The 54,605-nt window shown below is 65.1% G+C and carries 38 protein-coding genes and 1 riboswitch; of the genes, 24 read left to right on the top strand and 14 right to left on the bottom strand.

Going from position 1 to position 54,605, the window contains the following annotated elements:
* The first annotated feature begins 665 nt into the window (after positions 1–665).
* A riboswitch (SAM riboswitch) is annotated at positions 666–783 on the top strand.
* From HMPREF3167_RS04615 to HMPREF3167_RS04605, 3 genes are all read left to right on the top strand, one after another.
* Positions 784–1,215: a hypothetical protein gene (locus HMPREF3167_RS04615; protein ID WP_070445752.1), complete on the top strand. Its 432-nt coding sequence runs from the start codon at positions 784–786 to the stop codon at positions 1,213–1,215.
* A 176-nt stretch (positions 1,216–1,391) separates the two neighbouring features.
* Positions 1,392–3,080 carry an alpha/beta fold hydrolase gene (locus tag HMPREF3167_RS04610; protein ID WP_070445750.1) on the top strand — a complete coding sequence of 563 codons (1,689 nt, stop codon included), beginning with the start codon at positions 1,392–1,394 and terminating at the stop codon, positions 3,078–3,080.
* Between the two features lie 162 nt (positions 3,081–3,242).
* Positions 3,243–4,541 carry a hypothetical protein gene (locus HMPREF3167_RS04605; RefSeq protein ID WP_148132385.1) on the top strand — a complete coding sequence of 433 codons (1,299 nt, stop codon included), beginning with the start codon at positions 3,243–3,245 and terminating at the stop codon, positions 4,539–4,541.
* On the opposite strand, the gene HMPREF3167_RS04600 is transcribed toward HMPREF3167_RS04605, so the two are convergent.
* Positions 4,490–5,212, bottom strand: a complete 723-nt coding sequence (locus tag HMPREF3167_RS04600) for a hypothetical protein (protein ID WP_070445746.1) — start codon at positions 5,210–5,212, stop codon at positions 4,490–4,492. The two genes, HMPREF3167_RS04605 and HMPREF3167_RS04600, sit on opposite strands and share 52 nt — an antisense overlap.
* A gap of 130 nt (positions 5,213–5,342) precedes the next feature.
* On the opposite strand from HMPREF3167_RS04600, the gene HMPREF3167_RS04595 reads away from it, so the two are divergent.
* The 8 genes from HMPREF3167_RS04595 to HMPREF3167_RS04560 all read left to right on the top strand — a co-directional run bounded on the left by HMPREF3167_RS04595 (position 5,343) and on the right by HMPREF3167_RS04560 (position 13,978).
* Complete coding sequence (locus tag HMPREF3167_RS04595; protein WP_083281077.1) at positions 5,343–7,016, top strand: MFS transporter; 1,674 nt, start codon at positions 5,343–5,345, stop codon at positions 7,014–7,016.
* A gap of 69 nt (positions 7,017–7,085) precedes the next feature.
* The gene (locus tag HMPREF3167_RS04590) at positions 7,086–7,346 is read left to right on the top strand and encodes an ACT domain-containing protein (RefSeq protein WP_062613964.1); all 261 of its coding nucleotides are present in this window, start codon (positions 7,086–7,088) and stop codon (positions 7,344–7,346) included.
* A gap of 7 nt (positions 7,347–7,353) precedes the next feature.
* On the top strand, positions 7,354–8,718 hold the full coding sequence (locus HMPREF3167_RS04585; protein WP_083281076.1) for a PFL family protein: 1,365 nt from the start codon (positions 7,354–7,356) through the stop codon (positions 8,716–8,718).
* An 81-nt stretch (positions 8,719–8,799) separates the two neighbouring features.
* Entirely contained in the window at positions 8,800–9,687 is an 888-nt protein-coding gene (locus tag HMPREF3167_RS04580; RefSeq protein WP_062613966.1) for an ATP-binding cassette domain-containing protein, read from the top strand.
* Positions 9,687–11,858 carry a YhgE/Pip family protein gene (locus HMPREF3167_RS04575; protein ID WP_070445745.1) on the top strand — a complete coding sequence of 724 codons (2,172 nt, stop codon included), beginning with the start codon at positions 9,687–9,689 and terminating at the stop codon, positions 11,856–11,858. The genes HMPREF3167_RS04580 and HMPREF3167_RS04575 overlap by 1 nt, the downstream gene beginning before the upstream one ends.
* Positions 11,859–11,898: 40 nt before the next feature.
* Positions 11,899–12,798 carry a DUF4862 family protein gene (locus HMPREF3167_RS04570; RefSeq protein WP_070445742.1) on the top strand — a complete coding sequence of 300 codons (900 nt, stop codon included), beginning with the start codon at positions 11,899–11,901 and terminating at the stop codon, positions 12,796–12,798.
* Positions 12,795–13,412: an NUDIX hydrolase N-terminal domain-containing protein gene (locus HMPREF3167_RS04565; protein WP_062613969.1), complete on the top strand. Its 618-nt coding sequence runs from the start codon at positions 12,795–12,797 to the stop codon at positions 13,410–13,412. Before HMPREF3167_RS04570 ends, HMPREF3167_RS04565 begins: the two co-directional genes overlap by 4 nt.
* Positions 13,413–13,528: 116 nt before the next feature.
* Positions 13,529–13,978: a carboxymuconolactone decarboxylase family protein gene (locus HMPREF3167_RS04560; RefSeq protein ID WP_070445739.1), complete on the top strand. Its 450-nt coding sequence runs from the start codon at positions 13,529–13,531 to the stop codon at positions 13,976–13,978.
* A gap of 130 nt (positions 13,979–14,108) precedes the next feature.
* Here HMPREF3167_RS04560 and HMPREF3167_RS04555 read toward each other — a convergent pair whose 3' ends face one another.
* Both HMPREF3167_RS04555 and HMPREF3167_RS04550 read right to left on the bottom strand, forming a co-directional pair.
* Positions 14,109–15,128, bottom strand: a complete 1,020-nt coding sequence (locus tag HMPREF3167_RS04555; RefSeq protein ID WP_068539300.1) for a DUF5692 family protein — start codon at positions 15,126–15,128, stop codon at positions 14,109–14,111.
* 2 nt (positions 15,129–15,130) lie between these two features.
* Entirely contained in the window at positions 15,131–16,171 is a 1,041-nt protein-coding gene (locus HMPREF3167_RS04550; protein WP_062613972.1) for a hypothetical protein, read from the bottom strand.
* 253 nt (positions 16,172–16,424) lie between these two features.
* On the opposite strand from HMPREF3167_RS04550, the gene HMPREF3167_RS04545 reads away from it, so the two are divergent.
* Complete coding sequence (locus tag HMPREF3167_RS04545) at positions 16,425–17,783, top strand: DUF5692 family protein (RefSeq protein WP_068539298.1); 1,359 nt, start codon at positions 16,425–16,427, stop codon at positions 17,781–17,783.
* A 68-nt stretch (positions 17,784–17,851) separates the two neighbouring features.
* Here the strand turns inward: HMPREF3167_RS04545 and HMPREF3167_RS04540 are convergent, their stop codons facing one another.
* Genes HMPREF3167_RS04540 through HMPREF3167_RS04525 form a run of 4 tightly spaced genes read right to left on the bottom strand, consistent with a single transcriptional unit; the run spans position 17,852 to position 22,516 of the window.
* Positions 17,852–18,475: a LutC/YkgG family protein gene (locus HMPREF3167_RS04540; RefSeq protein WP_070445737.1), complete on the bottom strand. Its 624-nt coding sequence runs from the start codon at positions 18,473–18,475 to the stop codon at positions 17,852–17,854.
* Positions 18,472–20,067 (bottom strand): LutB/LldF family L-lactate oxidation iron-sulfur protein, encoded by a 1,596-nt coding sequence (locus HMPREF3167_RS04535; RefSeq protein WP_070445735.1) that lies wholly within the window; start codon positions 20,065–20,067, stop codon positions 18,472–18,474. The genes HMPREF3167_RS04540 and HMPREF3167_RS04535 overlap by 4 nt, the downstream gene beginning before the upstream one ends.
* On the bottom strand, positions 20,067–20,855 hold the full coding sequence (locus HMPREF3167_RS04530; protein WP_062613976.1) for a (Fe-S)-binding protein: 789 nt from the start codon (positions 20,853–20,855) through the stop codon (positions 20,067–20,069). Before HMPREF3167_RS04530 ends, HMPREF3167_RS04535 begins: the two co-directional genes overlap by 1 nt.
* 11 nt (positions 20,856–20,866) lie before the next feature.
* Positions 20,867–22,516 carry an L-lactate permease gene (locus HMPREF3167_RS04525; RefSeq protein WP_371440122.1) on the bottom strand — a complete coding sequence of 550 codons (1,650 nt, stop codon included), beginning with the start codon at positions 22,514–22,516 and terminating at the stop codon, positions 20,867–20,869.
* Between the two features lie 191 nt (positions 22,517–22,707).
* Here HMPREF3167_RS04525 and lysX point away from each other — a divergent pair, with 191 nt between their 5' ends.
* Positions 22,708–26,052: a bifunctional lysylphosphatidylglycerol synthetase/lysine--tRNA ligase LysX gene (gene lysX / locus HMPREF3167_RS04520; protein ID WP_083281075.1), complete on the top strand. Its 3,345-nt coding sequence runs from the start codon at positions 22,708–22,710 to the stop codon at positions 26,050–26,052.
* Positions 26,053–26,076: 24 nt separating this feature from the next.
* On the opposite strand, the gene HMPREF3167_RS04515 is transcribed toward lysX, so the two are convergent.
* Genes HMPREF3167_RS04515 through HMPREF3167_RS04505 form a run of 3 tightly spaced genes read right to left on the bottom strand, consistent with a single transcriptional unit; the run spans position 26,077 to position 28,556 of the window.
* Entirely contained in the window at positions 26,077–26,757 is a 681-nt protein-coding gene (locus HMPREF3167_RS04515; protein WP_083281074.1) for an alpha/beta fold hydrolase, read from the bottom strand.
* Complete coding sequence (locus HMPREF3167_RS04510; RefSeq protein ID WP_148132384.1) at positions 26,717–27,490, bottom strand: DUF998 domain-containing protein; 774 nt, start codon at positions 27,488–27,490, stop codon at positions 26,717–26,719. The genes HMPREF3167_RS04515 and HMPREF3167_RS04510 overlap by 41 nt, the downstream gene beginning before the upstream one ends.
* 34 nt (positions 27,491–27,524) lie before the next feature.
* Entirely contained in the window at positions 27,525–28,556 is a 1,032-nt protein-coding gene (locus HMPREF3167_RS04505; protein WP_070445725.1) for an ornithine cyclodeaminase, read from the bottom strand.
* A 307-nt stretch (positions 28,557–28,863) separates the two neighbouring features.
* On the opposite strand from HMPREF3167_RS04505, the gene HMPREF3167_RS04500 reads away from it, so the two are divergent.
* The 3 genes from HMPREF3167_RS04500 (at position 28,864) to HMPREF3167_RS04490 (ending at position 31,729) form a co-directional block, all read left to right on the top strand.
* On the top strand, positions 28,864–29,862 hold the full coding sequence (locus HMPREF3167_RS04500; RefSeq protein ID WP_062613981.1) for a FecCD family ABC transporter permease: 999 nt from the start codon (positions 28,864–28,866) through the stop codon (positions 29,860–29,862).
* Positions 29,859–30,686, top strand: coding sequence for an ABC transporter ATP-binding protein (locus tag HMPREF3167_RS04495; RefSeq protein WP_068539287.1), 828 nt, complete (start codon positions 29,859–29,861; stop codon positions 30,684–30,686). The genes HMPREF3167_RS04500 and HMPREF3167_RS04495 overlap by 4 nt, the downstream gene beginning before the upstream one ends.
* A gap of 77 nt (positions 30,687–30,763) precedes the next feature.
* On the top strand, positions 30,764–31,729 hold the full coding sequence (locus tag HMPREF3167_RS04490) for an ABC transporter substrate-binding protein (RefSeq protein ID WP_070445724.1): 966 nt from the start codon (positions 30,764–30,766) through the stop codon (positions 31,727–31,729).
* A 10-nt stretch (positions 31,730–31,739) separates the two neighbouring features.
* Here the strand turns inward: HMPREF3167_RS04490 and HMPREF3167_RS04485 are convergent, their stop codons facing one another.
* The gene (locus HMPREF3167_RS04485; protein WP_070445723.1) at positions 31,740–32,996 is read right to left on the bottom strand and encodes an AI-2E family transporter; all 1,257 of its coding nucleotides are present in this window, start codon (positions 32,994–32,996) and stop codon (positions 31,740–31,742) included.
* A gap of 127 nt (positions 32,997–33,123) precedes the next feature.
* Here HMPREF3167_RS04485 and HMPREF3167_RS04480 point away from each other — a divergent pair, with 127 nt between their 5' ends.
* Entirely contained in the window at positions 33,124–34,914 is a 1,791-nt protein-coding gene (locus tag HMPREF3167_RS04480) for a BCCT family transporter (RefSeq protein ID WP_070445721.1), read from the top strand.
* Between the two features lie 177 nt (positions 34,915–35,091).
* Positions 35,092–36,210, top strand: coding sequence for a class I SAM-dependent methyltransferase (locus HMPREF3167_RS04475; RefSeq protein WP_070445718.1), 1,119 nt, complete (start codon positions 35,092–35,094; stop codon positions 36,208–36,210).
* On the opposite strand, the gene HMPREF3167_RS04470 is transcribed toward HMPREF3167_RS04475, so the two are convergent.
* Complete coding sequence (locus HMPREF3167_RS04470) at positions 36,207–36,551, bottom strand: DsrE family protein (protein ID WP_070445715.1); 345 nt, start codon at positions 36,549–36,551, stop codon at positions 36,207–36,209. The genes HMPREF3167_RS04475 and HMPREF3167_RS04470 overlap by 4 nt on opposite strands.
* 854 nt (positions 36,552–37,405) lie before the next feature.
* On the opposite strand from HMPREF3167_RS04470, the gene HMPREF3167_RS04460 reads away from it, so the two are divergent.
* The 6 genes from HMPREF3167_RS04460 (at position 37,406) to HMPREF3167_RS04435 (ending at position 51,481) form a co-directional block, all read left to right on the top strand.
* A complete protein-coding gene (locus tag HMPREF3167_RS04460; protein WP_070445712.1) occupies positions 37,406–41,860 on the top strand; it encodes a G5 domain-containing protein in 4,455 nt (1,484 codons plus the stop codon).
* Between the two features lie 639 nt (positions 41,861–42,499).
* Positions 42,500–45,076 carry a type I restriction-modification system subunit M gene (locus tag HMPREF3167_RS04455; RefSeq protein WP_070445709.1) on the top strand — a complete coding sequence of 859 codons (2,577 nt, stop codon included), beginning with the start codon at positions 42,500–42,502 and terminating at the stop codon, positions 45,074–45,076.
* Positions 45,077–46,324 carry a restriction endonuclease subunit S gene (locus HMPREF3167_RS04450; protein ID WP_070445708.1) on the top strand — a complete coding sequence of 416 codons (1,248 nt, stop codon included), beginning with the start codon at positions 45,077–45,079 and terminating at the stop codon, positions 46,322–46,324.
* Positions 46,325–46,730: 406 nt separating this feature from the next.
* Positions 46,731–47,309 carry a restriction endonuclease subunit S domain-containing protein gene (locus HMPREF3167_RS09400; protein ID WP_210382963.1) on the top strand — a complete coding sequence of 193 codons (579 nt, stop codon included), beginning with the start codon at positions 46,731–46,733 and terminating at the stop codon, positions 47,307–47,309.
* Positions 47,306–50,494 (top strand): type I restriction endonuclease subunit R, EcoR124 family, encoded by a 3,189-nt coding sequence (locus HMPREF3167_RS04440; protein ID WP_070445706.1) that lies wholly within the window; start codon positions 47,306–47,308, stop codon positions 50,492–50,494. The genes HMPREF3167_RS09400 and HMPREF3167_RS04440 overlap by 4 nt, the downstream gene beginning before the upstream one ends.
* A 60-nt stretch (positions 50,495–50,554) precedes the next feature.
* Positions 50,555–51,481: a site-specific integrase gene (locus HMPREF3167_RS04435; protein ID WP_070445705.1), complete on the top strand. Its 927-nt coding sequence runs from the start codon at positions 50,555–50,557 to the stop codon at positions 51,479–51,481.
* 50 nt (positions 51,482–51,531) lie between these two features.
* Here the strand turns inward: HMPREF3167_RS04435 and HMPREF3167_RS04430 are convergent, their stop codons facing one another.
* Positions 51,532–52,794: an O-acetylhomoserine aminocarboxypropyltransferase/cysteine synthase family protein gene (locus HMPREF3167_RS04430; protein ID WP_070445702.1), complete on the bottom strand. Its 1,263-nt coding sequence runs from the start codon at positions 52,792–52,794 to the stop codon at positions 51,532–51,534.
* A gap of 237 nt (positions 52,795–53,031) precedes the next feature.
* On the bottom strand, positions 53,032–54,605 hold a 1,574-nt coding region (locus tag HMPREF3167_RS04425), incomplete at its 5' end, for a dolichyl-phosphate-mannose--protein mannosyltransferase (RefSeq protein ID WP_083281073.1).

The raw sequence follows: 54,605 nt of genomic DNA, 5'->3' as shown, positions 1-54,605 counted from the left end.
GCGTTACACCACACTAAGGGACGCAACCCACTCCAATGCCGGCTCATATTTGTGAATGGCATAGTGAGTGAACGTATCTCGATCGACAAGTCGGAGCCTCACTACCTCATTCGCCCTGGCGGATTCTAAACACACCTTGACCAATTTTACCGTCCGTAGCTCACGTGAGGGCGAAAGACGGCACCCCACCAGCTGCAATGAACCAACTCTCACACGGCAGGAACCAGTAGCGTATTACGGCGGGTCAGTTTGGCCGCGGAGCCAGCAACGATCTGAGACTCGCAAGCTGGACAAGCAGCCCGAATGCCAGGGGCTGAGAAACCCACAGGCGCAGTTTGGCTTGTTGTCAAGCGAAAAGCCCTCCGTCGGCTCTGGCTCTGCGATCAGCATTTTGTATCGTCTTCGGCAGTTACATAACAGGTGGCCCGGAAACCGCGAGAAATTGAGGTTTCCGGGCTTTTTCGTGCCCGGGAATGACTAACCGGATGACCGATGCGGGGCCGGCGGTGGATGCCGGCGGCTGGCCGGTGGGGGCCGGCCTGTGGACCGGCAGGTGGTGGGTTGCCGCTGGATGGCTGCCCGCTGGGTGGCTGGTCCTCGGGGTTGGGGGCGGCACCCAACTCGGCTTTCCCCTTGCTCGATTTGGTGTGATACAGTCCTGCGTGGATCAAGAAGATCAGTCGCAAGCCCTTCGGCAGACTGACTGGCAACCGCGCGTCGCGCACGGTGCCCCCGAAGGAAGATCTGTCCCGGGTGGAATTCGCCTCCGGGAAAGAGCGATCAATGAAGGAGTTCCCCATGCGGAACATCGAAGAAGAAGCAAACCTGCCCACCCCGAAGAAGTGTGGGCGTTTCCTGACGGCTCACGACATCCATTACATCCGGGCGAGGCACAGCTGGACCGCCACGTGGCGGGACGTGGAGAAGGTCGAGATGGATGGAGACTTTATCGTCTTCGTCGTCGACGGGGATACCGTCCGTGGCTGGAACCATGAACCGTCCTATGTGCAGGCGCTGATTGACTCTGGTCGGCGGGTGAAGTGGTGTGAGAGGTACGGGATTCTGAGCTTTGAAGCGCCGGGCGGGGGTAGTTCTCGCTATGTCGGAGTCGACTCCGTTGCGAGCCCGGAGGAATGCACCGGCACTCGCACAGATGGGTTCGTGATCGAGGGAAGGAAGCTCCTCGGAGGCGACGGCCAGGATAGTCGCGCATAGCGCGGCGCCGCCCCGCCCCGGCGATTTGAATTCACTGGACGATTCTGGGGCGATCTTCGTATGTAGAAAGATCGCCCCAGAACCGTCCACCTTGTCTCAACCCGGTTGCCCCCACGTCGCCGCGCCCCGCTTTCGGTCTAGACTTGTAGCGCCCGCCCACGAGCTAAGGAACCCCCATGATCAGCAACGCAGCGTCGTATTCGGTATCCGGCCGCGAGGAAAGGGGCGTGATCGTCGCGCTGCATGGTGTCACCGACAACGCCGCCGCACTGTCCGGCATCTCGCGCCGATGGGGGACCGAGTGGCGCGTCTACCTGGTCGACGCCCTCGGTCACGGCTTGTCGCGCCGGTTTCACGACGACGACCTCGCCGACCCCTTCACCGCTCTCGTCGCGGCGGCCCGGGCGGTCGTCATCGACGCGGCCCGCCACGCGGTGAGCCGGAAGGTGGTGCTGATGGGGCACTCGATGGGTGGGGCGATCGCGGCGGCGATCGCGCGGGAGGTGCCGGACCTGGTACAGGCGCTCGTGCTTGAGGACCCCGCGCTCCTCACCGACACCCAGCGGCAGGCCTACGCTGACACGGCTCGCGAGCGCGTCGTCCACCAAGATGCCGTCACCGCGGATCCGAGCCACGCGATCGCCGAGCTGAAGGCGTCATACCCAGCCTGGCCCGCCGCCGAGTATGGAGCGTGGGCGCAGGGGAAGGCGCAGGTGGACCGGCGCTTTTTGGCCACGGGCGTGGTGAGTGGGCGCGGGCGGGAGCTCCTGGCCGAGCTCGCGGTGCCCACGCTTCTCCTTACGGGCGACGGCGGCGATGTCCTGTTCGGTGCGGCCGGCCTTGCCCAGGCCGAGGCCCTCGCCAATCCGCACCTCAGCACGGCGCTCATCCCCGACGCCACCCACACGGTCCGCCGCGACCGGCCCAAGGAGTTCTACCAGGTCGTGAACGAGTTCCTCGGCCGCCACGGGCAGGACCCGCAGCCGGCCCCTTACATCGCCGACGAGCTGGCCTCCGTCCTCGACACGACGCCGTCACAAGACATGGCCCGCTACCACGTGGTTCGCCGGCAGGGAGAGGACGCCTTCGGCGGCGCGAGTCCGGGTGCGGGCGTGACGGTGGAGACCGTCGTCGTTGGCGAGGTGCCCCTGCGGTGCCTGCGGGGCGACGGGGAGCCGACCGCGGCGGTGCTGTCCATCCACGGCGGCGGATACGTGGCGGGTGAGGCGCGGTTCGACGACGCCCGCAACGCCGATCTGGTCGAACTGTTCGGGGGAGCGGTGGTGGCGAGCCCGGACTACCGGCTTGCCCCGGAGTACCCGTGGCCGGCGGGCGCCACCGACTGCGCCGACGCGCTGCGCTACCTCGCCCAGACTTACCCGGGCTTGCCGCTGTACGTGTTGGGCGACTCCGCCGGCGCCGGCCTGGCACAACAGGCAATCGCCCTGCTGGCAGAAAGCGGCGAGCCGGTGCGGATCGAACGCGCGTTCGTGCTCGAACCGTGCCTGGAGCCGGGGATGGATACGGGGTCGTTCGCCACCTACCGCGACGGGCCGATTTGGACGCGGGAGGCGTCGGCGGCGTCGTGGCGCCACTACCTCGGCGACCCGCGCGTCACCCCGCCCTACGTGCCCTCACGGCGGGCCGCGGCGCTCATGCCGCCCACGTTTATCGTGGTCAACCCGGCCGATCCGCTTCGCGACGAGGGCCTTCGTCTCGCCCAGGACCTCGCCGACGCCGGCGTCCCTGTCGAACTCCACATGTTCCCGGGCACCTTCCACGGGGCGCTGTCGGTGCCGTCCTCGCGCACGTGGCATCGCGTGAAGGAGGCGATGCGGGCCTTCCTCGCGACGCCGATGGGCTAGCGCCCGGTGGCTGGTCGCACGGCTACCGAAAACCCGTAACCTCGCGTTCACATTGGCGCCTTAGCGTGCAATAGCATGGGACGACTGCTCTTTGCGCTGGTTCTGGGTGGCCTGGCCTCATCGCTCGCCTTCGCTACGACCGGCTCGGAAAAATTCTGAACCGTGACTCGCGTGCTGCTCTTCGTGGCAGCGGCGAAGGACATCGTGTCCCTCCTTGACCTGCACGAGGTGGAGACCGGGGCCCTCGTGGCGGTCGCGCACCCGTACGAGGAATACAGCAACATCCACGTCCTCCTTGGCGATGAGGTTCCGCCCGCGTCGCAGGCGTTAAACGCCGACGCCGTGGCCTACGCCGAACCGCTCGAAGAGTGGCGTGCACCGACCAAGTTCCACCGGAGGTGGTGGGTGCTGGTGTTGGCGTTCGTGGTCGGCGCTGTTGGCGCGCCGTTCCTGTCGACGTCGGACCCGGTGCCGTGCCTGAAGTACATGGTCGGCAAGTACGACGGGCGTGTGCAGCAAATCGACGACGGCTACCTCTTCGAAGAAGTGCCCTTGCTTGAGGCGCTCGACGTGCTGGAGGGCGAGCTCGGACACGACCAGGTGATCGAGGTTGCGTTCGCGGACATCAAGCTCGACGCTGACGCGTCCACCGCGCTTGGTGGGGCGCAGATCGAAGATGTGGTGGTGCGAGGCGGCAAAGTCATCTCGCGAACAGTCAAAATACGTGAGCCCGGGCTTGATTTCAACGAGGCGGCCTTCAGCTTGGGGACGAACTGGTCGCAGATCATCCGAGCCATCCCCGAGGCGAAAAACGTGGCGCGCGAGCTGGGGCTTGCCGACCCGAAGATCGAGAGGGTCTCGGTGGCCCGGCTCCTTCCCATTTCGGTTGCGCTTGAGGTGCGCATGGTGTTCCGAGACGAGACCGGGTCCGAGACGGTGTTCCTCACGCCCAAGGGCGAGGTCACGACGTCGACCGAGTTCGTCCAGCTTGACGACGCCGCCCGCGAAACCTACTACTTCGCCCTCGATCGCTTCGCGCCCGCCGTCCAAGAGGCCCTTGAGGGGGTGGGTCTGACCGAGATGGTCAGCATCACGGTGTTCCGCGGGCGGCTTAACGTGGAGTCGTTCCGCGAGGAGGGTGGACGCAGCGAGACTGTTGAGGTGACGCACTCTGACGGGCGCGTGGCGCGCATCGCGCCCGCCGATCCCACGAAGGTGGACTCCGGGCGGCGCTTCACGATCAACGACGTCGACTGGGAGGCCACCTTCGCCATGATCGCCGAGGGGCAACCCATCATGGCCGAGGCTGGCGCTGAGGGCACCGAGCCCACCCACATCATCATTGAGCGCGACGACACGGACGTCCCGTATTTCCGGGTGTACTTAAAAAACGAGTACGACGAGGGTGGTTACCTCGAAGTGGAGGCGAACGGGTCGATCGTGCGGACCATGCTCCCGTAGGCGCGAGCCAGTATCGCCCGCGTCGCCTGCGTGGCCTCCTCGATGACGTCCTCGCTGCCGCCCGCGTCGATGAGCGTGAAGCCCGTGGAGATGAGCCCGCGGATGAGGGCGGCCACGATCGCCCGCCGTTCGGCTTTAACCTGCGGCAGCGCCTCGGCCACGAGCTCGGCGAGCATGTCGTCCAGCACGGCGTGCCCGCCGCTCTCGCCCTCCAGCTGCGAGCGCCGGATCCCCGCGCCTAGCTGCATGAGCCAGCCGTGCCCGCTGCGGGTGGCCTGGCGCAGGTTCGCCTCCACAAAAGCAACCGTAGCCCGCGCCCCGCGCTCGGCGGTGCCGGCAGCCGCAGTGCCAGTCATCCCCGCGCCCGTGCGCTCAGCCACAGAGCTAGCCTCGGCTGGCTCGGTATCCGACGCCCCGGCCCGCGCCTCGTCCACCGCCTCCCGGACGGCCGTGATCCACGCGGGGAAGTGCCGTCCGACCACGCGGGCCCGCAGGTCGTCGATCGAATCGATGTAGCGGTAGAGCGAGTTGCGCTTGATCCCCACGGCGTCGGCCACGGCGCCCGCGGTCAGCTCCGCGCCCGAACTCATGATCGCCTCGGCGACGTCGTAGATCTGCGCGAGGGTTTGCGCGCGGCGGCTCGCGAGCTGTTCGTGGTAGGGGCTATTCACGCCTGCCATTGTGCCACGATCGGCTACCCGGCCGGTACTTGCGACACTCTGTCGCAGGGTGTTTAATGGAGGGTGCGACACCGTGTCGCACTCTCGACGGCCGCGCCGCCGATCATCGAAAGGTTCACCCATGACCACTACGCGCAGCGCCGCCCTCGACGCTCCCGACGCGGAAACTCCCGCCGCGTCCGCCACGCCCGCCACCTCCGGCGCACCAAGCCGCGCCGCCCCAACCCCGCCCAACCGCTGGCTCATCCTCGGCGTGGTCATGTTCGGTGTCTCCCTCATCGTGCTGGACTCCACGGTGGTGGCCGTGTCGATCCCGGCGATCATCGCCGACCTCGGCCTCACCCTCACCCAAGCCCAGTGGGTCACCTCCCTGTACTCGGTGATCTTCGCCTCCTTGCTCCTAACCTCGGGCACGCTCGGCGACAGGATCGGCACCAAGCGGGTCTTCCTCGCGGGCCTCGCGGTGTTCGCCGCGGCTTCCCTCCTGGCCGCGCTCGCGACGTCGGCCGCCACCCTCCTCCTCGCTCGCGGCCTGCAAGGCCTGGGTGGCGCGCTCGTGCTACCCTCCACCCTGTCCACGATCAACGCCACCTTCCGCGGCAGCTCCCGCGCGGCCGCCTTCGGCATGTGGGGCGCAGTCATGGCGGCAATGGCCGCGATCGGCCCGCTGCTGGGCGGTTGGATCACCCAGACTTTCTCCTGGGAGTGGATCTTCCTCATCAACCCGCCGATCGCCGCGGTCATCTTCGCCCTCGCCCTGCGTGTGCTGCCCGCCGGGGAGCGCGCCCGCGTCGGGATCGACTGGCGCGGCTCGGCGCTGTCCGCCGCCGCGATGGCCACCCTCGTCTTCGGCCTCATCGAGGCCACCACCTTCGGCTGGGTCCGCATGAAGAACGACGCCGCCCTCGGCCCTCTCACCTGGCGCGCCGGCTGGGTCTCACCCACGCTCGTCGCGATCGCACTCGGGCTGGCCCTGCTCGCCCTCTTCGTCTGGGACCAGGCTCGCCGTGGCCGCGCCGGCCAGGCCGTCCTCCTCGACGTCAGCCTCTTTACCCTCTCCTCCTTCACCAACGGCAACGTCACCGCGATGATGGTGGCGATGGGCGAGTTCGGCGCCCTGTTCGTCCTTCCCCTCTTCCTTATTAACGTGCAGGGCTTCGGCGCGATCGAAGCGGGCTGGGTGCTGGCCTCGCTCGCTATCGGCGCGTTTTTCTCCGGGGCAGCCGCGCGGCACGTGGCCGGGCAGATCGGCGCGGCCTGGACGGTCGTCGTCGGGCTGGTACTGGAAGTCGCCGGCATTGCGGTACTCGCCGCGATCTTGCACGCGGACCTGTCGGCGATCACGATGTCGGCGGTGCTGGTCGGCTACGGGCTGGGCATGGGTCTGGCCTCGGCGCAGGTGGCCTCCGTGGTCCTGGCCGACGTGCCGATCGAGCGCTCCGGCATGGGATCCGCCACGCAGACGACGTTCCGCCAGCTCGGCTCCTCGCTCGGCTCGGCGGTGGCGGGCTCCGCGCTCGCGGCCGGCCTCACCGCCCTCCTCCCCGCCAAGCTCGCCGACCTCGGTATCCCCGCCGCCGGCGCCAGCGCCATCACCGACGCCACCGTCACCTCCGCCGGCTCCGCCATGTCTCAGCTCGCCGCCCAGGCCCCCGACCCCGCGGCCCTCCACGCCGCCCTTACCGAATCCTTCGCGACGGCGACCAGCATCTCCCTCGCCGGCTCTGCCGTGGCGCTCGGCGTCGGCCTCGTCTCCGCGCTCATCCTCGCCAGCCGCGCGTCATCCCGCGCCTAAACCCGGGCGCCGAACCATCCCGCCCATGCGCCCATATGACCTCCCAGGCCAGCGCGATAGAATGGAAAAATGTACGCAATCATCACCGTTACCGGCTCGGACCACCCGGGCATCGTCGCAGGAGTGACCACCGCGCTCGCGGAACACAAGGCCAATATCCTCGACATCTCCCAGACTCTCATGGGCGGATTCTTCACCATGATCCTCCGCGTGGAGGTCTCCAACTCGATCGACGAGCTCCAGGCCGCCCTGACCGCCGTCGAACGCGAGCAGTCTACCGTGATCCGGGTCCAGTCCGAGGCCCTGTTCACAGCAATGAACGAACTGTAGGTGCGCCGTGACTTTCCATTCGAGTCCGCAGTCCATCCTGTCCACGGTGGAGATGATTGAAAAGTACCGCCTGGACATCCGCACGGTCACGATGGGGATCTCGCTCCTGTCCTGCCGCCGGTCCACTATGGCCGCCACGTGCGAAGCGATCTACGAGCGCATCACCACCCAGGCCGCGCGCCTCGTGGAGGTCGCCGAGGGCATCGAGCGCGAGCTTGGCATCCCGATCGTCAACAAGCGCATCTCGGTCACCCCGATCGCGTTGGTGGCGGCGGGGTTGGAGGGCGACGTCGTCGACATCGCTCACGCCCTCGACCGGGCCGGCAAGGCCGTGGGCGTCAACTTCATCGGCGGCTACTCGGCGCTGGTGGACAAGGGGATGAGCGACGTCGATCGCGCCCTCATCGCCTCCCTCCCGCGGGCCCTGACCGACACGGATGTGGTGTGCGGGTCGGTCAACGTGGCCTCCTCGCGCGCCGGCATCAACATGGAGGCCGTGGCCCTGCTGGGCGAGGTCATCAAGGAGGCCGCCGCCCTCACGGCCGACCGCAGCGCGATCGCCTGCGCCAAGCTCGTGGTCTTCGCCAACGCGGTGGGGGACAACCCGTTCATGGCCGGCGCCTTCCACGGCGTGGAGGAGCCGGACGCCGTGATCAACGTGGGCGTATCCGGCCCCGGCGTCGTCGCCAACGCGATCGAACCCATGCGCGGCGCGCCGCTCAACGAGATCGCGGAGGAGATCAAGAAGGCCGCCTTCAAGATCACGCGCGCCGGCCAGCTCGTGGGTGAATTCGCGGCGGAACGGCTGGGCGTGCCCTTCGGCATCGTCGACCTCTCGCTCGCCCCCACCGCCGAAGTCGGCGACTCCGTGGCCGCGATCCTCGAGGCCATGGGCCTGGAGCGCGTGGGCGCTCACGGCACCACCGCCGCGCTCGCCCTGCTCAACGACGCGGTGAAGAAGGGCGGCATGATGGCCTGCTCGCGCGTGGGCGGGCTGTCCGGCTCGTTCATCCCCGTCTCGGAGGACGCGAACATGATCGACGCCGTCCGCGCCGGCACCCTCTCGATCGAGAAGCTGGAGGCGATGACGGCGATCTGCTCGGTCGGCCTGGACATGGTGGCCATTCCCGGCGACACCCCCGCCGCCGCAATTGCCGGCATGATCGCCGACGAATCCGCAATCGGGGTGATGAACCACAAGACGACAGCCGTGCGCGTCATCCCCGCCCCCGGCACCGCGGAAGGCGACGAGGTGGACTTCGGCGGGCTACTCGGCTACGCGCCCGTCATGCCCGTACGCGCCGTGTCCTCGGCCGAGTTCGTGGCACGCGGCGGATTCATCCCCGCACCCGTCCACGGGATGCGCAACTAACGCGCGCGGCGAACAAGTTTCGAGGGCATTTTTCACGGCGGTAGACTTCCGACGTTAATGCTGGTCAGAGTAGGAAATCAGATGAGACGCAAGCAACAGGTCCAAGTTGATTCGCTTAACGACGACGGCAGCGTGCTTCGTGCCATTCGCCTCGCTGCTTCTTCGGTGCACGGCCCGATCTTCGGGCCGCTCGACCTCGCGCTCGCCCCGGGCACGCTCTGCATTGTGCACGGCACCTCCGGCTCGGGCCGCTCGGCCCTGTTGCTCGCGCTCGCCGGCCGGTTGCGCCGCGTGACCGGCGGGCTTGAGATCGCCGGGTACGACGCCGACACCGAGCTTTCCGCCGTCCTCCAGTGTGCCGCGGTGGGCCGGATCGGGCAGTACGCCGCCCCGGATGACCGCCTCACGGTAGGTGAACTTATCGGTGAGCGCGCGGTCCAGGACGGTATGAGCATCCGCCAGGCCGTCGAGCGCGCGGAGCAGATCGAGGACTTCCTCGGCTACCGAATCGACCGAGGCGCCCTCTACCAAGAGCTCCCGGGTGCGGAGAAGGCGATGCTGTGCGCGGCGCTGGCGATGCTGCGGCCGGCGGCGGTTATCGTCGTGGACGGGGTGGATCACGACGTGCCCGCCCACCACGCCGCCACCCTCTTGGCCTCCCTGCAAAAGCTTGCCACGATGGATAACAACGTCATCGTCGTCAGCGCCTCCAATGCCAACGCGGCGCCCGTCGGCGCGGTCCGCGTTCACCTCGTGCCCACGAAGGTCACGCGCATCCACAAGATTGAGGAGCCGCCCGTCACCATCGACGAGGCCATCGAGGAACCCGAGGTCATCGCGCCGTTGGACCCGGACCAGGACGAGGTGGTGGTCGCAACCGTCGGAGAGCCGACGCAGGCCGAGCCGACACAGGCCAAGCCGGCGGACGCGGCCGGGGGCGACGTCGTCGTGAACGAGGAGGAAGAATAATGAAGCCGCTGCGCTCCGCGACCCTCGAATTCAAGCACTTCCGGGGCATCCCCGTGATCGCCCTCGTCTTTATCCTCATCGTCCCCGCCCTCTACGGCGGCATCTACCTGCACGCCAACTGGGACCTCTACCACGAGATCGACAAGGTCAAGGTGGCGATCGTCAACTCGGACAAGGCGGTGGACTTCGACGGGCAAACCATCGACGCCGGCTCCCTGTTCGTAGATGCGATCAAAGGCCAGGACGGCTTCGACTGGCAGTTCATGGACGACGAGGCCGAGGCCGAGCGGCGGCTGCGTGAGGGCGAGATCTACATGATCGTCTCCGTGCCTGAGAACTTTTCCGCGAACCTCGTGGCCGCTGGGCGCTTCCAGCCCGAACGCGCCACCATCACCTTCCACCGCGACGACGCCAACGGCTTCATCGCCGGCTCCCTCCTGTCCCAGATGCAGGCGCTCATCCAGGAGCAGGTCAACGCCGCGGTGGGCGAGGCGTACTTCTCCACCCTGTTCGGGCAGCTGTCCGTCATCCGCGATGGCATGACCACCGCCGCCGACGGCGCCCGCCAACTCTCCGACGGCCTCACCCAGGCCGCCACCGGCGTATCCACGCTCAACGAGGCGCTCTCCGGACTGGACGTGCCAGGGATGCAGGAGGAGATGGCGCAGCTGTCGGACGCGATGGCCACCCTCGACCGGGGCGCCACCAGCGTGTTGCTTGGCGTGTCCGGCGCCACGGGCTCCGTGGTCGGGCTGGAGAACGTGGCCGACGGCGTGCAGGTGGGCAAAGACAACGTCAAGGCCGCGCTCGGCCCGCTACGCAATTACGTCAACAACAACCTACCCAAGCTCCAGGACGACGCCGTCAACCTCGGCGGGCTCAGCGCCGAACTGTCCGGGAACGCAAACTCGACGATTGGGAAGACGAACTCCGCTCTCGACGCCGTCAACAAGGCCCTCCTCCAAATGGCTGCCAACCCCGACCTGGCAAACGACCCCGCCTTCCTGGCGAAGTTGCAGGAGGACATCGCAGCGTCGTCGTCGTTGCTGGGCGACCTGTCCGCGAACGTGTCCGGGCAGCTGAGGCTGACCTCGAGCCTGCAGGCGAACCTCGACTACAACGCCACGAAGGCGGCCGTGGACGCGGCGGATGCGGCGATGGCGGCGATCGATTCGTCGTTCAACAGCCTCGATGCCGCGCTGCGGAGCTTCGGCTCCTCCGCCGAGGACATCAACGCCGGCGTGGAACAAATCAACCAGGGTAAGACCCAGCTCACCACCCTCATCTCGGGGCTGAGTGGCAAGCTGCCCGAGGCTGTGGCGGGGCTGGAGCAGCTGGTCAGCGGCGTGTCCCAGCTCGACCTTGCGATGCAGCAGCTCGACACCGGCGCCGCGACCCTGGCCGACGGGCTCGAGCAGGGCGTGGCGCAGATCCCCGCGCTCACGGACTCCGAAGTGGATCACCTTGCTGAGATCATGTCCTCCCCGGTCAGCATCAGCGTGATCACCGACAACGACGCGGAGACCTACGGGCGCGGCCTGGCCCCATTCTTCTTCTCGATCGCCCTGTGGGTGTCCTCCGTGACCTTCTTCCTCGTGATGCGCACGATGCCCGGGCGGCTCGTGCTCTCCCGCGCCAGCAATTTCGCCACGATGATGCACGGGTTTGCGCCATTCGCGGTGATGGGCGTGGCCTCCTCGCTCATCATGGGCCTGGGCGTGTGGGGCCTGCTCGGCCTACACCCGGTGCACCCGTGGCGGTTCATCCTGCTGCTGATCGTGGCGGCGCTAGCCTTCATGGCGCTGGGCTATCTGGTAAGGCTGTGGCTGGGCTCGCCGCAGAGCGCCGTGTTCCTCGTGGCGTTGATCTTGCAGCTGCCGGCCTCGGGCGGCACGTTCCCCACGGAGATGCTCAACTCCTTCTACCGCGGGCTGTCGTCCATCTCACCGATGCGGTACTCGGTAGATGCCTTCCGCGTGGCGATCTCCGGCGGCACGGCCACCCAGTACTGGGGGTCGGTGGAGGTGCTCGCGCTGATCGCCGTGGTGTCGCTGGCGTTGCTGTACTGGCTGGTCGGGCGCCGGCGCGTGCTACGCATGCGCGACCTGCACCCGCCCATGATCACCGGCGAATCCACCGGCGACTTCGCCTTCTCCGTCCGCCCCCGCTAACCGGGGCTTTGAGAGGATTGGAAGGATTGAAAGGACTGACATGATCGTTGGAGCCTACGCGGCGATGCCCGCCACCCGCGCCGAACAAGAAGCCTTCCTCGACGCGCTCGCCCCCATCGCCACCGGCCTGGAGATCCCGTGGCGCACCGACGCCCTCGACCCCGACCCCGCCTGGCTCGCCCGCCAGCTCGCCGGCCGTTTCACGGACTCGGTGGTGACCGCGATCCCCGACACGATGCGGATGCTCGGCTCCTGGCCCGGGTTCGGGTTGGGGAGTCCCGATGACGCTGCCCGGACCGCCGCGCTTACTCAAGCGCGCCAGATCCTGGGCGCCGTTGAGTCGCTGAATGATGCCGCCGGGGGAGTGGTGCGGCGGGTGGAGCTACACTCCGCGCCGAGCCATACGGCCGATGCCGGGGCGCTGGTGGCCTCGCTCGGCGACCTGCTGCCCGAGGCCGAGCGGATCGGCGTGGAGATCGTGATCGAGCACTGCGACGCCCGCGGCCGCGCGGGGGCCGGGGAGAAGAACTTCCTCAGCCTGGAGGAAGAGATCGAGGTGGCCCGGCAAGTCGGTGTGAAGATCGCGCTGAACTGGGGGCGCTCGGTGATCGAGTCCCAGGATCCCGGCCGGCCCGAGGCGCAGGCGGCGCTGTTGGCCGAGCACGGGTTGCTCGCCGGGCTCATGTGCTCGGGCGCGGGAGGGGCGGACACCGCGTACGGCGCCGGCTGGGCTGACACCCACCTGCCCCTCAGCGTGGATGAGCCCTCAAGCCTGCTCACCCCGCGGCGCGTCCGCGATTTCATTGCGGCCGGGGGCGGCACCGAAGACTACCGCGGGGTCAAGATCCAGGTCCCCGCCGACGCCGGGGTCGAGGCGCGGGTGGCCATGATCGCGCGTGTGGCGGAGGCCTGGGCGGGCTTGGGTAGGCTGATCCCATGAACGAGCAATGGCTGACGTGGGCCACCGAAATCCAAGCAATCGCCCAGACGGGCCTGGCCTACGCCACGGACGTCTTCGACAGGGAGCGGTATACGCGCCTGCGGGAGATCTCGGCGGAGATCCTCGCCTCCTACACCGACGTGCCGGTGGAGAAGGTGGCTGAGCTTTTCTGCAACGAGGACGGCTACCAAACCCCGAAGCTAGACACCCGGGCTGTGATCGTGCGCGAGGGCAAGATCCTGCTGGTGCAGGAGGCCTCCGGCCGATGGGCGATGCCCGGCGGGTGGGCCGACATCGGCCTGACCCTGGGGCAGAACGTGGCCAAGGAAACCAAGGAAGAGGCCGGCCTGGACGTGGTGCCCCGGCGTGTGCTCGCCGTCCAGGACCGAGCCAAGCATAACCAGCCCGAGCTGCCGTGGAGCATCTGGAAGATCTTTGTGGCCTGCGACGTGATGGGCGGCCAGTTTGAGCCGAATGTAGAAACGATCGACTCGGGCTACTTCGGCTTGGACGAGCTTCCCCCGCTCCACGAGGGCAAAACCACCCGCGCGCAGGTAGAGATGTGCCTGGCGGGAGTGGCCGCGGGTGCGGGCGCGGACGTCGTTTTTGATTAGTGAATCGCGGGAATGAAATCCGCCCGTGGTCGGCTACAGGGTGCGAACGTGGTGGGCGCGCGCCCGTAGAATGCATGCGTTCCCCGAACGACCTCGCGTTTGACCGAAGGAGAAGAATGACCCGAATCGACATTGCCAAGGCAACCCCGGATGTCTACAAGGCTCTCAACGCCGCTTCGATGAAGTCGCGCGAGGCGTGGGAGGCGGCAGGCCTCACCGCGGAGGAGGTCGAGCTGGCGAAAGTGCGCGTCTCGCAGATCAACGGCTGCGTGGCGTGCCTCGGCGTCCACGTCCCCGCCCTGCGCGAGGCCGGTATGGACCAGTGCCACATCGACGTCCTGCCCGCGTGGCGTGACGCCGGCTCCCCGTTCACGCCCAAGCAGCGTGCGATCCTCGAGCTGGCTGAGGCTCTCACCACCCTGGAGCGCCCCGAGGCGCGCGACGCCGTGATCGCCGCCGCCCTCGAGTATTTCACCCCGGAGCAGGTCTCGGCCCTGGAGTGGTCGATTATCCTCATCGGCGCCTACAACCGGATTTCGATCGCGTCGGGCCACCGCCTGCGCTAACCCCCCGGCCCAGACCGCGCCTGGTAGCCGGCCGCGCCCGGCCAGCCCGGCCGGCAGGGCCAACCCTGTCCCTTCGCGGGACGAGGCCAGTCAGGTCACGCACAAGCCCGGTTAGGCCACGCGCTGGCCGTTACCGATAGCCCACTTCCTCGGGTGTCTTGCCCAGGCGGGCGGCGATCCGGTCCTGCGCCTCGGGAGTGGCGGTGTCGTGCACCCAGGTGATGTAGGTGGGGGTGTCGGAGTAGACCTCCTGCGTGAGTGGGTTCCGCCGGTACTTGAACACGCGGTAGAAGTGGTAGATGGACAGCGCCGCGTTCGCTGCCAGGGCGAGTGCGGCGATGAGGAACATCGCGTGCGGGTTCTGGCTGTGCCGGTGGGCGAACATGGAATCGTGCATGAAGTGCGGGAAGGTGAGCACGATCGCGGACCAGAACGTGAGGGTGTAGGCCCGGTACTGGATCCACTGGCCGCGCCCGAACCACATGAGTGCGGGGATCGTGCAGGCCAGCAGGAGTGCCACGCCGGAGTACCACGCGCGGTCCGAGAGGCAGTTGTAGACGTAGGCAACGTTCCACAGGTCGTAGGCGATGATCCACCACACGGTGAGGTCGCCCCAGATGATGCCCTTGTCCTTATTCTTGGACACGTAGATGCCGATCCAACCGGAGATCATCAGCAGGTTGAGGATCCCGGCCACGCCGTTCATGATGTTCCAGGGCCCGCCCCACGTCCACTGGCCGGTCACGGGGTCGGCGCCGTGGATGAAGTAGCACTGGAAGTCGCGGATGACCGCCTCCACAATGTTGACGGCCAGCAGCAGCGGCGGGATGAGCAGGTACCACTTGTTGGTCTGCAGTTTCTTCACGTACTGCAGGGCCACCAAGCTGAGTGATCCGGCGAGCGCCGAGTATTGCTTGACGATCGCGAACCACCCGGCGGCCTCCGTGCCTTGGGTGGAGGTGGGCCACACGAAAATTGTGAGCGTGACCGGGATGACGATGAACACGGCGAGCGCCACGTACTTGCTACGTTGCGCGAGCCACGCCGTGAAGGCGAGCCCCGCGATGACCACGAGGAGCATCGCGTAGTCCCACCACTCGCCCACCTCGAAGAAGAACAGGGTGGGGTAATCGGGAATTGGGGGATTCATGGCTATTTACCCTCGCTCGGCGTCTTCTTGCCCCAGCGCTTGAGGTAGGTGCGTTCCATCTTCTGGCGGATCTGCTCGTCCCAGGAGAATTCGGGCTCTTCCCAGTCCACGAAGTACTCTTCGTCGACGACGTCGGCCCAGGGCGTGTCCGGGCCCGTGGGCGGCCAATTTGGATTGTCGGTGACAGGTTCGCGGATGTCGAGCACGGAGGGCCGCTGGCGTCCGTACTGGAACCATTGCGTGTAGGTGTTGTCGAAGAGCGGGGTGCCGTCGTATCGGCCGGCCGGGGTGCCGGTGTTGATGATCCCGCCGCCGAAGACCTTGCGCATGGCCTTGCCGCCCAGGGTTTCCTTCTTGCGGAACTCGGCTACGCGCTTGATGTAGATGTTTTGCAGGTGGGCCATGACGCCGCCGATGAGCTCGATGTTGGTCCAATTGATAGCGGAGATGATCTTGCCGTTGGGCTCGAATCCGATGCGCCAGTGGTTGATGAGGCGGGTGCGCTCGCCCTTGAGTGGCATGAGGTAGAAGCACCAGGCTGCGGCGAAGTGTTTCATGCCGGGGAAGCGGAAGGCATACGATCCGGGGGCCATGGGCGCGGACTTCGTGTCTACCCATTCCACGAGGTACTTTCCGGGTACGACGTCGGTCCACTCCATCGACATCCCGTGGAAGTCGAATGCGGCGTTGTCGCCGGGCATGAGCGAATCGGGCTGCTGGTATTCTTCCTGGATTTCGTAGGAGTTGTAGAAGGGGAGCCGGGCGAAGACGCGTTCGAGCAGGTCCGAGCTGAATGAGCCGGTGCGGTTGGCGCCGATTTGCTTGATGATGCGGTAGACGGCGTAGGCGGGCGCGTCGATGTCGATCGCGTAGGTTGAGGAGCGGCCGTTGGTGTAGTGGGCGTCGATGAGGTCGTCGGCCGGGTAGTACCAGGCGTTTTCCTCGGGGGTGGCTTTGCCGGTGAGCTGGCTGAATGTGATCATGCCGCCCAGGCCGGCGAGCCCGATCGGCGCAAGGATCTTCAATGCGGACTTCGCTTGCATTGTGCTTCTTCCTTCGTTGGAATCTGTTGCGAACGACGACGACGGGCCGGGCCGACGTCGTCGTCGGACGCCACGAATGCCACCGCACGCATTTTGGTTGAAGAAGAGCTTACTGTGACCTCGTGCACATTTGTGGGGACTGAGGTCCTTAAAGCGTGCCTGTGAGCTGGGTATACGCTAATGCCACTGTTTCTAGGCGTCAATGGCGACGCCGCGGGGCTGCGCAAGGGCGCGCGGCGGTAGGAGAAATGACGTGGACTCGCTCTTTTTGTGGGAGATAGGAACTCCCATTGTGTACGTGACATGGCTGGTGGTGTTCGTCGCGCAGGTGGCGATCGCGGAGGTGCATCGCAGGTGGCCGTGGACGGTGTTTGTGCTGTGGACGGTGGGTGGCGTGCTCGCGATGCCGTTCGCGATCAAGTATGCGATCCCGATCGTGGGCTGGTTCCCGTTCGGCAAGTTCGCGATCATGGTGGCCACCGCCACGATGACCGGCTATCTGCTGTGGTACGGCAAGCGCAACCCGCTCAAGGCCCACCGTTACGCGATCTGGTTTGGTGTGGCGCTTTGGCTGGGGTTGGCCCTCAACATCATGGAGGCCAACATCCGCGACATCACAATTTTCTTCGAGGCCGACACGTATAACGCCTGCGCCGCCGACCCGGCCTGCCTGCAGGCGATCAACGACGGCTCGGCCCGCGACATGCTGGCCGGCCTGCCCGAGGCCCGCGGGATCACGGCCACCCTCCACAGTCCCGAGTGGTACCAGGCGCTCGCCGCGAACTTCGAAGCGAACAACGTGGGCATCGACCCGGCCACCGGCTTCCGCACGATTGGCGGGTACTGGAACATCATCACCGCGATTGCGGGCCTGCTCAACATCATCACGATCACGGGTCTGGGCAAGATCATGATCACCTCGCCGGGCATGAAGAAGGCCAACGGCAAGGACAAGGTGCGCGGGCTGATCTGGGTTGACATGGTCTGGCCGTGGGTCATCGCCTATGACCTGTGGAACCACGCCTTCCTCTACAACTCCCTGTCCGACTACACGTGGTACGCCACGCTCGCCCTGCTGTTGGCGTGCACGATCCCAGCGTTCACGTGGGCGCGCGGGCAGTGGATCTGGTTCCGCTGCTTCACCCTCATGTTCTGGATCGCGGTGAACAACCTGCTCGCCGAGTTCTTCGTGCCGCCGGGGAAGATGCACAACTTCTCCACGATGGACCCGTTCGCCAACGAGGTGTGCGCGTGGGCGGCGCTGATTTCCAACGTGGCGTTGTTCGTCTACTGGATTTACAAGATGGTTAAAACTGGCCGTCACCCGCTACGCGACGGCCTGTACCACGAGCACAAGGAGTTCCGCGACATCGTCAAGGACAATTTCGACGACGCCGACAAGTACTTCCTGGTCGACACGATCAAGGAAACCCCGGCCGAGCTGGGCTTCGAGCCCGAATCGCCAACCCCTCCCGCGCACGGCTGGGTGGGCTGGATGCCCTGGTGGAAGGAAGACAAGCGCTACCCCAAGCCGCGCACGCCGATGTCTGCCGACCCGCGCCTCATTGAGAAGGGCGTTAAGGCCGACCCCCGTTGGGACGTGAAGAAGTAACTGCACGCTCAGCAGGCGAGGGCCCCGGGATCGCTCCCGGGGCCCTCGCCCTGTTGCCTACGTGTGGCCTACCGCTCGACGATGATCACCCGCAGGTTGCGCGGCCCGTGCACCCCGTCCACGCGCACCAGCTCGATGTCCGAGGTGGCCGACGGGCCCGCGATCCACGTGGTGGGCCGGGTGGGGTTCTCGCCCAGCACGGCCACGGCCTCGGGGAGGGTGGCCTTGATGGCGTCGGCTTCGAGCACGACGACGTGCGTGTCCGGCACCAGCGTGATCGCGCGCCGGCCCTGATCGGCCTGGCCGTCAAGCATGATCGTGCCCGAGTTAGCCACGGCCACGCGCGAGGCGGTGAGGACGGCGTCGATGGAATCAAGCTCGGCCTTGGAAAGCGCCGGCTCGTCCACGCGAACCTCCCGGCCCTTGCCGGCGGCCTCCTGCCACTCGGCGGGCAGGCCGGCGGGCACTACCACGCTCGAGCAGTCGTCGAGCAGCTCGTCGATCGCGGCGGCGATCCCGTCCGGACTCACGCGCTTGACCACCGCGGTGTAGTCGATAAGGGCCTCTTCCATCTCGTCGATGACGACCGCGCGCGAGGCGTCGGTGCCGAAGCGGTAGTCGCGCGGGATCTCCGGGGTGGGGATCGGGCCGACGTTACGGATGCGGTTCAAAATCACGTCCTTGGCGCTCATCGCGCACCTCCTTCATGGCCGCCACAGCAGCCCTCCGAGTCTTTGCCACCGCAGCAGCCCTCTTCGTGCCACCAATCGCGGAAGGATTGTGCGGGCGGGGCGGGGATGTCGCGGGCGCGGGTCCAGTCCTTGGCCACAGGCAGGGGCAGGTAGCCGATCTTGCGATCCTTGCCGGCGGCCACACGGCCGGTGGTCACGGCCTTGCCGGCCGCCTCCATGGCCTTGCCCGATCTCATGATCTTGGACGTGGCCTTCATGCCGATGTCCCACTTGTCGGGGATGCCGCCCCGGTTGGCTTCGGCGTACTTGTGGCGCAGGTGGACCAGGATGTCGGGGATGTTGATCTTGACCGGGCACACGTCGTAGCACGCCCCACACAGGGTCGAGGCGAACGGGAGTGTGGAGGCCGGGTCCTTGCGGTCCGTGGCGCCCAGCAGCTGCGGGGTGAGGATCGCGCCGATCGGCCCGGGGTAGACCGAATTGTAGGCGTGCCCGCCCGTCACGCGGTACACGGGGCAGATGTTCATGCAGGCCGCGCAGCGGATGCATTTGAGGGCTTCACGGCCCACCGGGTCGTGCAGCACGTTGGTGCGCCCGTTGTCCATGAGGATGAGGTGGAACTCCTGCGGGCCGTCGCCCTCCGTGACGCCCGTCCAGAAGGAGGTGTAGGGGTTCATGCGCTCGCCGGTGGCGGAGCGGGGCAGGAGCTGGGAGAACACCTCGATGTCCTGGAAGTGCGGCACCAGCTTTTCGATGCCCATGACCGTGATGAGGGTTTCGGGCAGGGTGAGGCACATGCGGCCGTTGCCCTCGGATTCGTAGATCGCCACGGTCCCGGTCTCGGCCACGCCGATGTTCGCGCCCGAGATCGCCACCTTCGCGGAGAGGAACTTCTTGCGCAGGTGGGCGCGGGCCGCCATGGCGAGCACGCGCGGCTCGTGGGTGAGCTCCCCGGCGTCGTCCATGCGCGCCTCGAAGATCGCCTTGACCTCGGCGCGGTTGCGGTGGATCGCGGGCACGACGACGTGCGAGGGCATGTCCTCCGACAGCTGGACGATCATCTCGGCCAGGTCGGTCTCCCACGCCTGGATCCCGCGCTCGCCCAGGTATTCGTTGAGGTTGATCTCCTGCGTGGCCATGGACTTGACCTTGACCACCTCGTCCACGCCCTTCGCCTTGACCAGGTCGTAGACGATGCGGTTGGCCTCATCGGCGTCGCGCGCCCAGTGCACGACGCCGCCCTTGGCGGTCACGTTCGCCTCGAACTGTTCGAGCAGCTCGACCCAGTTCGCGGCCACGGTGCGCTTGATGTTCGACGCCGATTCGCGCAGCGCCTCCCAGTCGGGCATTTCCTCCACGCGCGTGTTGCGCTTGGTGCGGATCTTGCCGGTGGCATACCCGAGGTTGCGCCGCATCTGCGTGTTGCGCAGGGTTTCCTCTGAGCCTTCACGGAAGGACTGACCCCAGCGGAGCGGGTCGTTGGGAATGGGGTGGCCGGGCACCCAGCCGAGCTCGGTTTCGGCGATGTCCTTTTCGGCCCAGTCGGCGGGGTTGAGCCCCAGCTTCGAGCCCAGTTCCTTGATGTTCAACATTAGGCACCTACCTTCGTGGTTGTGGCCGGGGCGATGAACGGGTCATCCTGGCTGCCGGCGAGCACCTCGGCCAGGTGCATGGCGCGGATTCCGGAGCGTGTGCGGGACAGGCCGCCGGCGATGTTCATGAGGCACGAGTAGTCGCCGGCCACGAGGATTTCGGCGCCGGTGGACTTGATGTTGGCCATCTTGTCGGTGAGCATGGCCGAGGACACGTCGGGGTTCTTCACCGAGAACGTGCCGCCGAAGCCGCAGCACACGTCGGCGTCGGGAAGCGGGACGTAGTCGATGCCCTCCACGGCCTGGATGAGCTGGAGCGGCTTGTCGCCCACCTTTGCCACGCGCAGCGAGTGGCAGGTGGTGTGGTAGGTGACGCGGTGGGGGAAGTAGGCCCCGACGTCGACCATGCCGAGCACGTCCACGATGAGTTCGGGCAGGTCGTACGTCTTCTCGGCGATCTTCTCGGCCTTGGTGGCGAGGTCCGTGTGGCCGAGTTCGCGGGCCACCATCGCCTGCTGGGTGCGGATCGAGCCGGTGCACGAGCCGGAGGGGGCCACGATCGCGTCCCACTCGCCGTCGAGCACGGGGGCGAACGTGCGCACGTGATTCTCAATGAGGGGCAGGGCCTCGGGGTAGTAGCCGGTGTTGATGTGCATCTGGCCGCAACATGCCTGATCCTCGGGGAAGACGACCTCGTGGCCGAGGCGGCGGAGGAGATGCACCGTTGCTTGCGCGGCCTGCGGGAACATGAGGTCGTTCATGCAGGTGGAGAAAAGCGCGATTCTCATGGTGAACCTTTCTATGCGATGAGGAATCCGAGGATTCCGTTGGAGGCGAGGACCGTGATGAGGCCCAGCAGGACGATGAGGGTAAGAGAGTAGGGGGCGGCCTTGCGCAAGATTTCCGACTCGGAGCCCTCGGACTTCACGGCGCCTGCCGCGATCGCGAGGTTCTGGGGGCTGACGATTTTGCCGATGCCGCCGCCGATCTCGTTGACGCCGAGGAGGAGGCGGGTGGGCAGGTCGGCCGCCTGGGCGGCGGTGGCCTGCAGGTTTCCGAACAGGGCGCCGGCCGAGGTGGCCGAGCCGGTCACGGCGGTGCCGATCCAGCCGAGCATGGGGGAGAGGAAGGCGAAGGCGGCGCCCGTGCCGGCCAGCCACGCGCCGATCGCCACGGTCTGGCCGGAGAAGTTCATGACGTAGGCCAGGGCCATGACCAGGCAGATCGTGAGGATCGCGATGCGCAGGTTGACCACGGTGGTGACGAGCGTGCGCATGCCGGTGGCAAACGGCAGCTCGAAACGTCCCTCCGAGCGCGAGTACGCGATCGCCACCACCAGACCGGTGAAGAAGAGCATCGTGCCGGGCGAGGACAGCCAGGGCAGGGTGAAGGTGACCGACGTGTTCTGCTGGCCGTTCAGCCCCATGACGTCGGCCAGGCCCGGCCAGACGAAGGAGATGTCGGTGGAGGCCAGGGCGGCCGGCACGTCCACCCCGATGCGCCACAGCTTGGCCACCGCGAAGACGATGACCACCAGCCAGTACGGCAGGAGGCCGAGCATGATCCGGCTGCCCGAAAGTTGCTCGGTGGGCGCGGGGGAACGCAAGTCCTCGGGCGTCGTCGGCGTCCAAAAACGTAGCAGCGCGGCGAGCGCGGCGAAGGAGAGCAGGGAGCCGACCACGGCGGCGAGCTCGTAGGACAGGAAGTTGGAGGTGAGCCCCACGCCGGCGGCCATGCCGGCCCAGGCGACGATCGCGGCGAGCCAGCCGTCCCTGATCCCGCGCATGCCGTCCATGATGAACAGCATGAGGAAGGGGACGATGATGAGCAGGATCGGGGTGATGCGGCCCATGGTGGCGCCCACCAGGTTCGGGTCTTCGCCGCCGAGTTTGGCCACGGTGGTGACCGGGATCGCCATCGCGCCGAACCCGACGTTGAGAGCGTTGCCTACCATGACGGCGAGCGCGGCGCGGATCGGGGGCAGGCCGAGCGCCCACATCATCGTGCAGGCGATCGCCACGGGGGCGCCGAAGCCGGCCAGGCCCTCGAGTAGGCCGCAGAACGCGTAGCCGATGAGGAGGCCCTGGATGCGCTTGTCTCCTTTGCCCACGGCCGAGAAGACGGCCTGGACGTCAGCGGCGCGGCCGGAGCGGTCGGTGAGGTTGTACAGCCACACGGCCATCACCACGATGTAGATGATCGGGATGAGGCCGAAGGCCGCGCCTTCAACGGCGGACATGCCCGCCATCGCCGCCGGCATGTCGAAGCCGACCGTGGCCACGATCAGCGCCACCACAAGGGCGCCGAGCGCGCACCAGTGTGTGGGGATGGAAAACACCCCGAGCGCGACGAAGAAGAATACGAGGGGCAGGAGGCTAACAAGAGCAGTGATCAGCGACGACCCGGCGATCGCCGTGGTCGAAGGCTGAAAGAGTGTAAGCGCAATCATAAACATCCTTGTTGTCGATTTCTTCTCCCTACCTTAGTGAAACACTTCGCGCGCACATAGCCAAGATCTGGGAAAATGTCCGTCTTTACGTCAGAGTTTGCTTGCGCAAATCGTGAGGTCTGAGGAGGGCGGTCCCGCGGCTGTACCACGGTATGACGGGCGCGCAGAGGGTCGAGTCATAGGATTGCCCTATGCATACATCGATGGACGTGGACCTACCGTGTCAGCCCGTGCGCGCCAGCCAAGAGGCAGTCGCGCGCTTCTTCACCTTCCTCCTTCAGGTGGTGGCCGTGTGGAATATCGTGGGCCTGCTGGTTGAGCGCATCGCTCCCGGCACCGCGGCCGCGATCTCCGACTTCTTTTGGCTGACGAACATCTACTCCGACCCCTCCCTCATCTGGGGCCTCATCAACGCCATGCTGGCCTCCGGCTTCATGCGCCGCCAGCGCGCCGCGATGATTGGCTTCCTCGTCGTCTTCCAGGTGACCACCCTCGCCCTTGCCGTGGCGGTCATCCCAATGTGGCACGACCTTGCCGAGCTGGGCGTGGAGCGCCTGGAATACTTCCTCTTTGTCGCCGCCGCACTCTTCGCACTCGCGTCGATCATCGTGCTGCTGTGGGCGCGCGCGGCGTTCCCGGGGCGGCTCGTACGCGGGGCATGGTGGCGGGCGCTCGCGGTCGGCCTCGGCGGGCTTGGCCTGGGATACGGGTACGGCTTCCTCAGCGCCGTCATGGTCTACCACATGCCCTACCTCGACGCGGCGAAGTGGGCGGCCGCCGCGATCGTTAGCGCCGACCCGACCGGCCACCCCTACGACGTCTCCTACGACGCCGGCTGGTGGACCTTCCTCATCGTTGAGATCATCGTGGTCGCCGGCCTGCTTGGCGCGATCTCCACCTTCTTTCGCGCCGACGCCCGCCAGGTGGCCCGCCAGGTTGATTCGGAGGTCACCGCGCGCACGATACTCCTTCACGATGACGACGCCGACTCCCTGTCCTACTTCGCCACCCGCGACGACCGCCGGCTCACCACCAGCCCCAACGGCCGGGCGGCGATCTCGTGGAAGGTGACCAACGGCGTGGCGTTGGCGGGCGGCGACCCGCTGGGTGATCGGCGCTCGTGGCCGGAGGCGATTGCCACCTGGCAGTTGGTGGCCCGCCGCTACAGTTGGGTTCCCGCCGTTATTTCCGCCTCCGAAGAGGGCGCCCGCGCCTACCAGGACGCCGGCATGCACCTCATCGCGATGGGGGATGAGTCGGTCATCTACCCCGCCGACTTCTCCCTGTCGAAGAACAAGCCCGTCCGCCGCGCGATCGCCGGCCCGCGCAATGCGGGCTACACCGTGAAGATCCGCCGCCAGGAGGAGATCGACGCCGCCGAGCTGGCCGAACTGGCCGCCTGCGCCGAGCGTTGGCGCGTGGGCGACGAGCGCGGCTTCTCCATGGCGCTCGGCCGGCTGGGCGACCCGCGCGACCCCCGCATCCTCGTCGTCACCGCCCACGACGCCGGGGGCGAGGTCCGCTCCCTTCTCACGTTCGTACCGTGGGGTAAGCGCGGGGTGTCGCTGGACCTCATGCGCCGCTCGCCGGACGCGGCCTCCGGCGTCAACGAGCTCATGATGACCGAGCTCATGCAGAACGCCGAAAACCTTGCGATTGACCGTATCTCGCTCAACTTCGCCATGTTCCGCTCGGCCTTCGAGGTCAGCGAGCGCGTGGGCGCCACCCCGTTGCAGCGCCTCAACTACCGCATCCTCATGCTGGCCTCGCGCTGGTGGCAGTTGCACTCGCTGTACGAGTCGAACGCCAAGTACAACCCGGTGTGGAAGCGCCGCCTCATGTGTTACAGCTCGGCCCAGCAACTCACCCGCCCCCTCATCGCGTGCGGGCGGGCCGAAGGCTTCGTGCCCGACGTCCCCCAGGCCTTCCGCCGCCGCAACGCCGCCCAGGAGTCGGCAACGTATGTGGGCGACGTTGTGGCGCGCATGCAACCTATCCTCGACGAGCTGCTCAACCCACCTGCGATCGAGCCCAAGCGCAACGAGCAGCAGCGCGTGCGAATCGCCAAGCTCGCCACCCTTGAGGCGGCCGGCATGGATGCCTACCCGCCCGCCGTCCCGCACACGGCCTCGATCGCGCAGGTCAAGCGGGGTCCGGTTGCGTCCGGGCCTGGCGCGGACGCAACGGGCGCTGTTGACGCGACGGGCGCGGACGGCGTCGTGGGCGAGATCTCGATCGTGGGGCGCATCCTGCGCATCCGCGACCACGGCGGCATCATTTTCGCCGATCTGCGCGAGGGCACCGACGAGCTGCAGATCAGCCTCGAGCGCTCAGGCGCGGCCGACATGGCGCTGTGGCGTGCGGGCGTGGACCGTGGGGACGTGGTGTCCGTGACCGGGCGCCTCGGCGTCTCCCGTACCGGCGAGCCCACCTTCGCAGTGGAGTCTTGGACCATGGCGGCGAAGTCGCTGGTGGCGCCGCCGGACAAGTTCCGCGGCGTGGCCGACCCCGAGGCCCGCCTGCGCAACCGCCACATGTACCTGGCCACCGACGCGGGGGCGTGGACGCGCCTGTACACGAGGTCGGCGGCGGTGAAGGCCGTGCGCGACTTCCTGGCCGGCCGGGACTACATCGAGGTCGAGACCCCGATCCTCCAACGCGTGCACGGCGGCGCGAACGCCCGTCCGTTCGCCACCCACATCAACGCTTACGACCTCAACCTCACCATGCGTATCGCCCCCGAACTGTTCCTCAAGCGGCTGTGCGTGGCGGGCGTGGAGCGTGTGTTCGAACTCGGACGCAACTTCCGCAATGAGGGCGCCGACTCCACGCACAACCCCGAGTTCACGTCGCTCGAGGCATACGAGGCCTACGGCGACTACCTCACGATGCGCGACCTCACCCGCGAGCTCATCATCGCCGCCGCCACCGCGGTGCACGGCTCGCCGCGCGTGCCGCGCCCGGGCGGCGGCTGGCTCGATATCTCCGGCCCGTGGCGCTCAATCACGGTTCATGACGCCGTCTCCGAGGCCTGCGGCCAGCGCGTCACCGCCGAGACGAGCGCGGAGGAGCTGCGTGAGCTGTGCAAGAAGTTCGACATCGAGGTGGGCCTGCACGCTACGCCCGGCGCGATGGTGACCGAGCTGTACGACGAGCTGGTGGAGTCCCAGACCGAGGAGCCGACCTTCTACCTCGACTTCCCCGTGGAGACCTCGCCGCTCACCGCCCCGCACCGCTCCGTTCCCGGGCTGGCCGAGCGCTGGGACCTCGTGGCCTTCGGCATGGAGCTCGGCACCGCGTACACCGAGCTGACCGACCCGATCGACCAGCGCGACCGCCTCACCCGCCAGTCCCTGCTGGCTGCCGCCGGGGACGCCGAGGCGATGGAGGTTGACGAGGAGTTCTTGAGCGCCCTCGAGTTCGGCATGCGGCCCACCGGCGGGCTCGGGATTGGCATCGACCGGCTGACGATGTTCCTGGTGGACGGCACGATCCGCGACACGCTGGCGTTCCCGTTCGTCAAACCCGCCCAGTAGGGTGCCGGTGCCGGTGCCGGCGGGTCAGTTGGCGGGCGGTTGGCGAGTAGATGGGCCGGCCAGGATCAACTCCGCCACCTCGGCCGGGTGCGTGAGCGGGAACAGGTGGTTCCAGCCGCGTGCCTCGATGAGCTCGCTACCGATCTGGCGCGCGAACGCGCGCTGGGCCGAGCGATGCGAGCTCGCCCCCGGGTGGGGGAGAGCGCACACGTGCAACGTGGGCGGAAGCGGGTGCTTCAGCTTCTGAGAGATCCGATCCTGCAGGCGGGCAAGCTCGGCGAGCTGGAAGGTGATGGCCTCGAGGCCGGCGGGCGTGCCGTAGCGCGCCTGCCGCTCGGCCCCGGAAATCGGGTCCTTCCCCGTCAGGGCAAGCATGGCCGCCGCGCGGGCCAGCGCTCCGAGCGGGGCGGCGAACCGGGGAACGCGTACGTGGGAGCTGGCCTCGCCGAGGGTGGTGGGGTCGAGCAGGGTGAGAGAGTCTGCGCCGTCCAGGGCTAAGGAGAGGGCGGCGAGCCCGCCGAGCGAGTGGCCGATAAGGTCGAGCCGCTCGGTGCCGCGGTCGGGGAGTCCGAGGGCGCGCGGCAGATCCTCCGAGGTGAGGGGCACGGCCCACTGGTCGGCCACGATGACGCGCCCGCGAAGGAGCGCGGCGAGCGGCGCGTAGTCACGCGGAGCGAGAGCCAGTCCGGGCAGGATCACCCACATGTCCACCTCCCATCCGTGCCGCAATCACCAGCATGAGGACGACGGACGCCGCCACCTGCACGCGCTGCGCGATCCCCACCGGCCACCCGGCGGCGATCGTCACGAGCTCCACGCCCATCGCCCCTACCACCACGGCCCCCACGGCCCGCATCACCCGCGTGCCGGCGAGCAGCGCGCCCACCGCCACCGCGACCAGTCCGAGCCCCGCCAGCGACGACGTCACCGTATGGGCGAGGTGGCTGAACGACGTGCCGGCCTCGAGTTGTGCCCGGCACGAGGGCACGGATTCGGCACAGTCCATGGGGAAGGCGGCGTCCAACACGGTGGCGACTCCGGACAGCGCCATCCCGCCCGGCACCAGTGCTACGAGCACCCGCTCCGGCACGAGCCTGGCCAGCCGGCCGCCAACCCCGGCACCGCCCAGCAGCCCGCCGCGCGCTCCCGCCAGCTCCGCATCCAGCTCACCCGCGTGGCCTAACCCCCAGCGTACCCCGGGCAGGAGGTCGCGCGCCGCGCCACGGCGTCGTGACCACAAGTAAAACCCGACGGCCGCGAACGCCACCCCCGCAGCCGCATCCATCGAGCGCACGAGCGCGGAGGACGCCTGGTCCGCCGCCGACAGCTCGGACAAATACGACACCGTGGGGGAGAGCGGGTAGCCGAGGGCGGCCTCGGTCAGAACGCTGGCATAGGCCAGCGCTCCCAGGGTCAAGGCGATCGCGGCAATCAACACGCATCAAACCTAGCGCGCCGCGCCGTGATCCCCATCAGCCCACCGGATGAAGAGAGGGCACGATGAGGGAGAACAGGTCCTTGGGGTCGTCGGGTTCGGCGACCAGCTCGATGTCGTCGAAGTAGCTGGTGCCGGCCACGGAGTCGCGCGTGTAGCGCAGGGCGGAGAAGTCGCTCATGGCGAAGCCAACGGAGTCGAACAGGGTGATCTCGTCTGCCGACGTCCGCCCGGGCGCCTTACCCGCCAGGACGCCGGCGAACTCGGTCACGGGGAAGTCCGGGGCCATCTGCTGGATCTCGCCCTCGATGCGGGTTTGCGGGGTGAATTCCACGAACACAGTGGAGCGCTCAAGGATCGCGGCTTCGAGCTCGGTTTTGCCCGGACAGTCCCCGCCGATCGCGTTGAGGTGCACGCCGGGTCGCACCTGCGCATCCGACAGGATGGTGTTGTTGGCCTTGTCGGCGGTGCAGACGGTGATGACGTCGGCCCCGGCCACGGCGTCGTCCACGCTGTCGCACACCGTGATCGTAAAGCCCAGCGGGGCGAGGTTGCGGTGGAATTTTTCCATGGCGTGCGGGTCGATGTCGTAGATGCGCAGCTCTTCCAGGCCGAGCGCGGCGCGCATGCCGAGCGCCTGGAATTCCGACTGCGAACCCGAGCCGATGAGGGCGTGGACGTGCGAGTCCGGGCGGGCCAGCGTGCGTGCCACGAGCGCGGAGCACGCGGCCGTGCGCAGGGCGGTGAGCAGGGTCATCTCGGCGAGGAAGGTCGGATAGCCGTTGTCGACGTCGGCGAGCACGCCGAACGCCGTGACCGTCTGGAAGCCGCGCGCTGGGTTGGACGGGTGGCCGTTGACGTACTTGAACGAGTACTCCTCCGAGTTCGACGTGGGCATCAGCTCGATCACCCCGATCGGGGAGTGGCTGGCCACGCGCGGGATCTTCTCGAACGAGTCCCAGTTGAGGAAGTCGGCTTCGAGGTAGTCCATCATCCCGGAGATGATCTTCTCCACGCCGGTGCTGAAGATCCAGCGCGACATGTTCGTCACGTCAACGAAGGTGGTCATGGGTGATCCTTTCGCGTTGTTCATCACATCGTAGCGCGCCGCCGGGGGCGTGGCTAGGCGGTCCGCCCGCGGGCTCGGCGGTGGTGGCGGGGGCCTTTTTCGCGACGCCGTGGCGCGGCTTTTCCGGGCTTTCTCCCGATGCCGCGCTGGGGCGTTGGGTGCGGGTCGCGGCCGGCGGGGTGGGCGCCTTACGTGACCGGTTGCCGCGCGCATGTCGCTAAGCTGATCGGCCCTCCGTTCGACGCGCCGGCGGAGAGTGCGTAGGCTGAAACGGTCCAGATGGCAACGAGAGTGCGAGGAGGTTGCCATGAGCAAGCGCGGGCTCCTCATCGGGTGCGTGGCCCTCGGTGTCGCTATGCTCCTCGCCGTTGCCATCGGCCCGATCCTCACCCCGCCAGCCGACGTCGCCGCCGCCCTCTCCCGTGCCATCACCGGCGCTGATGCCCCCGCCTCCGACGCCCTCATCACCCACATCCGCCTCCCACGCGTGCTCATGGCCGCGCTCGTGGGCGGGGCGCTCGCGGTGGCCGGGGCTGCCATGCAGGCCGTGTTCCGCAACCCGCTCGCCGAGCCGGGGATCACCGGGGTGGGGACGGGAGCGGCCGCGGTCGCGGTGGTCGTCATCGTGTCCGGGGCCTCGCTCGCGCATCCGGCCCTGCTGCCGCTCGGCGCGTTCGCCGGGGCGTTGGCCGCCACTGGGCTCGTGCAGCTGGTGGGGGCGCGCGGCCCGCGGGCGTCCACGGCCACGATCCTGCTGGTGGGCGTGGCTCTCAACTCCTTCCTCGGCGCTATCATCGCCGCCACGATCGCCAACGCCCCCGACGCCGAAAACGCCCGCTCGGCCATCTTCTGGCTGAACGGCGACCTCGCCGGGCGCACGATGTCCGACGTCGCGCTGGTAGTGGCGCCTGTGGTGATCGGCGCGATCGGCGTGGGCCTACACGCCCGCGAGCTCAACATGCTCTCCCTCGGCGCCTCGACGGCCCAGAGCTCGGGGGTGGCGGTGCGGCGGGTGTCGCACACGGTGCTGGCCTTCGCGGCGCTCGCCACCGCCGGTGCCGTGGCTACCACGGGCGTGATCTCGTTCGTCGGGCTGGTGGTGCCCCACCTCATTCGTCTGGCGCGCGGGGAGAACTACCGGATGCTCATCCCCGCGTCCTTCATCTTCGGCGCGGTGTTCCTCATCGTCGCCGACACCGTAGCCCGCATGATCTTCACCCCCGTGGTGCTGCAGACCGGGGTGGTGACGGCACTGGTGGGCGCGCCGATGCTGCTCTTCCTCGTGCTGAGGGAGGGGCACCGATGAGCGGGGCGAGCGCCGGGCAGCCGGTTGCTGGGCGCGCGGCGGCCGCGGTCAGCCTGCGCGGCCTTCGGGCCGGCTACGGCGACCGGCCCGTGCTGGACATCGCCCACCTCGAGCTCGGCGCCGGCCGGATCGTGGGTCTCATCGGTCCGAACGGCGCGGGCAAGTCCACGCTGGTCAAGGCCATCCTGGGGCTGGTGCCGGCTGAGGGTGTGGTGGAGGTCGGCGGGGAGAGCCTTGCCCGACTCTCTGCGCGCCGGCGGGCCGAGCTTGTGGCCTACCTCGCCCAGGAATCCCTGCGCGGCTCGGCCTTCACCGGCCGCGAGGTGGTGGAGATGGGCCGGTATGCCGCTCTCCCGCGCTTCGGTTCGCTTTCCGCCGACGACGACGCCCGTGTCGCGTCCGCCCTTGCCGCCACCGGCGCGCTGGCCTGGGCCGAGCGCCCCACCCGGCAGACCTCGGGAGGTGAACGCCAGCTCACCGGCCTGGCCCGCGCTCTCGCACAGGACGCGCCCCTGCTCTTGCTGGATGAGCCGGTCTCCGCGCTCGACCTGTCCCACGCCGTGGCCGTGCTCAAGGTGCTACGGCCCTGGGTGGCGGCCGACCGGCGTCGGACCGTGATCGCCGTCCTGCACGATCTCACGCTCGCCGCCCGGTTCTGTGACGAGCTAGTCCTCCTCCAGCCCCGGCTGGGAGGGGCGCGGGTGCGGGCCCGCGGCACGCCAGGCGAGGTGCTCACTCCCGAGGCGATCAAGGAGATCTACGGCACGCCCGTGGACGTCCGGCCCTCCCCGGTCACCGGCACGCTCGTCGTCACCCCGCTCTAGCACCGCTCACGCAGGCTCCGCGAAGCCCCTGATCACATGCCCTCCTATCCATTTTCGACTCACGAAAGGTCAACATCATGAAGAAACTCCTTGCAGCCGCAGCCGTCCTGGCCCTCGCAGCGTGCTCCCACGCGCCGGCGAGTTCGGGGGAGGCCGGGCCGTCGGCGTCGGGAAGTGCCGAGACCACAACCCAAACCGATGAGCCTACGGACACCGTGACGGAGACCAGCGCCTACACGCGCATCGTGGCCACCAGCCCCGAGACCAGCGACATGGCCCTCATGCTCGCTGGGCCGGAGAACGTGGCGGTGATTTCGGCGTCGGCGGCGTCGCCGATGGGGCAGAACCCGGAGCTCGCGCGGCAGGTGACCGAGCGGCTCGAGACGGGCATCAACCCCGACGCCGAACAGATCCTGTCCTACAACCCGGACCTGGTGGTGATGACGGCGCGCTTCGAGTCGGAGAGCGGGGTGGCCGAGCAGCTGCGCGCAGCCGGCGTGGAGGTGCTCGACTTCGACGGCCACGAGTTCGACACCCCGGAGCTGTACGCGGCGGCGGTGGAGAAGATGGGCGAGAAACTGGGGATGCCGGTCACGGCCGCGGGGCTGACGAACGATTTCCTGGGGCGGATCGCGCAGATCGACGCCGAGGTGGCGCAGGTTGAGAGCAAGAAGAGCCCGGCGGTGCTCGAGCTCATCGCGCGCGGGGGCAAGGTCATGGCGATGGGCGTGAACAACGTGGTGCCCGGCCTGGCGATCCGCGCGGGCGCCACCGACGCCGGCGCGGCCGCCGGCATCACTCGTACCATGCCGATCGACGCCGAAACCCTGCTCAAGGCCAGCCCCGACATCTTGTTCGTGGAGGATTTCATGGGCGCCGGACTTGAGCCCTTCGAGGATCTGCTGGGCAACCCGGCGCTGGCCGACGTGCCCGCGATCAGGGACGGGCGCGTGGTGCTACTGCCGATGAACGAGGCCTCCTCCACGGCCGGCCTGCAGATGGACAAGGGCTACGCCACGATCGCTACCGAGGTGCAAAAGTAAAGGTGAGGGGTTAGTCCTCTTCAGGGAGCACCTTCTCCTGCGGGATGTCGGGAAGCTCGGTCATCTCCTCGTCGCCCTGGCGGAGCGTGCGGTAGACCGACCAGGCGATCGCCATGAGCGGGATCGCAATCACCGCGCCCACCAGGCCGCCGGCGAAGCCACCTGCCGCCACGCCGATCGCCACCACGATCGGGTGAAGCGCCACCTGGCGGCCCATGATAAGCGGCTGGAGGAGGTGCCCTTCGATCTGGCCAATGCCCGCGATGCCCACGCCCACGACGATGAACTTGACCAGGCCGCCCGACGCCAGCGCTACGATCATCGCCACCACCATCGCCGCCGGTGCGCCGACCAGCGGAATGAACGTGCCGATCAACACCAGGACGGCGAGCGGGGCTGACAGCGGCACGCCCACGATTGACAAGAAGATGAAGGCCAGGATCCCGTTGATGATCGAAATGATGACGGTGCCGCGGGCGTACCCGGAGAAGGCCACCCAGCCGGCCGTCGCGCCCAGGTGGCTGCGGGAGCGGTTGCGCGCCGGGAGCAGGTTCAAGAACCACAGCCACATCTGAGGGCCCTGGGCAAGGAAAAAGAAGGTGACGAACAGCGACAGAGCCAGGATCGTCATGACGACGGCGAAGTTCGAGGCGTTGGCCAGCACGGTCTGCGCGATGGTGCCCGCGTTGGACTGGATCCAATCCGTGCCCGTGGACACGGCGTTCGAGATCGCCTCGGACAGGTCCTGGCGGGACAGGTGCCAAGGCAGGTTGTCGCGGGTGAAGAAGTCGAGGATGGAGTTCACGCCGTCCTGAAACTGATTGGCCAGCGAGTCCCATTCGTTGGCCACCGAGTAGACTACGTAGCTGACCATCCCGCCGAACACAATGAAGCCAAACAGCATGGCGAGCGCGGTGGCAGCCGTGCGGGGCATGTACTTCGACAGCCACGATACGATCGGGTAGAGCACGGCGGTGAGCACGAAGGACAGGAAGACGCCCAGGAACACCTCGGTGACCGCGCCCAAGATCCACGCGATCGCCACGATCACGATCCCCAGGCCGATCAGCATCCAGGAGGCGAGCCCATACTTGGCCAGCCAGTGCGGCACGCCCAGCGCCGAGTTCATCGCCGCCGGGGGCGCCACCATGCCACCCCACGTGCCAGTGGATTTCCCCGCGGCGATCGCGGCCACCTGTGCCTCATCCGTAGCCACCTGCGCCTTCTCGGTTGACGCCTTTTTGCGCCCACAAATCCAATTCATCATGCCTTCGAGCCTACTCGCTTGTGCCGGTGGGCACGACCCGTCCCGCCGCCCCGCCTGGCGGGAGAGAAATCGCATAGTCTGCGCCCAATACTGGAATATATGCGGAATTTATTCAAAGAATGGAGGTATGGAAGAAAAGAATCAGGACGTAAACTGGAGCGAACCGCTCGACGCTAACTCATCAGCCACCTCGGAGCTCGCCGCGCTCCTGTCAGTGGAAAAGGAAATCAACGCGGCAGACATTCAAGAAAAACCAGTCGAACTTGCCTCCGAAACCGCCGACGGCTCCATCAGCTGGCCCGTGGTCATCCCCGCGATGGCACTGGTGATCGCGGTGGTCGCCTGGGGACTCGGCGCCCCGGACAACTTCGAAAACGCTGCCTCGGCCATGTTCAGCTGGGTACTTGAGAACCTGGGGTGGGCGTTCGTCCTGTTCTCCACGGTGTTCGTGGTATTCGTCGTCGTGATCGCCGCCTCGAAATTCGGCTCGATCCGGCTTGGCGCCGCGAACGAGCAACCGGAATTCTCCAACACATCGTGGGTGGCGATGATGTTCGCCGCCGGCATGGGGATCGGCCTCATGTTCTACGGCGCCTCCGAGCCGCTCGCCTTCTACCGCGACGGCGTGCCCGGCCACGAGCCCAACGAAGTGGGCACCGCGATGGCCACCGCGATGTTCCACTGGACCCTGCACCCGTGGGCCATGTACGCGATCGTGGGCCTCGCGATCGCCTACTCGACCTACCGGATCGGGCGCAAGCAGCTGATCTCCGCCGCCTTCACTCCGCTGATCGGGGAGAAGCACGCGAACGGCGCGCTGGGTCAGGCCATCGACTCCCTGTCCGTCTTTGCCACTGTGTTCGGCACCGCCTGCTCGCTCGGGCTGGGCGCCCTGCAGATCCGGGCGGGCCTGACCGCGGCCGGTATCGTGGAGAATCCGGGGACCGGGCTGATCGTGGCGATCGTGTCCGTGCTGACCCTGGCCTTCCTGCTCTCCGCAATGTCTGGCGTTGGGCGTGGCATCCGCTACCTGTCGAACGCGAACATGGTCTTCGCCTCGATCCTCGCGGTCGCCGTCTTCATCCTTGGCCCCACGATCGCCCAGCTCAACCTTTTGCCCGGCTCGGTGGGCGCCTACCTGTCGCGCTTCTTCGAGATGGCCGGCCGCACCGCCGAATCCGCTAACGGCACTGCCGGCGATTGGCTGTCCGGGTGGACGATCTTCTACTGGGCCTGGTGGATCTCGTGGTCGCCGTTCGTAGGCATGTTTATTGCGCGGATCTCGCGCGGGCGCACGGTGCGCGAGTTTTGCATGGGTGTTATGTTCATCCCTGCCGGCCTGTCCACAGTGTGGTTCGCGATCTTCGGTGGGTCCGCGATCTCGATGGAGCTCGCCGGCGAGTCGATCTACGGCGATGGCAACGTGGAGTCGCAGCTGTTCAACCTGTTGCACTCGCTACCGGGTGGGTTCGTGCTTGGGTTGGTTGCGGTGTTGTTGCTCGCCACCTTCTTCATCACCTCCGCCGACTCCGCCTCCACGGTCATGGCCTCCATCTCCCAGGGCGGGAAGTCCACGCCTACCCCGTGGTTGTCCGGCCTGTGGGGTCTACTGACCGCGGCCATCGGGCTCACCCTGCTCGTGTCCGGCGGCGACAGTGCCCTCGGCAACATCCAATCGGTGACCATCGTGGCGGCCACCCCGTTCCTCTTCGTGGTGGTGGCGCTCATGTTTGCCCTGGTCAAGGACCTGCGCAACGACGTCGTCTACCTCGACCAGCGCTCCCAGGAGGCCTTCCAGCGCCAGCTCGCGATCGAACGCCGCCACCGGCGCGAGCGCGAGGAGGAGAAGCGGCTCAACCGGGCGCTGCGCCACGCGATGGGCCGCCGCGGGCCCCGGGAGCACAGCAAGACTGAGTAGTCCGCGCTGATCCTGTAACTAACTGGTGAGTCTGGGGGCGTTGCTGAAAACGGGGCTTTCGGGCTCAGATTCACCAGTTAGCCACGCCGGGGCGTTTGCTGCCCCGCCACGTGGCCCACAGGGCGGGCCAGCGGGAGTGGGTATGATGTGCGGGAACCGACTGAAGGCGGAAGTGACATGACCTCAACCCTTGACCAGCTGATCTTGGACGTGGTGGCGGCCGAAGCGCCGGGCGCCGCGTCCGTGGCGATCCTCGACGACCCCGCCGCCACCCTCCTGCGTAGCGCCCTTGATGCCGCCGAGCGGGTGTGGGTGGCCTCGCGCACGGTGATGCAGGCGCGCGAGGCGGATCGGATGGCTCGTGAGCTGGGCGCCCGCGATCGCGTGCGGATCGCGGGCGCGGACGGTCCCCTGCGTCTCGATGAGTTCTTTACGGAAAAGATTGACGTGGCGCTCGGCCACACCCCGAAGTCGCTGGAGGAGGTTGCCTATCTCGCCGGGTCCGTGCCCGCCGGCGCCCTTATCTTCGGGGCGAATAACAAGCATATGGATCGCGGGCACAACGCCACGCTCGCCCGCTATTTCACTGACGTCCACGCCTCCCGCGGCCGCGGCAAGTTCCGTTGCCTTGTGGGCGCCGGCCGCACGGGCCAGGGCTACGAGCCGGCATCCCGTGAAACGGAGGCTGGGACGATCGTGGGCGTGGGCGGGGTGTTCTCTGGCGCGGAGGTCGACCACGGCGGCCAGCTACTGGCCGACACCGCCCTGGCCGAGCTTCGTGCCGAGCGCCGCAAGGCGAAGCTCGCCGCAAACCCGTGGGATTCCTGGGAGGCGCCGAGCGAGGTCGATACCGGCCGCAGCGTCGTCGACCTCGGATGCGGCAACGGAACCGTTGCCCGCATCGTGCTTGCCACCCTGCCCGACGCCACCGTGCTCGCCACGGATGCCGATGCCGACGCCGTCGTCTCCGCCAGCCTCACCCTCGCCGAGTTCGGAGACCGCGCCCGCGTGACCTGGGACGACGCCGCCGGGCAGGAGCCGACCGGGAGCTCCGACGTCGTGCTCCTCAACCCGCCCTTCCACGCGGGCACGGCGCTGGACGCCACGCTCGTCCAGGACCTGCTCGACGCGGCCGCGCGCCTCCTGCGCCCCGGCGGGCGTCTCTACATGGTCCACAACAACCATCTGCGCTACCGCCCGGAGGTGGAGCGGCGGGTGGGCCGCACGCGCCAGCTGGCCCGGAACGCGAAGTTCACGGTGCTGCGGGCAGACGTGCCGTTCGGTTCGCAGGTTTAGGCCTTGACGTACCCGTAGCCCTCGGACTGGAGCTTGGCGATCTCCACGATGCCGGCGGGGACCACCTTGACGTATTCGGGGATGAGCTCTTCCTTGACTTGCCGCTCGCCGAGCGCGATCTGGCACACCACGAAGGACACGCCTTCGGCTTCGAGGCCGCGGATGCGGGCCATGCGGTTGGGGTCGGCTTCGAGTTGGGAGAAGGAGCGGACGGCCCCGCCGTTGGCGACCACCACTGCGCGGTGGCGGTCGTCGGCGCGGATGAAGTTGCGTACGGAGCGCAGGGTGAACGGCCAGCGGTCGTTCTCGTTGATGTGGAAGACGAGCTTGTAATCGGACATTCTTTTCCCCTTCGAAAATCCCGGCGTGTGCCGGTTGTCACCTGATTATTCTTCTGGTGCTCACACTACAATGTCCGCGGAGTATTTTCACGTCAAGATAAAGCCTTACCCTATCGGTTCTAGCGGGTGCCCGTGCGTCCGCCTGCCCGGCCCTCGTGTTCACGACGCCCGAGCCGCCCTGTCCGCCTGCGGGATCGCCTTGCCTTCACCCACCCCACAAGCGGCCTGGCTGCCGTGACGCAAAAGCTTTCGAGGTGGTGCCGTGGCGAATCAACACGCGTTCGCCTTGCTGGCGGCTCGCAACCCGGTCATGAAGGTGCTGGGCGCGGTGCTCGGGATCGTACTGACCGGCGTCGTCCTGTACTGGGTGTGGTTCGCCCTTGCGACGTCGACCAGAGCAGTGGCGACCAGACGGCGTTTGTGTGCGACCCCGTCAGCCAGACCGGCGGGAAGAACGGCATCCTTCTGGTCGGCGACGGCATGGACGACCAGGAGATCACCGCGGCCCGCAACTACGCGGTGAGCAACGGAAACAGATCGCCATCCTCCCCAAGGTGAGAGCATCTAGAACCAATCCTTGACGATTGCTGTGTGATCTTATGCTCACTAACAAAACGCCCGTAGGGGAGTACCCCTCAACGCCTTGCTGTTCAATTGTTGGCCGCCTCGGATAAGCGAAATCCGCGCAGTGTCGAAAGCAAGAAAAGTGCAGTATCCTAGATGCGAATGCTGTTAACTCCTTTACAAACCTGCCGACCCTGAGCCTGCGAGGCCGGCGGTGGAGAGTGTTCTTGCGCGCCGCCCCATCCTCCGGCTGCCGCAGAAGACATATAGAAGATTGGAAGGACTTAGGGATGGATTTATCTAAAGCTTCGACACCGGGAAAGAGCTTTTTGCGTGCCCCGAGTGCTGCACTGACAGCCCTCGCCTTAACTCTGGGCGCATCTGCCGGATCCAGCCTCGTGACGGCCTCACCGGCGTCCGCGTCAACCGTCACCGGCGGCATCCGAGACACGTCCGGCGCGGTGGAGAAGGACGCCCAGAAGGCTTCCGACCTCCCGGCTGGATCGTGCGTTGTCTCTGAAAGCACTCCGGACGGCAGCCAGGCGGGTTTCACGTGGAAGACGTTGGAGCCAAGCGCAACGAGCCCCTCGAAAACCCTATGGGGCGTGAGTGTGTCTTTTGATAACTCGAAAGACCGCACATTCGCTGATTGGAGCTTCACCAATTCGGGTCTACTTGGCGGTGTTCTGGATGCCGGCGAGCTGCCCTCCATGGAAGTCGGTCAGACCTTCCTTGACAAGAACGTCACCCACAAGGCTGACGAGAACATTGAGATTACTGAGGCCGTCCGCCAACGAAACGTTAATATCTATGCAGAGCTGACCGAGGAGAAAATCAAACAGTTCGCCTCGGCCACTGCCGATAACCCTGTGCGTTACGGTTGGCAAAGTAACTACAAGAAAGAGAACCCGACCGGACCGTATGCCTCGCAAGGTAACAGTGCTGGATTCAGCGCTATCGTAAACCCGTGGCCGAGCGAGAACATCGAATGTAACCCGATCACGGTGTCGTGGGAGTCTTTCGAGAAGCACGTTATCGTCCCTGGTGTGGAAACCAAGGTCGGTAAGATCAACGTTCCTGCTGTCAAGGGCAAAGGCACGGACGATTCGATGTCTCGCATGGTCGTGGAGGCCTACGACGGCAACGGTAAGTTCATCGGCACCACCGACCCGGCAGCTTCCGGCGGTACGCAGAACCTGCGTATCGACGAAAAGACCGGCGAGATCTACTTCACCTGGCCCGAGTATCGCGGTACCGACTTGGCCACTGACAAGAACGTGAGCTTCTCCGTTCTGGCTAAGCCACGTACCGTGGACCAGCTCCAGGCTGCTGACAAGAACAACAATCTCTATGGCGAAGGCAAAGTCTTCGACAGCTCTAATTCGCTGACTCGCTACAACAAGGCGAACGTCATCGACTCGAAGGCCTTCTCCCTGGATGACACGGAGTACCACTCCCCGAAGTACGACAAGACCGAGGCTTCGATCATCTCCGGCGTCGATAGCGCTACCGGCCCGATTGCGACCGAGCCGCAGAAGGTCACCTTCACCCAGACCCCTGACCTGATTAAGGAACTGGCAAAGAAGAAGGGCGACGGCGGCTTCGAAGCAAAGGTCACCCTCGACGAGAAGTACGTCTACGAGGGCTGGACCGTTGCGATGGACGAGGACTACAACGTCACCGTCACCGCCCCGGAGAATCCGCGTCCGGGCACCTTCGCGCGCCCTGTTATTACAGTGGAGTACTCCAACGGCTCCACTGACAAGCTTGAACTGCTCGTCGTTGTTGACCCGAACAACACCCAGGTCACCGACCTCGTACGCCCGGGTCTGACGAAGGGCACGATTGGCGACGAGCTGACCGCCCAGGTGGGCACGAAATCCATCATGAAGGGCTACAAGCCGGTTCACCCGGCTAAGTTCGAGATCGATGAGTCCACCGTTCCTGAAGGCTGGACTGTCACTATCGATGAGACCGGCAAGGTCACTGCGAAGGCCGACGACACCGTGGCGCCGGGCACCATCATCACCCCGAAGGTGAAGGCAACCTACCCGGACCAGACCACGGACGAAATCGAGACCCAGTTCCAGGCGATCGTTGACATCAAGATCCCGACCTACGGCACGGTGACCAATAAGCCGAGCGCCAAGGTCACTCTCAAGCCTGAGGTTCCAGAGCGCGGCCTGAGTGGTAACACGAGCGATGAGGCGCCGAAGCGCTACACCTTCAAGGAAGGTAAGACCGAGTACACCGTCGAAGATGAGAGCGGTAAGTGGACCGTCAAGATTGATGAGACCACTGGTGAAATCACCACGACCATTCCTCGGACCGCTCCAGAGGGCTACATCCTGAACGTGCCGGTTCTTGCCTACTACGACAACGTTGACAAGCCGCAAGAGGTCAAGGGCACCGTGGTCGTTCTGAAAGGCGATATCAACGCGTCATACGATGTGCAGACCACCGGCCCGAACCAGGCTGTGAACCACAACGTTCAGGACGCCCCTAAGGGGTCGAAGTTCTCGTTCGGTAAGGATGAGAACGACCAACCGATCACCGAGCAGGAGGTTGACGGCTGGAAGTACAAGGTCGACCCGAACACCGGTGTCGTCACTTCTACCCCTCCGGCAGATGCCAAGCCGGGTGACAGCAAGACCATCAACGTCACTGTTGAAACCCCAGACGGTTCAACTCCGTTGGTGCCTGTCACCACCGTGGTGAAGCTAACCAACAGCTGGGAAGCTGAGCCGACCTACCCTGTAGAAACGGTCTACCCGGGCGAGACCGCGACGCTACCAGTTGCTCTGGAAAAGCCAGACAACGTCAACGTCGCAAAGGAAAACCCCTACAAGCTGGGTGAGATTCCGGCCGGCTGGGATGCCCGCATTGACGAGAACGGCCAGGTAACCGCAACCGCACCTGCGGATGCAAAGCCGGGCGACCAGGTCAAGATTCCCGTCACCGTTTCCTACGAAGACGGCTCCACGGATACCGCTTACGCAGTGGTGAACGTTGTTGACGTTCCTACCCGTGAAGTTCCGTTCAAGGTCGAATACAAGTACGACGACACCATCCCTGCCGGCGAGTACAAGGTTGAGACCAAGGGCGAGCCGGGCTCAGAAAAGCAGAACAAGGACGGCAGCTGGGAGCAGACCAAGGCGCCGGTGAACGAGGTCGTCATCGTCGGCACTAAGCCTGCTAAGAGCGCCAAGGAAGTCACGTGGACGGTTCCGATCCCGTACCCGACCGAGGTTCGCGAGAACCCGGACCTGAAGCCTGGTGAAACCCGGGTTGTTCAGGAAGGTGAGAACGGCGAGAAGACCTATACCGCTAAGTTCACGGCCGAGGGCGATAAGGCTGAGGTAGCCGAGGAGAAGACCACCAAGGAGCCTGTCAAGCGGATCGTTGAGTACGGCCCCGGCCTAGCTCCGAGCGAGCTGGTGACCAAGGTCGAGAAGCCTGTTCCGTTCGAAACCGAGATCGTCTTTGACAACACCCTGGAAGAAGGTCAGCAGAAGGTTGATCAGAAGGGTGAACTCGGTACCGAGGTTGTGACTTCGACTCAGAAGATCGTGGACGGCAAGCCCTCGGGTGACCCGGAAGTGACGACTGAGCGCACCAAGGAACCGGTCAAGCAGATCATCCGCGTCGGCACCAAGACCACCACTGAAGGCACTCACACCAGTGAGTACACCAAGGACGTGCCGTTCGAGACAGAGGTCATCTTCGACGACACGATGGAAGCCGGGAAGCAGGAAACTGTTCAGGAAGGCAAGCTTGGAAAGGACAAGGTCACCACTACCCTGACCATCGAGAACTCGAAGGTTGTGGACTCCAAGACCGAAACCGAGCGTGTGACCGAGCCGGTCAAGCAGATCATCAAGGTCGGCACGAAGGGCAAGCCCGCCTCCACCGAGATCGAGTGGACTGAGAAGACTCCGTTCGACGTCGAGGTGCGCGTCAACCCTGACCTGCAGCCTGGTGAAACCAAGGTTGTCCAGGAAGGTAAGCAGGGCGAGGTCAAGCACACCGTCAAGGTGAACGCCGAAAACGGTGAGATCTCCACGGAGGACACCTCCGAAAAGATCAGCGATCCGGTTAAGCACATCGTCGAGGTTGGTCCGGCCAAGAACCAGACCGAGCTGACCGATAAGCACACCGAAAAGATCCCGTTCGACACGGTCATCGAGTACGACCCGAACCTCGAAGTCGGCAAGATCGTTGAAGACCAGCCTGGCGCTTTCGGCGAAAAGGAAATCACCAAGACCTGGAAGCTCGAAAACGGCAAGCCGGTCGGTGACCCGGAGACCACCGAGAAGGTCGTGACCGAACCGCAGCCGCGCAAGCTGCGCGTAGGCGCCAAGTGCAACTGCGAACAGCCGACCCCGGACCCATCCGAGGACCCGAGCGAAGAGCCGACCCCGGACCCGACCGACGATCCGTCAGACGAGCCTACGCAGGACCCGTCCGAGGATCCGGGTGACAAGCCCAGCAACCCGACTGAACCCGGCACGCCCGGCGACGAGCCGAGCCAGCCTTCCACGCCCGGTGACAAGCCGAGTGATGGAGTTCAGACTCCTGGCACCTCGGGTGGGCACGGTAGCAACCCGGCGGGCTCGAGCAGCGCTGGTAGCTGGTCTCTGCCGCACACCGGCGCCAGCGTCGCAGCGGCACTCGTTGCAGCAGCTATGCTGATCACCGGCGGCGTGGGACTGCTCGCAGTGCGCAGGCGCCCCTCGAAGCGCTGAGCTGTAGAACAGTCACTGCGCTGAGTCGCTGACTAACACAAAAGCGGCGAGGCCACGGGAGAGATCCCGTGGCCTCGACGCTTTTTGTATACGAATTTGTGTGGCGCGTTCAAAGCTGTCTCCTGCTGTGGGTTCAGGCTGCTCGTAAGGCTGGGTTGCCGTCGCCTGGTGAGGGGGACATGAGCCTGGACAACGTCCGGCTTCGTGCCGCGGGCAGAGCGTCAGAGCCGTGCGGGACATGGCACTCATTTGAACGCGCGAAGAGCATGCATGACGCGCGTGATTGCAGCTATGGAGTGTGGAAAATGTGGCAGGCCCTGCACCGTAATGGCATCGCGGTTAGTTGAGAACAGACTGCTAGACTGATGTGCATAGCTGGAGTATCGGGTAGAGGCAAGGGCACATCACCGGTGACAACTCGTAGCTCGAAGAGATTAGATATGTGTCCTGATCTGGTCGGCCGCGACTTCCACCCAGGACGCTTTAGGCTCTTCTCAATTGGTGGTGTATTGGGTCTATGGCTGGGGCCGGGCCGACGGCGACCGGCCGGCCTGCTCAGGTGCCCGCTTCTCCTCCAGTAACATGGCAAGCAGCATGTCGGCGTTGGTGCCGGAGTCGAAGTAGAATGTGGGTTGAGTGATGAATAAGCAGGAGCTTGCTTCCAGGATTTGGAAGTCTGCGAATCGTATGCGCTCGAAGATCGAGGCGAATGAATATAAGGACTACATTCTTGGCTTCATTTTCTACAAGTTCCTGTCTGAAGAGCAGGTGGCGCGGCTGAGGCGGGACGGGCTGGATGACTTGACGGCGCTGACGGAGGACGACGTCGAGATCGTCGAGTACACCCGAGACCTGTGTGGCTACTTCATTTCTTACGAGAACCTGTTTGGCACGTGGCTGGCCAAGGGCAATGATTTCGGCATAGATAACGTTCGCGACGCGCTCTCCGCGTTTAGCCGCAACATTGACCCGGCTCGCAAGAAGGTCTTCAACGGCATTTTTGACACGCTTCAGTCGGGTCTTTCGAAGTTGGGTACGGATGCCCGCGCCCAGTCGAAGGCGGCGCGTGACCTCATCTACCTCATCCAGGACATCCCGATGGGGGGCAAGCAGGACTATGACGTGCTGGGCTTCATCTACGAGTACCTCATCTCGAATTTCGCGGCGAACGCGGGTAAGAAGGCGGGCGAGTTCTACACGCCGCACGAGGTGTCGTTGCTGATGAGTGAGATTGTGGCCTGGCACTTGCGGGACCGCGAGAACATCGAGATTTATGATCCGACCTCCGGATCTGGTTCACTGCTCATCAACATCGGCGCGGCCGTGGCTCGCCGAAATGGGAGCAAGGACAACATCAAGTTCTTTGCGCAGGAGCTGAAGCAGAACACGTACAACCTCACCCGTATGAACTTGGTGATGCGCGGGATTCTGCCGGACAACATCGAGGTCCGTAATGGTGACACGTTGGATGCGGACTGGCCGTGGTTTGAGTCGGAGGAGAATAAGGAGGAAACCTATAACCCGCTGTTTGTGGACGCGGTGGTGTCGAATCCTCCGTATTCTCAGCAGTGGGAGCCGGAGGACAAGGAGCTCGACCCGCGCTTTGCGAACTATGGTGTGGCCCCGAAGTCGAAGGCGGATTACGCGTTCCTGCTCCACGATCTTTTCCACTTGAAGCCTGACGGCATCATGACGATCATTTTGCCGCACGGCGTGCTTTTCCGTGGCGGTGAGGAGGGCAAGATCCGCCAGAACCTGCTGGAGCGCGGCCATGTCCAGGCGGTGATCGGCTTGCCGGCGAACATTTTCTATGGCACGGGTATTCCCACGATCATCATGGTGTTGCGCAAGGCGAGGACGGAACGCGATGTCCTGATCGTGGATGCCTCGAAGAACTTCGTCAAGGCTGGAAAGCAGAACGTGTTGCGTGCTTCGGATATCCAGCGGATTACGGACACGGTGGCGGGATGCCGCGAGGTGGACAAGTTCAGCCGCTTGGTTTCACTCGAGGAGATCCGCGCTAACGACTACAACCTCAACATCCCTCGCTACGTCGATTCCTCGGAGCCGGCGGAACCATGGAACCTGCACGCCCTACTTTTCGGTGGCATTCCGGCGGATGAGTTGGGCAGGCTGGCGCCGTTCTGGGAGGCGTGGCCGGGTCTGCGGGAGAAGCTGTTTGACGTGAGCGGGGACGCGATCGCGGCCCGGGATGTCGACGTTGAGGAGGTTGTGTCCAACGACGACGCCGTGGCCGCTTTTCGTTCGGGCTTCGGCCAGGCTGTGGGTTCCTTCCCAGCCCACATCAAGAAGCGCCTCATTGACGCGCGGATGGGTGTCAACGCGCTCGCGGAGCAGGGGATGTTCGCGGCGTTGCTCGAGGAGTCGCTGGATGGCATCCCGCTTATCGACTACTACGATGCGTTCCAGGTTCTCGACGAGGCATGGGATGAGATGGGCCAGGATCTTGAGATCATCCAGACCGAGGGGGACTCGGCGATCACTGCCGTGGCGCCGAACATGGTGGTGCGGAAGAAGAACGGTAAGGAAGTGGAGGTCCAAGAGGGATTCGTGGGAAGGATCCTGCCGTTCGAACTCATCCAGCGCAGGCTGCTGAGCGACGAGCTGGGCGAGCTGGAAGATTTGAAGCGCAGGGCTGCCGAGGCCGGGGAGGAGCTGACCGCTCTGTTTGAGGGCCTACCCGAAGATGCTCCAGACGACCTGCTCAACGAGGCCAAGACGGCGTTCGCGCGCAAGGGTGTAGTCGATTACCTCAAGGGTGTGGGGGTGAAGCCGCGAGCGGTGCCGGAGGACTTCCCGGAGGAGTCAACGGAGCGGATTGCCCTGCAGGCGAAGTCGTTGCTGGAGTCGAAGAGTGGACTCGATAGGGACGTCAAGGCTGCATCGCGCAAGCTTGAGGATGACACGAAGGAGCGATTGGAAGGCCTGAGCGTGGAGGAGGGCCTGGTGTTTCTCCACGACAAGTGGAGCTCGCCCCTCATGGAAGGTCTGGCCGGCCTGGCGGAGGCTAAGGTTGCCGAATGTGTGGCGGCTGTGCGTGCGCTCGCGAAGAAGTACGAGTCCACCTTCGCGGACGTCTCCCAGGAGATCGCCGACACCGAGCGTGAGCTCTCCGCGTTGCTCGGCGACCTCACGGGTAGCGACGCCGACATGGAAGCCATCGGCGAGCTCGAGCGCCTGCTCGGGGGTGAATAAATGCCTGAAGAAAGGAATGTCCCGCAGATCCGTTTCAAGGGGTTCACGGATCCTTGGGAACAGCGTCAGCTGGGTGAGGTTTGCACGTTCCGGAAGGGGCAGGGCTACAGTAAAGCGGATGTTTCCGACAAAGGCACACCGATTCTTCTGTACGGGCGACTGTATACTCACTATCAAACCTGTATTCGAGGTATTGATACCTATGCGGATGAACGTGCGGATTCGGTGATCTCTCGAGGAGGAGAAGTCCTTGTTCCGGCATCCGGTGAGAGTGCAGAAGAAATCGCGGTCGCCGCATCGTTGGATAGACCAGGAGTCATTCTTGGCGGTGATCTCAATGTCGCAACTCCGTCGGGTGTCTTGAAACCAGAGTTTCTTGCTTATGGAATCACCTACGGTCCTGCACATCAAGATCTTGCGATGCGTGCTCAGGGTAAATCAGTAGTTCATGTCCATAATTCAGATATCGCCGAAGTTCAAATCTGCTATCCGGTTCCTGACGAGCAGAATCTGTTTTCGACCCTGTTTATACGTCTGGACTCTCTCATCGCCCTTCATCAGCGTAAGCTCGACAAGTTGACGAACGTCAAAAAGTCTCTATTGGAAAAAATGTTCCCGAAGCCCGGTTCGGATGTTCCGGAGATCCGATTTGCTGGATTTACTGCCCCTTGGGAACAGCGTCAGCTGGGCGAGCTCGTCAATAGGCTCGTGCGAAAGAATGTCAATAATGAGTCGACGTTGCCGCTGACTATCTCAGCCCAACACGGGTTGGTCGACCAGATCGCATACTTCAATAATCGTGTTGCGAGTCGAAATGTTAGTGGCTACTACTTGGTGTTCAATGGCGATTTTGCCTACAACAAGAGCTCCTCCGATGGCTACCCATTCGGCACTGTCAAGCGGCTAGATCTGTACGAAAAAGGCGTGCTTTCAACGCTCTATATTGTCTTCGCACCCAAGGGCAGATTAACGGTCAATTCGGATTTTCTTGCGGTATTCTTTGAAACTGACCGCTGGCATAGGGGTGTTGCAGAACGGGCGGCGGAAGGCGCCAGGAATCATGGATTGCTTAATATTGCTGCTGATGACTTCTTAGAAATTGAAATCTCTGTTGCGGCAGAGAACGCCGAGCAGAAAGAAATTGGCCGCTTCCATACGCGTCTTGATCGTCTTATCTCCCTTCATCAGCGTAAGTTGGACATGCTCGAGAACGTTAAGAAGTCCCTGCTCGAGAAGATGTTTGTCTGAGATTGCGAGCTGAAGTCCGTAATGGAGGTCAACGTGGATCGGGAACGCGCCGTGGAGGAAACTCTTCATTCCTGCGAAATGGCGGACGCATACGTGTCCACGCGGTTCCGAGAGGATTCTGATGAATGCGTCAAGGACGAGATCTCGATCGGGGAGCTGGTGACACGGACTGGGGTGTCAGTGGATTCCGGAAGGCTTGCAGGCTGATGAGTGACAAGCTCGGGGCTCCGTGGATCGGTGGAGAGGTTGGGGTTACGCCTCGTGTCATTGACACGGATGGCCTCCCGGCAGGTATAGGAGGGACACGGGTGGCCTTAGGTAAAGACTTGCCCTTCGTATCGTCGGCATGTTGTGTTGAGAATGAGTTAGATTCAGTATTTGTCTCGCTTGGCCGGCTGGAGGGCGCATGATTATCGGCACTTCGGTCGCAAAGTGCCGGCCCACTTGGGAACAGCGTCAGTTTCGAAACCTGGCTCAGCGTCTGTCTACGGCCGTCATAGGAAACATACTGCCTGCTGTCGAATACCAGGATCTTGTTTCTGGGACGGGAGAACTTAAGACGGACTATCGTAGCTTGTTGCGTGGGAAGACTGGCGTTTTCTTCAGTCCGGGAGATGTGCTTTATGGCAAGCTTCGACCGTACTTGCACAACTGGTTCTTGCCTGGTTTTGAAGGGGTTGCAGTAGGGGATTTCTGGGTACTGCGGCCACAAGAAGTTGATAGTGAATTCCTTTATAGGCTGGTTCAAAGCGAAGAATTCGATAAGATAGCCAACCAATCAAGCGGCACCAAGATGCCACGAGCTGACTGGAACCTTGTCGGCCAGAGTGAGTTCCGTGTTGCTCGATCGGGCACCGAACAGGAGAAGATCGGTGTCGTATTCTCCGCCCTCGACCGTCTTATCTCCCTTCATCAGCGTAAGCATTCGCACTCCAAAACCCGACTTTCAACCCTGCGTCCGCTACAAGTAAAGGAAGTCTCATGACGTTTGAACGTGAATCGGACTTTGAAGAGGCCGTCATCGAGGTCCTGAAGCAGAACGGCTGGAACGATTCGGGCGGCGTGCTGAAGAATCCGACTGAAGAGGATCTCATCCGGAACTGGGCCGAAATCCTGTTTGCTAACAATAAGCACAGGGATCGGCTCAATGGCGTGCCGCTCACGGATAGCGAGATGGCCCAGATCCTCGACAAGGTCCAGGAACTCCGCACCCCCTACGCGCTCAACGCGTTCATCAACGGCAAGACGGTGTCAATCAAGCGCGACAACCCGGATGATCCCGAACACTTTGGCAAGGAGATCAGCCTCAAGATCTACGATCGGCAGGAAATCGCTGCGGGTGACAGCCGGTACCAGATCGCCCAGCAGCCCAGATACCCCGCACACAACCGCATTCGCAACGACCGCCGGGGAGACCTGTGCCTACTGATCAATGGCATGCCGGTCATCCACATTGAGCTCAAGCGCAGCGGGGTGGCAGTTAGCCAGGCCACGAATCAGATCGAAAAGTACTCCCACGAAGGGGTATTCACGGGCATCTTCCAGCTCGTCCAGGTGTTCGTGGCGATGACCCCCACCGAGCTGAAATATTTCGCGAACGCCGGCCCGGACAGGTTTAACCCCGCCTACTTCTTCCATTGGGCGGACGTGAACAACGAGCCGATGTGCGCGGGAGGCGACACCACGCCGCACCCGTGGAAACGCGTCACGGAAAAATTGCTCTCCATCCCGATGGCACACCAGCTCATCGGCTTCTACACCGTGGCTGACGCCACGGACGGTTCCCTCAAGGTGATGCGAAGCTACCAGTATTACGCGGCAAGCGCGATCTCAAACGCCGTGCGCAACCACGACTGGAAGACGCCGCCGCTCGCCGGCCAAAGCGGCCACCTTGGCGGCTATATCTGGCACACCACGGGCTCGGGCAAGACTATGACGAGCTTCAAGTCCGCCCAGCTCATCGCCGATTCTGGTGACGCCGACAAGGTCGTCTTCCTCATGGACCGCATCGAACTAGGCACCCAGTCCCTGAGGGAGTATCGGGCTTTCGCTGATGACGCTGACGACATCCAGGGCACCAGAAGTGCCCTCGAGCTCAGGGAGAAGCTCCTCAGCTCGAGCCCGTCGGAGAAGCTCATCGTGACCTCGATCCAGAAGATGAGCAAATTGAAGATCGACGGTGACATGCTCCGGCAGCACGACGTGGAAATGCTGGCACGGAAGCGAATCGTGTTCGTCGTCGACGAGGCACACCGTTCGACGTTCGGTGAGATGCTGCAGACGATCAAGCAAACGTTCCCGAACGCCCTCTACTTTGGGTTCACTGGCACGCCGATTCTTGCCGAGAACAAGAAGAAGGACACGACCACGTCGATGGTCTTCGGCTCCGAGCTACATAGGTATAGCATTGCGGACGGGATTCGCGATGGCAACGTGCTCGGCTTCGACGTCTACCAGGTGACCACGTTCAAGGACGCGGAGGTGCGCAAAGCGGTGGCGCTGGAGAAGGCGAAGGCATCGAGCGTCGACGAAGCGCTGGCTGACACGCGCAAGAAGGAGGTTTTCTACCGCTACATGAATGAGGTGCCGATGGGGCCGTCACAGGACGAGCTCGGCCGGTCCCAAGAATCGATCGAAGGGAACCTCACCCAGGCCCAGTACGGAGACGACACGGCACACAAGGACATGGTCGTGTCAGACATCCTCGACCAGTTCCAGGTCCTCAGCCACGGCGGGAAGTTCCACGCGATCCTCGCCACCAGCTCCATCCCTGAGGCGATCACCTACTACCGCAAGTTCAAGGATCAGGCACCGCGCCTGAACGTTACCGCCCTCTTTGATTCGAGTGTGGATAACTCTGACGGTGCGATCGTCAAGGGCGACGCGCTCGAGGAGATCATCGAGGACTACAACGTTCGCTATCGCAAGAGCTTCACGATCCCTACGTGGGCGCTGATGAAGAAGGACATCGCGGCACGCCTTGCACACAAGACTCCCTACGTCACCGTCGACAGGGATCGGAGCGAGCGGATCGACCTCCTCATCGTGGTTGATCAGATGCTCACCGGCTTCGATTCGAAGTGGGTCAACACGCTCTACCTTGACAAGATCATCCTGTTCGAGAGCATCATCCAAGCCTTCAGCCGCACCAACCGCGTGTTCGGGCCGGACAAGCCGTTCGGGACCGTACGCTACTACCGCAAGCCGCACACGATGAAACGCAACATCGAGGCGGCGGTAAAGTTGTATTCAGGAGAAAAGCCGCTCGACATCTTCGTCCAAAAACTCCCCGAGAACATCGACCTCATGAACGAGCAGGCGGCGGCCATCCGCAACCTCTTCGAGGTTGCCGGCGTGGCCGACCTCAGCCGCCTGCCCGACACCGAAGAAGAACGCAAGATGTTCGCCAAGATGTTCATCGAGTTTGACCGGGCCCTTGAGGCCGCCCGGATCCAGGGCTTCACCTGGGACACGTCCACCTACGAGTTCATCGACGACGACGAGCGCCAGGTCACCCGCACGGTCGCCATCGACGAGCGAACCTACCGCATTATGGTCCAGCGCTATAAGGAGCTCTTCTCGGCGGGCGGATCCGCGGACACCTCCGTGCCCTACGACCTGGCCGGCCACATCATCGAAAACGACACGGAACGCATCGACGCGGACTACATGGAGCTTCGATTCACCAAGTGGTTCCGGGCGCTCAATTCCGGTGACCCGAACCTAGGGGCGATCGCCAACGAACTCCATCGCTCGTTTGCCGCACTGAGTCAGGAAGACCAACGCCACGCACAGACCCTGATTCATGACATCGAGTACGGGCGTGCCGTCGTGGAGGAAGGTCAGACCCTGCGCGACTGCATCAACGCCTACGCCAAGCGAACCGAGAACGCGCAGGTGGCGCAGGTGGTCGACGGTTTCGGGGTGGACAGGTCGGCCCTCGAAGAGCTTCTCCGCCTGAGGCTGACCGAGAACAACCTCAACGAGTTCGGGCGCTTCGACGAGTTGGCCACCACGATCGATGCCAGCCGCGCTATCCAGTTCCTCAGCGAGCACGGCTCGAGTTACGCCAGCGTCTTCCGGGCAAAGATGAGGGTGCGGACCCTTCTCAAGGACTTCGTCCTCGAAGGCGGCTTCGACCTCGAGGAGCGGATAAGAATGGAGGGTTAACAACACCTTTTGCTTTCTTCATCAGCGTAAACGATCAACTGAAGAAAGAGGCGATGACACGTGCAGATCTCCAATGATAGAAACGCTCTGTTTGCTACCTACTACGCGGAATGGGTGCAGATCTACAAGGAGGGCGCAATCCGTGAGGTCACGATGGACAAGTACCGCTTGTCTCAGGCGTGGCTCAAGCGGCTCGCGCCTGACCTCCTGCTCAAGGACCTCAACCGCATCCGCTACCAACAGCTCATCAACGCGTATGCCGAACACCACGAGCGCCAGACCACGATGGACTTCCACCACCAGTTGAAGGGCGCGATCCTCGACGCCGTGGACGAAGGTTTCATCCCGCGCGACCCCACGCGCAAAGTCATCATCAAGGGCAGGACTCCGCGTCAGAAGAAGACCAAGTACCTCAACCAGTTCGAGCTCCACTCGATGCTAGCCAACCTGGAGCTCGGCCCGGAGCCGAGCTGGGACTGGCTCATCCTCCTCATTGCCAAGACAGGTCTGCGCTTCAGCGAGGCCCTCGGCCTCACCCCGAACGATTTTGACCTCGCTCACCAGAGCCTCTCCGTCAACAAGACGTGGGACTACAAGCGCAAAGACGGGTTCGTCCCCACCAAGAACGCCTCGTCGGTCAGGAAGGTTCAGCTCGACTGGCAGTTGGTTATGCAGCTGTCAGGGCTAGTGAAGGATCTTCCTGCCGACGAGCCGATCTTCGTCAAGGGCTCGGTCTACAATTCCACGGCCAACGCTGCGCTTGCTCGCCACTGTGAGGCGGTGGGTGTTCCCGTCATCACGATCCACGGCCTGCGCCACACGCATGCCTCGCTGCTCCTCTTCGCGGGTGTGTCGATCGCGAGCGTATCGCGCCGCCTCGGGCACGCGAGCATGACGACGACGCAGGAGACTTACCTCCACGTCATCAAGGAACTGGAAAACCAGGACATCGACATCGTCATGCGTTCGTTGGCCTCCCTAGCGTAGCGACTGCAAGGCGTCTGGTTGGGCCGGCGTCGGCCGGCCCAACCAGGCCCCTACAGCGCCGCGAGCGCCTGCGCGATGTCTTCGAGGATGTCGTCCACGTGCTCCAGCCCGATCGAGATCCGCACCAGCCCCGGCGTGACGCCGGCGGCTGCCAGCTCGCTATCGGTCAGCTGCCTGTGCGTGCTCGACGCGGGGTGCAGTACGCAGCTGCGCGAGTCGGCCACGTGGACCTCGCGGGCCACCAGCTTGAGCGCGTCCATGAAGCGGGTGCCGCGCTCGCGGTCGCCCAGGTCCACGCAGATCACGCCCGAGTACCCGCCAGACAGGTACTTGTTCGCCAGCTTGTGGTAGGCGAAGGACTCGAGGCCGGGGTAGCGGACCTCCCCAACCTCCTCGCGCCCCTCAAGGAACCGTGCCACGGCGAGCGCGTTCTCGCTGTGCCGGGCCATTCGCAGGCCCAGCGTTTCGAGGGACAAGTTGAGCAAGAACGCCGAGTGCGCCGCCGGGTAGGCACCAAAGTCGCGCTGGAGCTGGGTGCGGGCCTTGACCATGTAGGGCGCCGCCGCATAGTCCTTCGTGTACACCACCCCGTGGTATGACTCGTCCGGCTCGGTGAAGTCGGGGAAGCGCCCGTTCGTGTAGTCAAACTTCCCGGCGTCGACGATCATGCCGCCCACCTGCACCGCGTGCCCGTCCATGTACTTGGACGTGGAGTGGATGACGACGTCGGCGCCCCACTTAATCGGCTTGCACAGCGCGGGGGTGGCGAACGTCGAGTCGACGATCAGCGGCACGCCGGCCCCGTGCGCCACGCGGGCAAACTTCTCGATGTCGAGCACCGACAGCAGCGGGTTCGCGATCGTCTCACCGAACAGGGCCTTCGTGTTGGGCTTGATCGCCGCCGCGATCTCCTCCTCCGGCGCGCTCGGGTCCACCCAGATAACCTCGATGCCGAACTTCGCCAGCGTGACCGAGAACAGGTTCGCCGTGCCGCCATACACCTCGATCGACGACACAAGTGAATCACCTGCCGAGCACAGGTTGAGGACCGCCATGAGGGTGGCAGCCTGACCGGACGACGTCGCCATTGCTGCCACTCCTCCTTCCAGCGCCGCGACCTTTTCCTCCACCGCCATGACGGTGGGGTTCGCGAAGCGCGAGTAGATCAGCGCGTGCGTGGGCTCGTCAAAGACGCCCGCGATCGAGTTGGCCGAATCGAACGTGTACGTGGTCGACTGCACGATCGGCAGCTGGCGCGGGTCGCCGTCGCCGGGCTGATAACCTGCGTGAATGTATTTGGTGTCGTCCTTCATGGGGCTCTCCTTTTTCACGACGCCGTCGCCACGGCGCCCTTGATGCTCCACCTTAGTCCCGGGTCGGTTTTAGTTCTGCGCCGTGCACCATGTGGACGGGGGAGTGTCAGGGTCAGTCCGACAGAAGTCGTGAAAATACCGGCTACCGATTTCTATAGAAGCCAGGTCCACGCCAGGTTCACGAGTTGTGCCGCGGATCCCGGCAGACACCGGCTGCCGGGCCCGCCGCGACCGCTTCTAGACCCAGCTGGGTAGCCACATGTGGAGCTTCCAGAACCAGCGCGGAATCGGAGTGCCCCACCACAGGGGCATCCAGAACAGGGCGGCCACCACGATCAGGCCCACGACCACCGCGATGAGCACCCACGCCTTGCGCGTCCGCGGCAGGGGGCTCACCACCGAGGGCAGCATCTCGTGAGGGCCTGAGGCGAGCGGGGCGACGGTGTCGTCGGTGACCTTGATCAGGCGCAGGGGAGGGAGGGTGCGCGCGGCCCAGCCGACCCCGTACGCGAGCGCGAGCGCCACAAACGGAAGGAAGGCCACGGCATAGAACTGGTAGATCGTGCGGTCGAGGTAGAAGAACCACGGCACGTACATCGCCAGATAACCGGACAGGATCGCCCAGGCGCGCCAGTCGCGGCGGATGGCCGCAGCGATCACCACGATGAGCGCCAGTGCGGCGAGCCACCACACGAACGGGTTGCCCACCGAGGTGATGGCCATGACGCAGTCGTCGCTGGGGCAGGAGCCGGCGGGGACGTCGTCACCGGCGCGCCAGAAGAAGGACACCGGGCGGAACTGGATGATCCACGCCCACGGCTGGCTCTGGTACGTGTGTGGGGAGGACAGGCCCCGGTGGAACTCCATCGTGGCCTGGTGCCAGTGGAGGAAGGAGTTCACCACCCCGGGCGCCCACGGCAACGGCAACTGCGCGGTGTGCTCCACGGCCCACTGGCGATCCCAACCGGAGGGGGAGGCGAACCAGGAGAACCAGGACGCGACGTAGGTGACGATCGCCGTGGGCACCAGCTGGAAGAACGCCGGCACCCCCTCGCGCCACAGCCCCGCCCCGATCCACAGGCGCGCCCCGATCGCACGGCGGGCGGCCAGGCCCCAGAAGAAAACGAGCAAGCCGAAGACCGCCAGCGCATACGCCCCTGACCACTTCACCCCGCACGCGAGCCCCACGAACACGCCCGCGAGGATGAGCCACGGGCGGAAGGCGACGTGGGGGCCCCAGACGTCGTCCACGCGGCCCGGGGAGCCGGTGGGCCAGGCCACGCGGGCGGCGAGGCGCTCGCGGGCGTAGTCGCGGTCGCGCAGGATCGCCCAAAAGCCGGCGAGCACGAAGAACGTCACCATGTTGTCCAGCAGGCCCGTGCGGGAGAGGGTGATCCCCATGCCGTCCAGCGCCATCGCCAGGCCGGCGATCGCGGCGAGCGGCACCGAGCGGAACAGGTGCAACGCCACCCGCACGAGGATCGCCACCGCAATCACACCCAGGATCGCGGTGGTGGCGCGCCAGCCGAAGCCGTTGTCGTCGCCGAAAAGACGCATCCCCACGCCCATCAGCCACTTGCCGAACGGCGGGTGGACCCAACGGTCGGGGGCGGTTTCCATGGCGGACAGGTCCCCGTTCACGAACAGCGCGTTCTGGTCCTCGCCCTCCCAATTGCGCTCATACCCGAAGTTGAGCAGGGAAAAGGCGCCCTTGACGTAGTAGGTCTCGTCGAACACCATCGCGTGCGGGTGGGTTAGGCGCGGCAGGCGCGCTAGCGCCGCGATGAGCGTGGCCAGGGCCGTGGCAATCC

The organism is Trueperella sp. HMSC08B05, from assembly GCF_001808405.1.
GTDB lineage: Bacteria > Actinomycetota > Actinomycetes > Actinomycetales > Actinomycetaceae > Trueperella > Trueperella bernardiae.
Note: the sequence above shows the minus strand (reverse complement) of the source record. Positions and strands in the feature narration are given on the sequence as shown.

Coding starts and splice junctions, on each gene's coding strand:
- HMPREF3167_RS04485 (WP_070445723.1), bottom strand. CDS start 32,996: ATGATGAATTGGATTTGTGGGCGCAAAAAGGCGTCAACCGAGAAGGCG.
- HMPREF3167_RS04495 (WP_068539287.1), top strand. CDS start 29,859: ATGAGCGGGGCGAGCGCCGGGCAGCCGGTTGCTGGGCGCGCGGCGGCC.
- HMPREF3167_RS04560 (WP_070445739.1), top strand. CDS start 13,529: ATGACCCGAATCGACATTGCCAAGGCAACCCCGGATGTCTACAAGGCT.
- HMPREF3167_RS04530 (WP_062613976.1), bottom strand. CDS start 20,855: ATGAGAATCGCGCTTTTCTCCACCTGCATGAACGACCTCATGTTCCCG.
- HMPREF3167_RS04615 (WP_070445752.1), top strand. CDS start 784: ATGAAGGAGTTCCCCATGCGGAACATCGAAGAAGAAGCAAACCTGCCC.
- HMPREF3167_RS04555 (WP_068539300.1), bottom strand. CDS start 15,128: ATGAATCCCCCAATTCCCGATTACCCCACCCTGTTCTTCTTCGAGGTG.
- HMPREF3167_RS04515 (WP_083281074.1), bottom strand. CDS start 26,757: ATGTGGGTGATCCTGCCCGGACTGGCTCTCGCTCCGCGTGACTACGCG.
- HMPREF3167_RS04460 (WP_070445712.1), top strand. CDS start 37,406: ATGGATTTATCTAAAGCTTCGACACCGGGAAAGAGCTTTTTGCGTGCC.
- HMPREF3167_RS09400 (WP_210382963.1), top strand. CDS start 46,731: ATGATTATCGGCACTTCGGTCGCAAAGTGCCGGCCCACTTGGGAACAG.
- HMPREF3167_RS04430 (WP_070445702.1), bottom strand. CDS start 52,794: ATGAAGGACGACACCAAATACATTCACGCAGGTTATCAGCCCGGCGAC.
- HMPREF3167_RS04590 (WP_062613964.1), top strand. CDS start 7,086: ATGTACGCAATCATCACCGTTACCGGCTCGGACCACCCGGGCATCGTC.
- HMPREF3167_RS04595 (WP_083281077.1), top strand. CDS start 5,343: ATGACCACTACGCGCAGCGCCGCCCTCGACGCTCCCGACGCGGAAACT.
- HMPREF3167_RS04455 (WP_070445709.1), top strand. CDS start 42,500: ATGAATAAGCAGGAGCTTGCTTCCAGGATTTGGAAGTCTGCGAATCGT.
- HMPREF3167_RS04580 (WP_062613966.1), top strand. CDS start 8,800: ATGAGACGCAAGCAACAGGTCCAAGTTGATTCGCTTAACGACGACGGC.
- HMPREF3167_RS04610 (WP_070445750.1), top strand. CDS start 1,392: ATGATCAGCAACGCAGCGTCGTATTCGGTATCCGGCCGCGAGGAAAGG.
- lysX (WP_083281075.1), top strand. CDS start 22,708: ATGCATACATCGATGGACGTGGACCTACCGTGTCAGCCCGTGCGCGCC.
- HMPREF3167_RS04440 (WP_070445706.1), top strand. CDS start 47,306: ATGACGTTTGAACGTGAATCGGACTTTGAAGAGGCCGTCATCGAGGTC.
- HMPREF3167_RS04525 (WP_371440122.1), bottom strand. CDS start 22,516: ATGATTGCGCTTACACTCTTTCAGCCTTCGACCACGGCGATCGCCGGG.
- HMPREF3167_RS04490 (WP_070445724.1), top strand. CDS start 30,764: ATGAAGAAACTCCTTGCAGCCGCAGCCGTCCTGGCCCTCGCAGCGTGC.
- HMPREF3167_RS04475 (WP_070445718.1), top strand. CDS start 35,092: ATGACCTCAACCCTTGACCAGCTGATCTTGGACGTGGTGGCGGCCGAA.
- HMPREF3167_RS04500 (WP_062613981.1), top strand. CDS start 28,864: ATGAGCAAGCGCGGGCTCCTCATCGGGTGCGTGGCCCTCGGTGTCGCT.
- HMPREF3167_RS04540 (WP_070445737.1), bottom strand. CDS start 18,475: ATGAGCGCCAAGGACGTGATTTTGAACCGCATCCGTAACGTCGGCCCG.
- HMPREF3167_RS04450 (WP_070445708.1), top strand. CDS start 45,077: ATGCCTGAAGAAAGGAATGTCCCGCAGATCCGTTTCAAGGGGTTCACG.
- HMPREF3167_RS04480 (WP_070445721.1), top strand. CDS start 33,124: ATGGAAGAAAAGAATCAGGACGTAAACTGGAGCGAACCGCTCGACGCT.
- HMPREF3167_RS04470 (WP_070445715.1), bottom strand. CDS start 36,551: ATGTCCGATTACAAGCTCGTCTTCCACATCAACGAGAACGACCGCTGG.
- HMPREF3167_RS04535 (WP_070445735.1), bottom strand. CDS start 20,067: ATGTTGAACATCAAGGAACTGGGCTCGAAGCTGGGGCTCAACCCCGCC.
- HMPREF3167_RS04505 (WP_070445725.1), bottom strand. CDS start 28,556: ATGACCACCTTCGTTGACGTGACGAACATGTCGCGCTGGATCTTCAGC.
- HMPREF3167_RS04565 (WP_062613969.1), top strand. CDS start 12,795: ATGAACGAGCAATGGCTGACGTGGGCCACCGAAATCCAAGCAATCGCC.
- HMPREF3167_RS04570 (WP_070445742.1), top strand. CDS start 11,899: ATGATCGTTGGAGCCTACGCGGCGATGCCCGCCACCCGCGCCGAACAA.
- HMPREF3167_RS04575 (WP_070445745.1), top strand. CDS start 9,687: ATGAAGCCGCTGCGCTCCGCGACCCTCGAATTCAAGCACTTCCGGGGC.
- HMPREF3167_RS04550 (WP_062613972.1), bottom strand. CDS start 16,171: ATGCAAGCGAAGTCCGCATTGAAGATCCTTGCGCCGATCGGGCTCGCC.